This window comes from Streptomyces sp. NPDC020958, assembly GCF_055562175.1.
Genome location: NZ_JBVHFU010000022.1, coordinates 57,341 through 113,148, shown reverse-complemented (window position 1 = coordinate 113,148; position 55,808 = coordinate 57,341). Strand labels below are relative to the sequence as shown.

Sequence of the window (55,808 nt, the reverse complement as noted above, 5' to 3'; positions counted from 1 at the left end):
CGGGAGGAGCCGGGCGAGAGTGCGCACGGCCCGGTACTGGAGGGTCTTGATGGCGCCCTCGTTCTTGCCCATCACCCGGGCGGTCTCGGCCACCGAGAGGCCCTGGAGGAAGCGGAGCGTCACGCACTCCTGCTGCTGGGGGTTGAGGCGTCGTACGGCGTCGAGCAGCGCGGCGTTGGAGAGGGACTCCAGGACGGAGTCCTCCGGGGAGCGCTCGACCTCGTTGGCGTCGAGCATCTCGCCGGTGGTGACCTCCAGGCGGAAGCGGCTCGACTTGAAGTGGTCGGCGACCAGGTTGCGGGCGATGGTGACCAGCCAGGCGCCGAAGTCACGGCCCTGCCAGGTGAAGGTGCCGATCCGCCGGAGGGCGCGCAGGAACGTCTCGCTGGTGAGGTCCTCGGCGGTCGCCTTGCCGCCCACGCGGTAGTAGATGTAGCGGTAGACGGTGTCGCTGTACTGGTCGTAGAGGCGGCCGAAGGCGTCGGACTCGCCGGCCTGGGCGCGCTCCACGAGGTCCATCATCCGGGCGCTGTCGCTGTCCGCGGCCGGACGGCGGGCGGGGGCGGTGGTGCCGGTCGAACGGCCGCGTCTGCCGACCGCGGCGCCGCCGTCGGCCAGTGCGTAGCAGGGGCCGACGGGGGCGGTGGAGGCGAAGGCGGGGACGGCGTACGCGGGGACGGCGTACGCGGTGGGGACGAGGCCGCGCAGCGTCTCTTTGACCGTCGCGACTGTTGCGCGCAGCGTAGCCAGGCCCGAGGCGTCAACCCCGACGTGTGGGTACACGGGACTCCCAGAGGCAGAGCTTTCATCACGTGCAGTGCGGAACCGTTCACCCGTCGTGGCGACGGAGGGGTACCGGTGTGCGTCTGAGGAGAATAACGCTTCGTGCAGGCACTGCTACACCGAGTTGCTCAAATCGTCGATTGCGTCGCTTCTCTTACCGATTTGAGCCGGTTCAAGTGCCTCAGAGTGACTGATTGTTGATCAGAAAGGTGCGTGTTCAGGCGGAGTCGAGGGCGTGTTGGGGCAGCCGCGCGATAATTCGGGCGCGCGAGGGCCGGCCCCCTGCCGGGGCCGCGGTGAACGGCACGAACGCGCCGCCGCGCACAGGCCGCCCGCCGGGACGCCCCGGCGCCGCACAGGACGATGCCCCGCCTCCCCCCTCGCCGACGGTCCGAGCCACGTGTGGGCCCCGCGCGGCAGGGGGCCTCCGCCGGTCGCGGTGACGTTCCACGCCCCGCAGCGGGGCGCGGCACCACAGGGGCGCCGTCTCGCGTGGGGCGTGCGGGGCCCGGTGCGGCAGGTGGGTTCCGACGCCGGAGACGGGCCCGGCACCCTGCGGTCGTGGTGGCCCGGGTGCCGTCCACGGGTCCCGGCGCAGCAGGTGGGTCCGGCGGCGCAGGTGGCCGGTACGGCACGGTCGTGGTGGTCCGGGTGCTGTCCGCGGGTTCCGGTGGGGGAGGGTCCCGGTGGGTCAGGTTGGGGTGGTCCGGGTGCTGTCCGCGGGTTCCGGTGCGGGAGGGGCCTGGTGGCCGGGGTGGGGGTGGTCCCGGTGGCGTGGGGGGGCGGTGTGGTGGGTGGGGCTCTGCTTGGCGCAGGTGGTGCGGTACAGGGTCGCCTTTGCCGGGGGCTGTCAGCGGCGGCGGCGGCTCAGGGCGATGGCTGCCGCCGTGCCGCCGGCGACCGCGCCCACCCCGGCCGCCGCCGGGATGCCCACCTTGGCCGCCTTGCGGCCCGTCCGGTAGTCGCGCAGGCGCCAGTCCATCTCGCGGGCGTGCTTGCGCAGCTTCGTGTCCGGGTTGATGGCGTACGGGTGACCGACCAGGGACAGCATCGGGATGTCGTTGTGGGAGTCGCTGTAGGCCGCGCACCGGGAGAGGTCGAGGCCCTCGGCCGCGGCCAGCGCGCGCACCGCCTCCGCCTTCGCCGGCCCGTGCAGGGGCTCACCGACCAGCTTGCCGGTGTAGACGCCGCCGACCGACTCGGCCACCGTCCCCAGGGCGCCGGTCAGCCCGAGGCGGCGGGCGATCACGCCGGCGATCTCCACCGGCGCCGCCGTGACGAGCCACACCTTCTGGCCCGCGTCCAGGTGGGCCTGGGCGAGGGCGCGGGTGCCGGGCCAGATGCGCTCGGCCATGTACTCGTCGTAGATCTCCTCGCCGATGGTCTGGAGTTCCGCCACCCGGTGGCCCTTGACGATCGACAGGGCCGAGTCGCGGGCGTCCTGCATGTGCTCGGGGTCCTCGACGCCGGCCAGCCGGAACCACGCCTGCTGCCAGGCGAACCTGGCGAGGTCGCGGGTCTCGAAGAACTTCCGTTTGTACAGGCCGCGGCCGAAGTGGAAGATGGCGGCGCCCTGCATCACCGTGTTGTCCAGGTCGAAGAACGCGGCGGCCTTGTCGTCGCCGAGCACCGGGAACTGGGGTTCCTCGGCCTCTTCGACGGGCGCCGGCGCTTCCTGGTTCTTGCGCGCGGCCTCTGCCGAGGCCTCGCCTGCCAACACGCTCCGCGCCGTGGCGGAGCGCCTACGGGGAGTGAGCCATCCGAGAGCGGCCATGTCGTGAGCATAGCCAGTCCGCCCGGTGGTTCCGGAGTCACGGGAGTTGGTGGGGTGTGAACTCTCCGCGACCGTGCCGTGAAGCAGGGCGAGGAACGTGCCCAGGAGGCGGCGGACACGCCCTGCCAGGGGCGGGACAATGGACGACATGAGTCCCCTCTTCGGCCGGAAGGCGCCCGCGCCCCGTGTGCGGCTGGTCACCCTCATCCGTAAGCCCGGCTGCCATCTGTGTGATGACGCACAGGCCGTGGTCGAGAAGGTGTGCGGCGACCTCGACGTGCCCTGGGAGCACCAGGACATCACTCAGGACCAGCGGCTGTACGACCAGTACTGGGAGCAGATTCCGGTGGTACTCGTCGACGGTGAACAGCACACCTTCTGGCGCGTGAACGAAGAGCGGCTCCGCAAGGCACTGACCGACTAGTCCAAACCGGCTGCGACGTCGCTTAGGATCGACGGCGGCCTGGTCTCGGGGGGCGGGATTCGTAAGGAGTGTGTGCGGTTTTGCCCCCGACAGAGAGGGAGCGTGCGTGTGTGTGCGCCGGTTCCGTACGACCGCGCCGGGGGCGCGTGACCCCGGTCACGTTGGGCGGACAAATCGGACACCATCTTTGTGCACGCGTTCACAAAGACATAGCCTGCTGTCGACGGGGCGGTCTGGGTACGAGTGACCGTCCGCAGCCCCGCTCAACCCGTTGGAGCACCGTGGCAACTGGCCGAACTCACCGACCGGCGACCCGCAGCCGAGGGATCCCCGAGGCCACCGTCGCCAGGCTTCCGCTGTACCTCCGGGCGCTGACCGCACTGTCGGAGCGCTCGGTCCCCACGGTCTCCTCCGAGGAACTGGCCGCCGCCGCGGGGGTCAACTCCGCGAAGCTGCGCAAGGACTTCTCCTACCTGGGCTCGTACGGAACGCGCGGTGTCGGCTACGACGTCGAATATCTCGTCTACCAGATCTCCCGTGAGCTGGGCCTGACCCAGGACTGGCCAGTGGTGATCGTCGGTATCGGTAACCTCGGCGCCGCCCTCGCCAACTACGGCGGGTTCGCCTCCCGCGGCTTCCGGGTCGCCGCCCTGATAGACGCCGACCCCGCGATGGCCGGGAAGCCGGTGGCCGGTATCCCCGTGCAGCACACCGACGACCTGGAGAAGATCATCCAGGACAACGGCGTCAGCATCGGCGTGATCGCCACCCCCGCGGGCGCCGCCCAGCAGGTCTGCGACCGGCTGGTGGCCGCCGGGGTCACCTCCATCCTGAACTTCGCGCCGACCGTGCTGACCGTCCCGGACGGCGTCGACGTGCGCAAGGTCGACCTCTCCATCGAGCTGCAGATCCTCGCCTTCCACGAGCAGCGCAAGGCCGGCGAGGACCACGAGGGAGCGGTGCCGCCCGTGGCCACCCACCAGGAGGCCGGCGAGCAGGGACCCGACGGGGACGTACCCGCCGTGATGCCGGCATGAGTCTCCTCGTCGTCGGGCTGAGCCACCGCAGCGCCCCGGTCAGCGTCCTGGAACGGGCCGCGCTCTCCGCGGACGCCCAGGTCAAGCTGGTCCAGGACACGGTCGCCGCCGAGCCGGCCACCGAGGCCGCGGTGCTCGCCACCTGCAACCGCATCGAGCTGTACGCCGACGTCGACAAGTTCCACGCCGGGGTCGCCGAGCTGTCCACGCTGCTCGCCCAGCACAGCGGGGTCGGGCTGGACGAGCTCACTCCCTATCTCTACGTCCACTACGAGGACCGCGCCGTCCACCACCTGTTCTCGGTGGCCTGCGGGCTCGACTCGATGGTCGTCGGCGAGGGGCAGATCCTCGGCCAGATAAAGGACTCGCTGGCCCGCGCGCAGGAGCTGCACAGCGCCGGCCGGCTGATGAACGACCTGTTCCAGCAGGGCCTCAGGGTGGGCAAGCGCGCCCACTCCGAGACCGGCATCGACCGGGCCGGGCAGTCGCTGGTCACCTTCGGCCTGGAGCAGCTGGCCGCGGGTGCGGACGTGGTGACTTGGGCCACCGGCAAGAAGGCGCTGGTCATCGGCGCGGGCTCGATGTCCTCGCTGGCCGCCGCCACGCTGGCGCGGGCCGGGGTCGCCGAGATCGTGGTGGCCAACCGGACGTTCGACCGCGCCGAGCGGCTCGCGGGGATCCTCTCCGAGGGCGACGACACGGACGTGGCCGCCCGCGCGGTACCGATGGACGCGGTGCCGGACGAGCTGACACGTGCCGACCTCGTGGTGTCGTGCACCGGAGCGACGGGGCTGGTGCTGACGGCGGAGGCGGTCGCGGCCGCGGTCGAGGGGCGGACCGGTGAGCCGGTCGCCGAGATCGACGCACCGCCGGCGCCGAAGCCGCCGCTCGCCGGCCCGAGCCTCGGCACCGACGAGAACTGTCCGCTCGACCTCGCCGCCGAGCAGAGTGGTTTCTCCGTGCTGGGGGAGGCCGCCGTCGCCGGTATGGCCGCCGCCGAGCTGGAGCAGCACGCCGCCTGGGTGGACAACGGGACGGTGGACATCCGGGAGGCCGGGCGCCGTACCCCGGAGGCCGAGGTGGCGGCCGAGGCCGAGCTGATCGGCGCGCTCGCCGCGACCGCGGCCCGGATCGGCCGGATCCCCGAGCGGCGCAGGCCGGAGCCGGTCGCCGGGTTCGTACGGCCCGCGCCCGCGCTGTTCCTCCTCGACCTCGCCATGCCCCGGGACATCGACGCCGCCGTGCACCGGCTGGCCGGGGTGCGGCTGGTGGACATCGAGTCGCTGGCCGAGGCGTCGGCCGACGCCCCGATGGCCGCCGACGTGGACCAGGTCCGCCGTATCGTCTCCGACGAGGTGGCCGCGTTCGGCGCCGCGCAGCGGGCCGCGCACATCACGCCCACCGTGGTGGCGCTGCGGACCATGGCCGCCGACGTCGTCGCGGGCGAGATCGCCCGCCTGGACGGGCGCCTGCCCGACCTGGACGAACGCCAGCGCGGGGAGATCCGCCAGGCGGTGCACCGCGTCGTCGACAAGCTGCTGCACGCGCCGACCGTACGGGTCAAACAGCTCGCGGCCGAGCCCGGCGGCGCCGGGTACGCGGACGCGCTGCGGACCCTGTTCGACCTCGACCCGGAGACGGTGGCCGCCGTCTCCCGGGCCGTGGACAGCACGACCGAGAAGGACCGACCGGCATGAGTGACATTCCACTGAGACTGGGGACCAGGCGATCCCGACTCGCCATGGCCCAGTCCGGGCAAGTGGCCGAGGCCGTGAGCCAGGTGACCGGACGGCCCGTCGAGCTCGTCGAGATCACCACCTACGGCGACACCTCCCGCGAGCACCTCGCACAGATCGGCGGCACGGGTGTCTTCGTGACCGCCCTGCGGGACGCGCTGCTGCGCGGCGAGGTCGACTTCGCGGTTCACTCGCTAAAGGACCTCCCGACCACCCAGCCGGCCGACCTGGTGCTGGCCGCCGTGCCGGTGCGCGAGGACCCCAGGGACGTGATCGTCGCCCGGGACGCGCTGAAGTTCACCGACCTGCCGCGCGGGGCGCGCATCGGCACCGGTTCGCCGCGCCGTACGGCCCAGCTCAACGCGTACGCCCGTGCGCACGCGCTGGACATAGCGACCGTCCCGATCCGGGGGAACGTCGACACCCGGATCGGATACGTGCACGCCGGCGAACTCGACGCCGTGGTGCTGGCCGCGGCCGGACTCAGCCGCATCGGCCGCATCGACGAGGTGACCGACTTCCTGTCGGTCGACACGGTTCTGCCCGCCCCCGGCCAGGGGGCACTGGCGATCGAGTGCGCCGCGGACAACGCGTCGCTGATCGCCGCGCTCGGGGCACTCGACGACCCGTTCACGCGGGTCGCCGTGACCGCCGAGCGATCACTGCTCGCCGCCCTGGAGGCCGGCTGCTCCGCCCCTGTGGGCGCGCTGGCCGACCTTCTGGCCGACGGGCAGACTGCCAACGAAATGCGCCTGCGGGCAGTCGTCGGCACGACCGACGGCACCCGGACGGTGCAGTTGTCCACCACCGGTCCCGTGCCCGAGACATACGACCAGGCGACGGCGCTCGGTCGCGAACTCGCCACCGAGATGCTTGCCCAGGGCGCGGCCGGTCTGATGGGGGAGCGAGCACAGTGAGCCCCACCAACCTTCCCGCCGGCCTCGATCACGGGCACGTCACCTTCCTGGGTGCCGGACCCGGGGATCCGGGACTGCTGACCTTGCGTGCCGTGGAGGCACTGTCCAGCGCGGACGTCCTGGTCGCCGAGCACGACGTGCTCGACGTGATCAGGAGCCACGCCAGGCAGGGTGTCTCCGTCGTGCCCACGAATCCGGATCCGTCGTCGGACCCGTATCCGGGCACGGGCGCGCCTCAACTCACGGTTGTTGACGGAGCGTCAACGACCGCTTCCCTCCCGCCCGCGCGGGATGCGGCTCATCTTGTCATGGAGGCCGCGCGGGGTGGCAGGCGGGTCGTCCGTGCGGTGTCCGGGGACCCGGGACTTGATACGTACGCGACCGAGGAAATGCTCGCCTGCGCCGCCGCCGGTGTGCCCTTCGAGGTCGTGCCCGGTGTCGCGGCGGCGGTGGGTGTGCCGGCGTACGCCGGTGTGCCGCTGCGGGACGCGCAGGGCGCGGACGTCCGCTTCGTGGACGCCCGTACCGCCTCCGACCGGTGCTGGACCGAGGTCGGCGCCTCGGACGGCACGGTCGTGGTCTCCACGACGCTCGACTCGGTGGCCGCGGCCGCCGGTGAGCTGGTGGCCGCCGGACGCAAGCCGGACACCCCGCTGACGGTCACCGTCGCCGGTACGACGACCCGGCAGCGGACCTGGACCGCCACCCTCGGCACCATCGCGCAGACGCTGAAGCAGGCGAAGGTGCTGCCCTCGCCGGACGGCGGGCGGCCGGTGATAGCCGTGGTCGGTGAGCGGTCCGCCGCCGCGCAGCGCGACCAGCTGTCGTGGTTCGAGTCCAAGCCGCTGTTCGGCTGGAAGGTGCTCGTGCCGCGGACGAAGGAACAGGCGGTGTCGCTCTCCGACCAGCTGCGGTCGTACGGGGCGGTGCCGCACGAGGTGCCGACGATCGCCGTCGAGCCGCCGCGCACGCCCCAGCAGATGGAGCGGGCGGTGAAGGGGCTCGTCACCGGACGGTACGAGTGGATCGCGTTCACCTCGGTCAACGCCGTCAAGGCGGTCCGGGAGAAGTTCGAGGAGTACGGGCTCGACGCGCGTGCCTTCGCGGGCATCAAGGTGGCCGCGGTCGGCGAGCAGACCGCCAGGGCGCTGGTCGCCTTCGGCGTGAAGCCGGACCTGATGCCGAGCGGGGAGCAGTCGGCCGCCGGACTCCTCGAGGACTGGCCGCCGTACGACCCGGTGTTCGACCCGATCGACCGGGTCTTCCTGCCGCGCGCCGACATCGCCACGGAGACCCTGGTCGCGGGTCTGATCGAGCTGGGCTGGGAGGTCGACGACGTCACGGCGTACCGCACCGTGCGGGCGTCGCCGCCGCCGGCGGAGACCCGCGAGGCGATCAAGGGCGGCGGGTTCGACGCCGTGCTGTTCACGTCGTCCTCGACCGTGCGGAACCTGGTGGGTATCGCCGGCAAGCCGCACAACGTCACGGTCATCGCCTGTATCGGTCCGGCCACGGCCAAGACCGCCGAGGAGCACGGGCTGCGGGTGGACGTGATGGCTCCGGAGCCGTCCGTCGCCAAGCTGGCGGAGGCGCTGGCGGAGTTCGGGCTGCGTCGCCGGGCGAGCGCCCGCGAGGCCGGGGACCCGGTGACCCGCCCGAGCGAGCGGCGGCCGGGGGCGCGGCGTCGGCGCACGACGACCTGACGCGACGACACGAGAAGACGGACACGGGCGGGGGCGCGCTGACGGGCGCGCCCCCGCCCGTCCGCGATTCCGGTGGTCGTCTTTTCTCAAGTGAATTGCCGTCGCCCTGGCGGCCCACTACTTTAACTCGCAAGGAAACCGCTTGCCCGGCCGGGCGGCACCGTGCCGCGCTGAAACGATTACTCACTGGTAAAACCCCCTGGTAACAGGGGAGTTGGCCCCAGACGTGAGGTGGAACCTTGGGCCGTCCCGAACGACCGGTGGACCCCGACGACGGGCCCGTACCGCGTTTCGCGAACGAACTGAGGGAACTGCGCAGAGCGGCCGGTTCGCCGTCGTACCGGACGATGGCCAAGCACACCGGTCTGTCGGTGACCGCCCTGTCGCGGGCCGCCTCCGGGGAACGGCTGGCGTCGGCTGCGGTGGTGCGCGCCTACGCGCAGGCGTGCGGGGCCGATCCGGACGAGTGGGAGCGCCGCTGGGAGGCCGTGGCCGAGGAGGCGCGCTCTCCGTCGGCGCGGGACGGCGACTCGCCGTACCAGGGGCTTGCCCGGTTCGAATACGGCGACCGGGACCGTTTCTTCGGCCGGGAACGGCTGGTCGAGGACGCCCTGGCGCTGGCGGCGGAGCACCGGTTCGCGGTGCTGGTGGGCGCCTCGGGCAGCGGCAAGTCCTCACTGCTGCGCGCCGGCCTGCTGCCCCGGCTGGCGTCCCGGGGCACGGAGTTCCGGCTGATCACGCCGGGGCCCCGGCCCGCCGCCACCCACGCCAGGCTCCTGGACCCGCCGCCGGACGGCCCGGAGCGGTTCGTGGTGGTGGACCAGTTCGAGGAGATCTTCACCCGGTGCCGGGACCGCGCCGACCGCTGGCGGTTCGTGGACCGGCTGCTCGCCGCCCGGGACCCCGCGGTCCGGCTGCGCGTGGTCGTCGCGGTGGGCGGCAGCTTCCACAGCCTGTGCGCCGAGCACGCCGGCCTCGCGGAGGCGTTACGCACCACGGCGCTGACCGTCCGCCCGATGAACCGGGCCGAACTCCAGGAAGCCGTCGTCCGGCCGGCCACGGCGGCCGGACTGCGGGTGGAGCGCGAACTCACCGCCCGGGTCATCGAGGAGGCCGCCGACCAGCCCGGCGCGCTGCCGATGCTGTCGCACGCCCTGCGGGAGACCTGGCGAAGACGGCGCAGCGGCGTCCTGACCCTGGCCGCGTACGAGGCCGCGGGCGGCATCCACGGAGCGATCGCCGCGGCGGCCGAGGAGGTCTACGGCGGCCTGACCCCCGCCCAGGCCGCCACCGCCCGCCGACTGCTGCTGGCGCTCATCGAGCCGGGCGCCGGCACCGCCGACACCCGCCGCCCCGTCAGCCGCGCGGACCTGCGCGAGTGGCCCGACCCCGAGGTGCCCGAAGTCCTCCAGCGGCTCGCCCGCGCCCGGCTCGTCACCCTCGGCCAGGAGAGCGTCGAACTCGCCCACGAGGCCCTGATCACCCGCTGGCCGCGCCTGCAGGCCTGGATCGACGCCCACCGCGAACGGCTCGCCGAGCACCGCCGCCTCAGCGAGGCCGCCCGGCTCTGGCAGGAACGCCGCCACGACTCCGGCAACCTCTACCGCGGCGCCCAACTCGCCGTCGCCGACGTGCTGTTCGGCCGCGGCGTCAACGACCACGACCTCACCGGGCGGGAACGCGCCTTCCTCAGCGCCTCCCGGGTCGCCCGCCGCATGGACGGCTGGACGGCGGGCCGGATCCGCAGCCGGACGCGCGGGCTGGCCGTGGCCCTCGGCGTGGTCCTGGCGGCCCTGCTCGTCGCCGGGCAGCTGGCCTGGCAGCGCGGCAACGCGGCCGACCTGGAGCACCTCCGCGCCGGGGCCCTGCAGGCCGCCGCCCTCGCCGGCCGGACCCAGTCCACCGACCCCCGCACCGCCGCGCTGCTCAGCGTCGCGGCCTGGCGGCTGGCCCCCTCCTCGGTCAGCCGCGCCGCCCTGCTCAGCGCGCTCGCCGAACCCGAGGACGACGTCTTCACCGGGCCGGTGCCCGGCGAGAACGGCGGGGCCTTCCTCGCCGACTCCGGCCGCACCCTGCTGGTGGCGGGCGCGGGCTCCTGGTCCACGTGGGACGTGACCGGGCACCGGCGCACCGGGTCCGGAACCCTGCCGGACGCGCGGGTGACCGCGGCCGACCCCACGGGCCGCACCGTGCTGCTGGCCGGGCCCGGCGGCCGGCGCCTGTGGCGGCTGCCCGAGGCCACCGGCCGGCACGCGCCGGCCGGTGGCCGGATCCTCGGCCTCGGGGCCGACGGGCACAGTTACGTCGTCAGGGAAGCCGGGGCCGACCCCGGGGTGCGGCTGCGCGCGGTGGACGACGACAGCACGCTCTTCCGGACGGCCGCGGCCGACGCGTATCCGGTGCCCTCGCCGGACCACCGTCTGGTGGCCGTCTGCCGCCCCGGCCGGCCGCTGGAACTGCGGGACACCGCCCGGGGGGCCGTCCGGCACGGCGGCTGGGAGGGCCTGCGGACACCGGACTGCTCGCCCGGGACCGTCGCCGTCGGGGCCGGCGGCACCCGGCTCGCCGCGGCCTCCGACACCGGGGCGGGCGTCTGGGACACCACCACCGGGCGCCGGCTCGCCGACCTCACCGGGTCCGGCCTGCGGCACCTCGCCCTCACCGCGGACGGGGCGTCGCTGGCGGCGGCCGGGCCGGACGGGGTGACGGTGTGGCGGATCTCGGCGCCGGGAATCCCGGTGCTGCGCCAGCCGGTGCCCGGCGGCCCGATCACCGACCTCGCCTGGGACGTGAACGGCTCGGTCCTGCGCTACCTGGCTGGCAGCACCGTGCACACCCTCGACCTGTCCACCGCCCTGACCACCCCGTGGCGGGCCCGGCCCCTCGACGCCGTACTGCTCAGCCCGGACGGCCGGTTGCTGGCGGCCGTGGAGCGGACCGCGACGGGGTATCGGCTGCGCCTGGCGAGCACCCGCACCGGCCGCACGGTCGCCGTACTCCCCTTCTCCACCCGCTCCCTCGGTACCTCCCACGTCCTGCTGGCCTTCAGCCCGGACAGCCGGGCCATCGCCTACGGGGCGGCCGTGGCGGCGAGAGTCGCGCCGAGCACGGGCGGGGCGAGCGAGGGTGGGGCGAGTGGTGGGGTGAGCACGGCCGCGCCTGCCGCCGGGGCAGGCGGGGCCGCTCCTGGCGCCGGGCGCAGCGGAGCCGTTCCCTCCGCTCGGTTCACGGTGCGGGACACCTTGCCCGGTGGCCACGCGGGAACCTCCTTCGACGTCACCGGGCCCGCCGCCGCCACGGCCCGCGCCATCGCCCTCACCCCGAAGGGCCGGCACCTGCTGGTCGGCTGGGTCGAGCCCGCCGGCACGATCGTCCCGCAGATGTGGGACACCGCCCGCCGGACCCGGGCGGCCGGTCGGGACGTGGGCGAGGCGGCGGTGCGGGCGGCCATGTCCTCCGGGTTCTCCGGCCGGACCGCCGTACCGCCGGACGGGCCGAACCCCCGGGCGCCGCTCACCGAGGGCCGCGGCAGCTACGACCTCGCGCTCAGCCACGACGGCAGGCTGCTCGCGACGGGCGGGGCCTTCGGCACGGTCACCGTGTCGGACACCGCCGGGGCCGACGGACCCGTGGCGGTGATCCCCGGGCCCCCCGACACCACAGGCTGCGCCCCCTGCACGAGGATCACCGCCCTCGCCTTCAGCCGCGATGCGACCACCCTCGCCGTGGCCTACGGATCCGGCGCCCTGCGCCTGTGGGACCTCGCCCTGGACCGGCCCCTGGGCGGCAGCCCCACCACCCCGGGCGACGTGATCGACTCCCTGGCGTTCGGCCCCGACGGCTACCTGTACGCCGCCGGTCCGCACGTCCCCGTCCAGGCCTACGCCATCGGCCCCGCCCAGGTGGCCGCCCGGCTCTGCGCACGCGCCGGCGGGACCCTGACCGCCGCGCAGTGGCGCCGCTACCTCCCCGACGTGCCCTACCGGCGGGTCTGCGGGGGACCCGACCCGGACGAGGCGGCCGCCCGCACACTTGCCACCCTCGCCCAGCCGACCCGGACGCCCCCCGCGGCGACCGCGTCCCCGGCAACGGCCGCCGCCCGGACGCCCTCCCCGCGCCCCGACCCCCGCCCCCGATCGCCACACGGTCCCGGCCGACAGCACCCGACCTCCCACACGACAGAAACCAGCCGGAAACGCGAGCACGGACCCCATGGGCACCGGAACGACGACCGCCCCGCCGCCCACGGTCCGCGCGGCGGCCCCACAGACGCCGACCGCCTCGCCGCACACCGACCGAACGACGACTGACCCCCGGAGCCTTGGGAGCGGCGCGGGGCGGGTCTGGTTTGCCGGTTGCGGGTGAGTGGGGGTGGTCTGTCTCGGCGTACCCGGCGGTAGGGTCCTCGGTCGCGTTGTTTACCCCTCTGACCTGGGTTGATCAACAATTCCGACGCTCCCAGAGTGGTTGCCGAACGGTCCGCTCCGCCGCCGGTGGCCTCCCCCCGGTACGGCGGCGGAGCGGTCGCCGGGCCGGCCCTCCCACCCCGAGGGCCGGCCAGAGAAAGACACGCACGTGCAGTTCCCCGACCGTGTCAGCCGCGGTTCTCCCCGCAGGGGGAAGCCGGCACCCACTGGAGTACTCGATGCGATTCCCGCTCCGCACCACCTCCCCCTCCCGCCGCCTCTCCCGCAGCGGCGGCGCCGTCGCCGCCCTCGCCCTCGGCGCCTCCCTCATGGCGGTCCCGCAGTCGTACGCCGCCAGCTCACCCACCACGAAGGAACTCCTCGACGCCTGCAGCTGGGCCGACCTGTGCGAGTTCCACCCGCAGAGCTACTCGACGTACACCGGCCCCAACCACCAGGTCGGCTCCACGGCGTACAACTGCGCCAGCCAGACCAACCAGCACCGCATCGACTGGTCCGACACGACCGCCTCCACCAACTCGGTCGGGGTGTCGATCACGGCGAGCGCGAAGTTCTGGGAGGTCTACGAGGTCTCCGTCGAGACCAGTTACCGGCACGACTGGACCACCTCGCACACCGACACCGAGAGCGACACCGTCAACATCCCGGCCGGTTACAAGGGCTGGATCGAGCGCGGCACCGCCAAGCAGAAGGCCACCGGCTGGTACGAGATCCATTTCGGCAGCCGCTACTACGGCCACTACATCTGGTACGTCAACGACTACGTGTCGACCGGGTTCAACAACGACAACCCCAAGGCCGGCTACGTCAACTTCAAGGACGCCAAGATGACCGCCGGCGAGCGAGCCGCGCACTGCTGAACCCCACCGGACAGCGGGCGGCCCCGCATGGGCCGTGAGCCGTGCCGGGTCGCCCGCGCCAAGCGAGAGGTCATTGCGTGAAGCCAGACGAGCCGGTCCGGCGCCGTCGTCCGCGGACCGCCGCCGCGGCCGCCCTGTGCTCGCTGCTGCTGTTCCTGGCGGGCTGCGGCGGCGCGGCGGACGCGAACGGCCGGACCGCCTACGCCGACGGCGAGGGCCCGACGGTGATCGGCACCGACGGCTCGGCCGAGAGCCGGGTGGTGGCGGCCCTGTACGGAGAGCTCCTCGTCGACGCGGGGGTACGGGTGCGCAGGGCGAGCACCCGTTACGCCTCGCCCGCCGACACCGCGCGGGCGGTGGTGGCGGGTCGGCTCGGCCTCGCCCCCGCGTACGAGAGCACGACGCTGCGCGCCCTGCCCGGGGGCCGGACGGTCCCCGGCACCATGGCGGCGGCCCTGAGCACGGCCCTGCCGCCGGGCGTGGTCGCCCTCCCGCCCGCCGAGGCGGACCACGGCGTCGTCCTCGCCGTCACCCGGGCCACCGCCCACCGGTACGGCCTGCGCAGCCTCGCCGACCTGGGCAGGGCCGGCGCCCGCCGCACCCTCGGCGGCCCCGCTGCCCACGACCCCGACGCCCCCTCGGCCGCCGCACTGGAGAAGGCCTACGGCGTCCGGCTCACCGAGACCGGTACCTCGGCCACCGCCGACGTCCTGGTCCTGCGCGCCACCGACCCCGCGATCACCGGGGACGGCCTGGTCGTGCTGACCGATCCGGCGAGGGCCCTGCCCCCTGAGCACGTCTTCCCGCTCATCGGCGCTCCGTACGCGGGCCTGTCCGCACGCAAGGCCCTGGCCCGTCTCAACTCCCGCCTGACCACGGCCCGGCTGTCGGCGCTGGCCGGGTCCGTCGAAGCGGGCGCCCCGCCGCAGCGGACGGCAAGAGCGTGGCTGCGGTCCAACGGCCTGGCCGACTGACACCCTTTCCCTCCCCGACCACCCGACTTCCCTCCTGCCCGGAAAGGCACGAACGACATGGGTACCCTCCGCCGAAAGCTCACCGTCGCCGCGCTCGCCGTGGCCTCCGCCGTCGGGGTCCTCGCGACGCCCGTGACGGCCGCCGCCGCCAACGCCTACGTCCAGCTCAGGGTCTGCAACGACAACGGCGCGGCCCTGCGGTTCTACCTCGTCGGCTACAACGACCACGGCGACTGGGTCGGCTCCCGGTTCTGGGACGTCCCGGCCAACGGCTGCAGCACGGCCGCGGACTACTGGTGGCAGACGGACCGGTCCGTCGAGTTCCACTACGTCCGCCCGCCGGCCGGCTGGTCCTGGCACCAGGTGTACGTGCCGAAGGGCCACGACGGCAGCACCTGGACGTTCCACCAGTCGTAGGCGCGACCGACCACCGACGGCTCAGGGCCCGGCGCACCCGCCGGCCTCTGAGCCGACACGTGTCAGGCCGGGTCGTTGTCGAGGACCTTCTTCAGGTCCGCGACCGTCGTGGGGATCTCGCGGTCGAAGGCGAGGCCGTCCAGGCCCTCGTCCGTGACCACCGCGAGCAGGGCCCGGTTGCCGACGGCGGTGACGACGACGTGGCCCGCGCCGCACTGGGCCGTGACCTGGCGCAGCGCGCCGGTGTGGCCCTGGTCGGCCAGGCGGTGCCCGAGGGAGAGGGCGGCCGCGGCCACCGCGGCCATGGACTCGGGATGCGTCTTGTCGGCGTCGCTGGCCACCACCAGGCCGTCGACGGTGGCCAGAACGGTCTCGGACACGCCCATCACCCGGTCGCGCAACGAGACGAGGATGTCCTGCACGGGGTCGTTCATGATGGCTTCTTCCTGTGGTGCGTGGGCCGTTGCCCCGGACTAGCGCTTGCGGCGGGGGAGCGGGGTCGCCGACGGTCGCGGTTCCGCCGCCGAGGTGTGGGGTGGGGTGCGCGGAGCCGTGCTGGGCCGGCCGGCGGCGGTGGCCGCCGGGGGCTGGAGGAGGCCGAGGGCCAGGAGGTCGCGGAGGTCCAGCATGACCGCGAACAGGCCGCGGCCGAGGGTGAAGGCGATGTCCCGGGGGGTGCGCCGGCCGTCGGCCGCGGTCAGGACGGCTCGGTGGCGGGGGGAGAGGCGGGCGGTGCGCGCCGGGTCGCCGGCCGCGGGGGCCGGTGCCAGGCGGTCGCGGGCGAAGCGGGCGGTGGCGCCGCGTTCGTTCGCGAGCAGCCGGATGCGGCGGGACGTCTCGCCGACCATGCGCGCGGGCGGTACCGCCGTGCCCGTGTCGAGGTGGGGGCGGGGCTCGGCCGCCTCCCAGCCCTCGGGTCGGGTCAGGGCCAGCGCGAAGGCCGCGTCGAAGAGGGCGGCCTGCCCGGTGATCTCCAGTTCCGCGGCGCCGAGGAGTCCCTGGGCGACCAGTTCGCGGGCCAGGTGGGCGGGGTCGGTGCCGGTGGCCCGGAGGGCCGCCCAGTCCTCCTCGGCGATCCGGCGGGACTTGAGGAGGAGGACCTCGACGCCCGGGGCGGCCGGCGTCTCCATGGCCACGACCAGGCCGTCGCGGACGTGGATGACCCCGCCGGGGCTGCCCGCGACCAGCACGGTGGCGGAATCCCTCCGCGTGTGCAGGGCGGTCAGGAGCGCGGGGACGTTGCGGGCCGGTGCCGTCTCCTGGGTCATACGAGCAGCCGGCCCGTGCGCTCGGCCAGGTCGCGCAGCACCCAGGTGATGTTCGTACGGTCCCGTTCCACCAGGGCGAACAGCAGGAGCGGATCGCCGCCCTGGCGTTCGACCACGGTGGTCACATGGTGCTGGGTGGCGGTGGTGACGACGATGCTCTCCAACTCGCCGACCGCTCCCGCCGCATTGAGGTGGGTGGTCGCCAAGTGGGCGGTGACCTGGGCGTCCTGGGCGGCCGGCGTGGCGCCTTCCGCGCCGTGCTCGGCGTAGGCGAGGCCGGTGACGCCGTCCAGGAGGGCGACCGCGGTCACACCGGGCGTCCCCGCGACGTCGTGCAGGACGGAGTCGAGCGAAGCCATGAGTTCCCCCTCCTGACGCTCGCTTCGCACAGTACTTTATTGCCAACTCTTGCAACACCGGCCAAAGATGGCGCTTATTCAGACTGGAAAAGGTCGGGAAGCAACCTGGTCCGGACCTGTTGCGTCCGGGCGACCCACGTACGGAAGATCGAGGGCACCAGCGTGAACATCGAGACAACGCTCAAGGAAGCCATGAGCATCGACGGCGCCCTCGGGGTCGCCCTCGTCGACTACGAAAGCGGCATGTCCCTCGGGGCGCTGGGCGGCGGTCCGCACCTGGACCTGGAGCTGGCGGCGGCCGGGAACACCGAGGTCGTCCGGTCCAAGAAGCGCACCCTGAAGTCCATCGGCCTGGACGACGAGATCGAGGACATCCTGATCACGCTCAGCAGCCAGTACCACCTGATCCGCCCGCTGCCCAAGGCCGGCGGCTCGCTCTTCCTCTACCTCGCCCTGGACCGCGGCCGCAGCAACCTCGCCCTGGCCCGGCACAGCCTCAAGAAGCTCGAGTCCGAGCTGGAGATCTGAGCCGCCCGGCCGCCGGGACGCCGACGGGGCGTCGGCAAAGGTGCGTGTGGTGCGGGCGTAGCGTAGAGGGCATGACGAAGTACGGCTCCTTTCCCGGTTCGCGTCCCCGGCGGCTGCGGACCAGCCCCGTCATGCGGCGCATGGTCGCCGAGACCCGGCTGCACCCGGCGGACTTCATCCTCCCGGCGTTCGTCCGGGAGGGTGTGAGCGAGCCCGTGCCGATCGCCGCCATGCCCGGGGTCGTCCAGCACACCCGGGACACCCTGAAGAAGGCGGCCGCGGAGGCGGTCGAGGCGGGGATCTCCGGGATCATGCTGTTCGGCGTGCCGGAGGAGGGCAAGAAGGACGCCCTCGGCACGCCCGGCACCGATCCGGACGGGATCCTCCAGGTCGCGCTGCGGGACGTGCGGGCCGAGGTCGGGGACGACCTGCTCGTGATGTCCGACCTGTGCCTCGACGAGACCGTCGACCACGGGCACTGCGGTGTCCTCGACGCCGAGGGCCGCGTCGACAACGACGCCACCCTGGAGCGGTACGCCGAGATGGCCCAGGTGCAGGCCGACGCGGGCGCCCATGTCGTCGGGCCCAGCGGGATGATGGACGGGCAGATCGGCGTCGTCCGCGACGCGCTCGACCAGATCGGCCGCGAGGACGTCGCGATCCTCGCCTACACCGCGAAGTACGCCTCCGCCTTCTACGGCCCGTTCCGCGAGGCCGTCGGCTCCTCGCTGAAGGGCGACCGCAAGACCTATCAGCAGGACCCCGCGAACGCGCGCGAGTCGCTGCGGGAGCTGGCCCTGGACCTGGAGGAGGGCGCCGACATGGTGATGGTCAAGCCGGCCGGCCCCTACCTGGACATTCTCGCGCGGGTCGCCGACTCCGTGGACGTGCCGGTGGCCGCCTACCAGATCTCCGGCGAGTACTCGATGGTCGAGGCCGCCGCCGAGAAGGGCTGGATCGACCGCGAGCGGGCCATCCTGGAGACCCTGACGGGCATCAGGCGCGCGGGCGCGCAGAACATCCTCACCTACTGGGCGGTGGAGGCCGCGCGGCTGCTGCGCTGAGCCGTACCGCCCCCGCTGCTCCTGGCTTCTCCTGGGCGGGCACGATCAAGTCGCTTTCGGAGTTAGGTTGTTGACGAGCGATTGTTGATCGTTCGAGGAAGACCTCTGCCGTTCCTCCGCGCCGACCGCCCAGGAGACAGCCATGTCCGGTGACGCCCTCGACCAGGACCCCGCCGAGCTGCGGAGGAGGATCGACAACACCAAGGCGCACCCGGCCCGGGTGTACGACGTCTTCCTCGGCGGCAAGGACAACTACCCCGTCGACCGGGCCGCCGCGGCCGCCGCGCTGGCCGCCAACCCGCGCGGCTACCTCGACGTCCGGCACAACCGCGACTTCCTGCGCCGCGCGGTGAGCAGGCTCGTCGCCCAGGACGGCATCCGCCAGTTCCTCGACGTCGGCACCGGCCTGCCCACCGCCGAGAACGTCCACCAGATCGCCCAGCGGATCATCCCCGACTCCAGGGTCGTCTACGTCGACAACGACCCGGTCGTCCTCGCCCACGCCCGCGCCCTGCTCACCAGCGGGCCCGAGGGCCGCACCGACTACATCGACGCCGATTTCAAGAACCCGGCGGAGATCCTCGAACAGGCCGCGAAGACGCTGGACTTCGACCAGCCGATCGCCCTGTGCCTGGTCGCGATCCTGCACTTCGTGGCGGACGAGGAGGCCTACCCGATCGTGTCCCAGCTCCTGGACGCGCTGCCGTCCGGCAGCCGGCTGGTGCTCAGCCACCTCACCGAGGACCTCAACCCGGAGAACATCCGCGCGGTCCAGCGGACCTACACGGAACGCGGCTTCACCTTCGTGCTGCGCTCCCGGGCCGAGGTCGAGCGCTTCTTCACGGAGAACGGCCTGGAGCTCGCCGCCCCCGGCGTGGTCCCCGTCCACCACTGGCACGCCGACGACGCGGCCCCCGTCCCCGACCAGCCGGAGCCCGCCTACCTGGCCACCCTCGACGACATCGAGAAGGTCCGCTACGCCGACATCAACGACGTCACCGACGCCGACATCAACGTCTACGCGGGCGTCGGCACCAAGCGCTGAGAACAAGAACGGCAAGGCTACGCACGTTCCGACCTGAGCTACGAAGTCGCGCTCTCGGACCCCGTGCCATATATCATCGGCGTTATGGACAGCGGGCGGTACTCGATCGAGATCGAGCCGGAGGTGCGGCTGTGGCTGGAGAGCATTCCTGCCCATCACTACAAGCAGGCCGAACGCGTCGCCGACCTGCTCGCCGAGCAGCCCACCACGCTCGACGAACCGCACTTCCGCCACCTGGGCGGCAAGCTCCGCGAGCTGCGCTTCCGCCTGGGCGATGCCCATCAGCGGATCACCTACTGGCTGGCGCCCGGCCGACGTGTCGTGCTGCTCACCGTGTTCCGCAAGACCAAGGTGCGTGAGCAGGCCGAAGTGGATCGCGCCCACGCCGCACAGCGATTGTGCGAGGCAGAGCATGAAGCCGCCGCTGAGCATGACCTCTACGGCCGCAACCTCAAGGAGGACCGGTGAACCACAGCGAATGGAGAACCCGTCGTCACCGCCAGCTGCTGGGCGAACACCTGGACGCCGACACCGAGTGCGACCGCGTCTACGAAGAGGCCGGCCTCGCCATGACGTTGGGCAAGGCTGTCTACGACCGGCGCAAGCAGCTGGGTCTGAGCGAGGCCGATCTCGCCGAGCGCATGCACGTCGACGTCGATGACATCGAAGGCATCGAGACGGCTACCGAGCTGCCGCCCATCGCGGTCATCATGCGCCTGGCCCGCGCACTGGACCTCACGGTGGATGTGCACCTCGCCGGCGGAGACGAGCCCACCGTCACCATCGTCGCCCCAGCGGCCTGAGGCGGGGAGGAACCATGCAGGACCCCCCTTCCGCGCTCGCCCGTGAGCTCGGGCAACTCGTCCACGACCGGCGCATCGAGCTCGGGCTGTCCCAGGCCGAGCTGGCCGAGCGGTGCGGGATGAAGCAGCCGCAGATCTCCCGCTTCGAAGGCGGCGGGACCGTGCCCACGCTTCCCCTCCTGCGCCGCCTGGCTCAGGCACTCGGCGCCGACCTGACCATCAGCCTCACCCCGCACGACAAAGCCGCTTGACACGCATTCGGAATTCCTGGAATTCCCCAGGCGGTGTAGACCACTGACGGCAGCAGTGACGCAGCGGCAACGTCAACGGACGACGGCTGCGGCGGGCGGGTTGTCAGCCGCGTAGTCCTGGCGGCCAGGTGCGTGGCCCCGGGTGTCGATGGCGTCTCGCTGGAGGCGGACGTGGGGTGGACGGTGGCGGTGACGCCGATGTGGGCGTGGCCGAGGAGGTGCGGAGGTTGTGGAAGCGGATACGTCGGAGTTTGGCTCGGTCGAGGAAGGTGCGCACGTCGCGTGCGGTCAGTCGGGCGACCTTCTTGGCGCCGAGGTCGGGGGCAAGGTGGGTGCGGATGCAGGTGCCGTAGCGGGTGTGGGTGTTCTCGCGGAGCCGGTGGACGGCGACGTTCTCCAGCCAGTACGTGGGGTATGTGGCCACGCTGCCCTGCGCGGAGGGGATGGCTGCCTGTGGGCTCACGGAGGCGGATCAAGTGCGCAGGACCTCCCCGGCCGTGGTGTCGGTGGTGGTGTGGCCGGTCAGGCGGAAGCGCGCGGTGCAGCTGCCGAGGCGTCCCATCTGCTGCTGTGCAGGGCCCGCACGGCGGGGTTTGCTGCGGACGACGTCTAAGAATGCGGCCGGGTTCCGGTGTCGGTGGGGGCGGCGCCGGGGCGGGTGAGGGAGGCTGCGGACGGGCCTTCGTCGCGTACTCCCTGTCCGTCGCGGCACCCGGTGAGGGCGCTCGCGGTGACCAGCGCCAGGACGGCCGCCGCGAGGAGACGGCGGCGGCCGCGGGCCGGGGCGGAGTGCGTGGCGGACATGCGAGGGCTCCCTTGACGTTCTCGGCGTGGTCGACGGTCCCGAAGCATCCTCAGCCTGTGGCGCGGCCCGCCCGCAGCACCAGACTTAGCGGGCGATTCGGGACGCCCGTACCCGGCCCACCTCGCTGACCTGCCACGTTCCCGGCGCCTGGGACGCCGGTACGGGACGTCCGCATCGCGGAATCACAGGTGTAGACGGCACGTACCTCTCTACGCTCCCGCCAGGACGAGGATCAAGACGAGGACCAGCCAAGGAGCCGCCCATGACCGTCACGCCCGCCCCCGCCCCCGCCGCGCTGCCCCCGCTCGCGGCCCGCAGCCGCAGTGTCGGCGGTTCGCCCGTGCGGGACATCCTGGCGGTGACCGCACGCCCCGAGATCATCAACTTCGCGGGTGGCCTGCCCGCTCCGGAACTGTTCGACCGGGAGGGCATAGCGGCCGTCTTCCGAGCGGTCCTGGAGGAGACCCCGGAGCGGGCGTTGCAGTACTCCACCACGGAGGGCGAGCCCACGCTGCGCGCCGGACTGGCCGCCCGTCTCGGCACCCGGGGCCTGCCCACCGACGCCGACGACCTGCTGATCACCACCGGCTCCCAGCAGGCCCTCTCCCTGCTGGCGACCGCGCTCGTCGACCCCGGGGACACGGTCCTGGTCGAAAGCCCCTGTTACCTGGCGGCACTCCAGGTGTTCGGACTGGCCGGGGCACGCGTCCTGCCCGTCCCCTGCGACGCCGACGGCGTCGACCCCACCGCCCTGGCCGAACTGATCCGTACCGAGCGGCCCAAACTCCTCTACCTCGTCCCGACCTTCCAGAACCCCACCGGCCGCACCATGCCCGCCGGCCGCCGCGCCGACCTCGCCGAGACCGCCGCCCGGCACGGCCTGTGGATCGTCGAGGACGACCCCTACGGCGATCTGCGCTACGACGGCGCGCGCGTCCCCTGGATCGCGTCCCTGCCCGCCGCCGCGGACCGCACGGTCCTGCTCGGCTCCTTCTCCAAGGTCATGGCCCCCGGCCTGCGCCTCGGCTGGCTGCGCGCCCCCGACGCCCTGCGCCGCGCCTGCGCGGTCGCCAAACAGGCGGCCGACCTGCACACCCCGACGGTCAACCAGCTGGCCGCCGCCCGCTACCTCGACGTCCTGGACGGTCACGTCGCCAAGGTCCGCGCGGTGTACGGCGAACGCCGGGACGCCATGCTCGCCGGTCTCGCCGACGCCCTCCCGGCGGGCTCCGTCTGGAACCGGCCCGAGGGCGGCATGTTCCTCTGGGCCCGGCTCCCGGAGCCGTACGACACCACCGCGCTGCTCCGCCGGGCGGTGGACCACCACGTGGCCTACGTCCCCGGCGAACCCTTCTACGCCGCCGACCCCGACCGCGCCACCCTGCGCCTGTGCTTCGTCACGCAGACACCGGAGGAGATCGGCGAGGGCCTGCGCAGACTGGCGCAGGCCCTTGAGAAAGCCCGGTGAGATCACCGTTCACAGCACTACTGTGCCGACGTGACCGAATCCCAGGAACCCCGCGCCGTCGTCGCTCTGGCGGATGTCGCCGTCCACCGCCGTACCACCGGGCAGGAGATCGTCCTCGACGGGATCGACTGGACGGTCCGGCCCGGCGAGCACTGGGCGCTGCTGGGGGCCAACGGAGCCGGCAAGACCACCTTGCTGCGGCTCGTCGGGGCGGTCATGTTCCCCACCACCGGCACCGTCGAGGTCCTCGGTGACCGACTCGGCCGGGTCGACGTGCGCGAGCTGCGAGCGCGCGTCGGCCTGGTGTCCGCCTCCCAGCAGGTCCCGCTGGACGCCACCGCCCACACCGTCGTCCTCACCGGGGCGACCGGCACGGTGCAGCCGCTGTGGCGGGAGTACGACACCGCGACCCGCGAGCGCGCCCACGTCCTGCTCGCCGAGCTGGGCTGCAAGGAGCTGGCCGACCGCCGGTTCGGCGACTGCTCGGGCGGCCAGCGCGCCCGGATCCTCATCTGCCGTGCCCTGATGGCCGATCCGTCGCTGCTCCTGCTCGACGAGCCGTTCAACGCCCTCGACCTCCCGTCCCGCGAGGACCTCGTGGACGCACTGCACCGGCTGGCGGCCGACCGCACCGACCTCGCCACCGTCACGGTCACCCACCACCTGGAGGAACTCCCGCCCAGCACCACGCATGCCTTCCTGCTGAAGGAAGGCCGCGAGCTGGCGTCGGGACCGGTCGACGGCGTGCTCACCCCGGACAACATGACGACCTGTTTCGGACGTCCCGTCCATGTGGCCCGCCACGACGGCCGGTGGTACGCCCGCTCGGGCCGCTAGCTCAGTCCCACCAGAAGTGCCAGAGCCGCTCGCCGACCAGCTGCTCGGCGTACGACGAGAGGGTGTCGTCGTTGCCGGGCAGCACGGTGTAGGGGCAGAACGCGAAGTGCTCGGCGGCGATCGCCTCCGCCGTGTCCAGGTCGGTGGGCGGGGCGGCGACCGAGACGGCGAGGTGGTCCAGGCCGAGGGCCACCACCCGTATCCCGAACCGGTCCTCCCAGGAGCGCAGCACCGAGCACAACCGGGCCACGTCCTCCTCGTAATTCACCGGCCCGCTCCAGCCGATCGCCGCCGGTATGTCCGCGCTGCGCCGCGCCGGGACCAGCGCCAGGTGCGGCTCCTTCAGCCAGGGCCGTCCCTGGCTGAGCGCGTCGGCGACCTCGGCGGCCCGTGCGTCCGGGGCGGCGACCAGCGCGGTGGCGGGGGCCAGCCCCGGCCACTCCTCACCCTCCGGCGGGTCCTCCTCCCAGGAGTCCTCCAGCACGTCCTCGGCGTCGTGATCCCCGGGGTACGACGTCTCGCCGGGCGCGAAGTCCCAGTCGTCCAGCTCGGACACGTCGACGAGGACCGGCAGCAGGCCCGCCCGTCCGGCCTGCGCACCCAGCGCCGTCCACGTCCCGGGGCCCGCGGGCTGCCCGGCGTACCACAACAGGGGTTCGTGCCAGGGCCCGCAGAGCGTCGCGTCGATCAGTCTCCCGGGCGGGAGCCGCAACCCCAGGGACCGACCACTCGGGTCGGTCGCCAGCGTGGGCAGCGGGTTGGGAAGAGTCGCCATGGCAGTGAACTGTAGAGCCCGCCACTGACAACGCCCCCGGACACGGTCACTTGAGGGCGGCGGTGAAGGCGGCCCAGGGGACGGGGCCGACCGCGAGGGCCGGGGCGTCGGGGGAGGGCACGTTCTTGGAGTCACGGACGTGGACGACGTCGGGGCAGGCGGCGACCTCGACGCACGCGCCGCCCTCACTGCCGCTGTAGCTCGACTTCCGCCAGGCGAGGGCGACTTCGATGCATGCGCCGCCTTCGTCGCCGCTGTAGCTCGACTTGAACCACTGAAGTGCCTCAGTGCTCATTGCTCTCCTAGCAAGCGGTCAAGCAGGCCCATCGAGTCCTGGGTTGTCAGGGCCTGGGTCCGCAGCATCGCATACTTGCGCGCCAGCCTGGAGACCTCGTCCGCGTCGGAGACCCACTGACTGCCGCGCTGGGACTCGGCGTACGCGAGGTGCTGGTGGTCCGGGGTTTCGAGGAGGATGAAGGGTCCATCGAGGCCGGCGTGGAGGGGGCTGCTCAGAAGCAGGAACTGCAAGGAGACGCAGGGAAGTTCGGCGACCTCGCGCAGGTGGCGGAGCTGTGCCGTGCGCACCTCGGGGCCACCGAGTGCCATCAGGAGCACCGGTTCCCAGACGACGAAGCTCAGCGTCGGCGCGTTCCTGCGGTGCAGGATCTCCTGGCGCTCCAGTCGCGCCGCCGTCCGCGTCTCGACCTCGTCCCCGTCATAGGCGGGCACGCGATTGCGCAGGACGGCCCGCACATAGGCCTCGGTCTGCAACAGTCCGGGGAGGACCGCGTTGTCGTACCAGGACAGGGCGATCGCCTCACGCTCGTGCTCCATGTAGACCTCGGCCCACATCGGGAACTGGTCGACGTCGGGCAAGTTGGCCACCCCCGCCGTCAACACCCCCTTGGTGTCCAGCACTTCGTCGAGCCGTGCCGCCGTGTCCGGTTTCAGTGCCCGTCGGCCCTGTTCGATGGACGCGATCGTCTGGTCGTCGAGGCCCACTCGCAGGCCCAGGTCGGCCTGGGTCAGACCGGCCGCCCGGCGGGCCGTGCCCAGCTGCTTGCCGAGCATCTTCAACGACGTCTGGTTCTTCGGCCGCGGCGGCTTCTTCGCGCTCATGTCGGTCTCAATCCCCTGGGGCACGCGTACGTCACCGGCTCGGAGCCGTACAAAAATTTCGTACGGGTCCACTCCCTGCAGCAAGCTAGTGACTCTGCGCGACATTCGTCCCGTGAACGACGGAAACGAACTCCTCCACCCCCGGGAACAGTTCTACGCCCGGGAGCGCCGATCCGTGCCCGCGGCCAGGCGGTTCGCCGCGCAGTCGCTCAGGTACTGGGGCCTGGCGGACTGGGCCCGCGCCGCCGACATGTCGCTGTGCGTGAGCGAGTTGGCCACGAACGCCCTCCTGCACGGGGTACCGCCCGGCCGCGGCTTCCTGCTGCGGCTGCGGTACGACGGTGAGGTCCTCCGCGTGGAGGTGCACGACAGCGGACCGGGCGCGCCGACGCCCGCCGGCCGGCCGGACGACACGGACGAGGGTGGCCGCGGCCTGCTCCTGATCGAGGCGCTCGCCGACAAGTGGGGGGTGTGCGAGCGGGAACTCGGCAAGGTGGTGTGGGCCGAGTTCGAGACCGCCGCCCTCGCGGGCGTCAACGCGGCACCGAGGTGACGCACTCGCGGTCGCCGGTCCCCGCAGGGTGGAAGCAGGTGTGGATCGTGGTTCCGGGGGTGGTCGCCGTCATCGGGGTGTACACGAACGCGTCCGCGTCGGCGGCCGTTCTGATCTCGGCGTCGTGCACCCGGCCGGCCGCCGTCACCTCCAGCCGGTCACCGACCCGCGTCCCCCACATCCGCGCCCAACTCGTCCCGCACTCCTTGCTGTAGCGCACCTCCAGCCAGGCGCCGGCGGCCGTGTGACGGGTGGCCAGCGTGACGGGGGAGGCCGCGCACCGCATGGCCATCGGGTTCCGGCCCTCGCACGCCGTGCCCCGGCAGCGCGGGGCGGACGACGCGGGGTCCTGGTGCGGGCGCGCCTCGCCGGAGGCGCGCGACGTGCCGTCGGCGCCCGGCCGCAGCAGCGCGGCCGCCACCGCCACCGCGCCGACCGCCACGGCACACACGGACGCCAGCACCGCCACGGTGACGACACTCCGATGCCCGGCGAGGCGGGCGGCGGGGGCAGGCGCCGCGGTGGGTGACGCGGTGGGCGACGCGCCCGTGGCCGGGGGCCGTGGTGTCGCCGTGGGCGCAGGGGCAGCCGCCTCCTTCGCCCGGCCGCTCCACTCCGACTCCGCGATCTCCCACAGCGCCAGGCAGCGTCCGTCCGGTTCGCCGGCCAGGCGGCACAGTTCCCGGACCGCCTGGCGCGGCGGCAGGGACTTGCCGTTGAGATAGCGCTCCCAGGACGACTTGCTGAACGCCGTCTTCGTCGCCAGGGCCGCCAGGCTCAGGCCGGTGCGGGCTCTCAGCTCCCTCAGCGAGGCGGCCAGCCGGGTCCGCTCCGGGGTCATCCCCGCAGCGCCTTCCAGGTACGCGGGCCCACGATGCCGTCGCCGATCAGCCCCGCCCGCTTCTGGAACCGCACCACCGCGCCCCGTGTCAGCGGGCCGAACATGCCGTCGATGCCGCCCGGCGAGACACCCGCCCGGCGCAGCAGACACTGCACCTCCACGACGTCCGGCCCCGACTGGCCGTACCCCACGGTGGCGTCCAGGGTCCGGCTGTTGCCCGCGTACCAGGCGCCGTCGACCCGCTGTAGGCGGCAGCTGTACGAGGGTGGCGAGGTCGGTGCCGACGCGGCGAGCGGAGCCGTCCGCCCCGCCCGGTCGGCGTCGGCGCCGGAGTGGCCGGTGAGCCACCACGTCACCAGGACGGCCGTCGACACCGCGAGCACCAGGGCCACCACCCCGGCCGCGAGCGCGATCCGCAACGACCGCACGGAGAGCCGTATCTCAGCGGCGGGACGCGGCTCTGCCTCGGGCCCGGCTTCGGATGCGGGCTGGGGCTCGGGCTCGGGTGCCGGTGTTCCGGCGGCCGGTACGGCGGGGTGCCCGCGGTCCTTCCCGTGCTCCCAGACCTCCGCCGCCACCTCGCGCAGGGTCAGCAGGCGGGTCGGATCGTCCCCGCCGATCCGGGCCAGCGCCGCCACGGCCTCCGCGGGCGGCAGGGACCGGCCGCCCAGATACCGTTCCCACGACTTGGCGCTGTACCCCGTCCGCGCGGCGAGCTGCCGTACGCTCAGCCCGCTGTGGTCCTTCAGCCGGCGCAGACGCACCACCAACTGCCGCACGCGCGGGTCCAGTTCGGCGGGCAGTTCTTTCCAGCGCGACATGTCCCCCCCCGGATGCGGTCCGGAACCGTGGTCAGCGGCCCCCGCTCCGACGCATTCTGCATGAGCATGGCCACCCCTGTACGGCCGTCCCGCCACTCCGTCCCGTGGGAGGGTGTCGGCGCAGCTCAGAGGGGGTGACGTCCCAGCGGGCCGCCACTTCGGCGGCGGCCGTGGCGGGGCCGGCCGGGCCGACCGCACCGTGGTGGCGGCACCGACCCGCCGAACGGATCGGATGCCGACCACGACCTGAGAGAGGAACGCATGCGACCGAACGTTCTGACCCGGACCCTCGTCGGAGTCACCGCCGTCGCCGGCCTCGCCGCCGGATCCCTGGCGACCGCCGGCACCAGCTTCGCCGCGCCGGTCTCGCAGCCCGCGGTGAGCGCGCGGGCCGCCACCCTGGCCTCCTACGAGAACTTCGGCCTGACCACCGCCGAGGCCAAGAACGTGCAGAACTTCCTGGCGGACTACTGGGGCTACACCGACACCATCGACGGCCAGCTCGGCCCCAACAGCTGGAAGGCGTTCCAGCGCTGCCTCAAGCAGTACTGGGGCTACACCGGCGCCATCGACGGCGACCCCGGCACCAACACGATCAAGGCGCTCCAGCGCCTGCTGAAGGCCGACTACGGCTACACCGGCGACATCGACGGCATCGCCGGCTCGGGCACCCGCGCCGCCTTCAAGCGCTTCGCCGCCTGACAGCCGTCACCCCCGCACCATCCGTCGTGCGGACGGTGCGGGGGTGGGGCGTGGTGGGGCGTGGTGGGGCGCGCGCTCAGAGGCGCTCGGGCGTCCGGATGCCCAGCAGGGACATGCCCTGGTGGAGCGTGCGGGCCGTCATGTCGCACAGGAAGAGGCGGTTCTCCACCTGGGCCGGGGTGTCGGCCTTGAGGACCGGGCACTTGTCGTAGAACGACGTGTACAGCGAGGCCAGTTGGTACAGGTACGCGGCCAGCTTGTGCGGGGCGTACTCCGCCGCCGCCTCGAAGACCGTGTCACCGAACGCGTCCACGTGCAGGCCCAGCGCCCGCTCCGCCGCGTGCAGCGCCAGCTCCGGGTGGGCGGCTGGGCGGACCTCCCCCGCCTTGCGGAGGATCGACTGGATCCGGGCGTACGCGTACTGGAGGTAGACGGACGTGTCGCCGTTCAGCGAGACCATCTGGTCCAGGTCGAACTTGTAGTCCCGGTTGGCGGAGGTCGACAGGTCGGCGTACTTCACCGCGCCGATGCCGACCTGCTGCGCCCGCTCCTGGATCTCGTCCTCGGTGAGGTCCTGCGCCTTCTCCCGGACGACCTGGGCGGCCCGCTGCACCGCCTCGTCCAGCAGGTCCTCCAGCCGTACGGTCTCACCCGCACGGGTCTTGAACGGCTTGCCGTCCGCGCCCAGCACCGTGCCGTAGCCCATGTTGTGCGCGGTGACGTCGTCGGTGAGCCAGCCCGCCCGCCGGGCCGTCTCGAAGACCATCTTGAAGTGCAGGGACTGCCGCACGTCCACGACGTAGATGAGGGACGTGGCGTGCAGCTCCTGGACCCGGTTGCGGATCGCCGTCAGGTCGGAGGCCGCGTAGCCGAAGCCGCCGTCCGCCTTCTGCACGATCAGCGGGACCGGCTGGTCGTCCTTGCCCCGGATGTCGTCGAAGAAGACGACCAGCGCGCCCTCGGAACGGACCGCGACACCCGTCTCCTCCAGGATCCGCGCGGTCTCCGGCATGCCGTCGTTGTACGCCGACTCGCCGACGATCTCGTCGTCCCGGACCTCCATGTCCAGCTTTTCGAAGACCGAGTAGAAGTAGACCTTCGACTCGTCCACGAACCGCTGCCACAGGTCGAGGGTCTCCTTGTCGCCGGACTGGAGGGCGACCACCCGCTTGCGGGCCCGCTCCTTGAACTCCTCGTCCGTGTCGAAGACCGCCCGGGACGCCTTGTAGACCCGGTTCAGGTTCGACATGGCCTGCTCGCCGTCCGTGTCGGTCTCCGCGGACAGCTGGTCCGGGTTCTCGATCAGGTACTGGATGAGCATGCCGAACTGGGTGCCCCAGTCGCCGATGTGGTGCCGGCCGATCGTCTTCTCGCCGGTGAAGTCGAGCATGCCGCGCAGGGCGTCGCCGATCACCGCGGACCGCAGGTGGCCGACGTGCATCTCCTTGGCGACGTTCGGCTGCGCGTAGTCGATGACCGTGACGCCGGGGGTCGCCTTCGGCGGGACGCCGAGGCGGTCGCCGTCCGCGTACCGGGCGGCCAGGTTCTCGGTGATCGCCCGGTCGGAGAGGGTGATGTTGAGGAAGCCGGGGCCGGAGACCTCGACGTCCTGGATCAGGGCCGCGCCGGTGGTGATGCGGGAGACGACCTGGGTGGCCAGGTCGCGGGGGTTGGCCTTGGCCTTCTTGGCGAGGGCGAGGATGCCGTTCGCCTGGTAGTCGGCCCGGTCGCTGCGTCGCAGCAGGGGGTCGACCGCGTCGGCTTCCGGCAGGGCGGAGGCGAGCGCGTCGGTGAGCTGCTGGTTGACGGAGTCGCTGAGGGACGTGACCGAGGCCATGGGGTAGGAGCCGTTCTCCTCGTGGGTGCGGGTAGACGGGTCCAGTATTTCACGGGGGGTAAAGGGGTTTTTGCGGCTACGGGGAGGGCGGGGGCGGTGCGTGGCCGGGTGCGGCGCAGCGGGGGCTGATCGCGCCCGCGCGGCGGAGCCGCATGTCGGCACGGTCCCGCGCCCCCAAGCGGCGGCTGCGCCGCCGATGGGGCCGGGGGTGAGGCAACCCCGTGGTCCTTACGGGGCTCTTGGATTATGGCGTTTTCATGGAAGGCGTGGTCCCTGGGACAATGGGGCCGTCAGCCGTGCGACCGTACCGGCTGTGCCGTGTCTGAAAGAAGGACGTGCCGATCGTGGCTCAGAGCACCGAGACCACCGACTGGGTCTCCCGTTTCGCGGATGAGGTCATCGAGGAGTCGGAGCGTCGGGCCCCGGGCAAACCGGTCGTCGTCGCGTCCGGGCTGTCCCCGTCGGGACCGATCCACCTCGGGAACCTCCGCGAGGTCATGACCCCGCACCTCGTCGCCGACGAGGTCAGGCGGCGCGGGTACCAGGTCCGGCACCTGATCTCGTGGGACGACTACGACCGGTACCGCAAGGTGCCGGCCGGCATCGCCGGGGTCGACGAGAGCTGGGCCGAGCACATCGGCAAGCCGCTCACCTCCGTGCCCGCCCCGCAGGGGTCCGCGTACCCGAACTGGGCCGAGCACTTCAAGGCCGCGATGATCGAGTCGCTGGCCGAGCTGGGCGTGGAGTTCGACGGGATCAGCCAGACGGCGCAGTACACCTCGGGCGTCTACCGCGAGCAGATCCTGCACGCCATGAAGCACCGCGGTGACATCGACGCGATCCTCGCGCAGTACCGGACCAAGCCGAAGACCGGCAAGAAGCCCCAGCAGAAGGCCGTCGACGAGGCCGAGCTGGAGGCCGAGGAGGGCTCGGGCGCGGCCGCCGAGGACGACGGCTCCTCCGGCTCCGCCGGGTACTTCCCGTACAAGCCGTACTGCGGCGGCTGCGGCAAGGACCTGACCACCGTCACCGCCTACGACGACGACACCACCGAGCTGACCTACACCTGCACCGCGTGCGGCTTCTCGGAGACCGTCCGGCTCAGCGAGTTCAACCGCGGCAAGCTGGTCTGGAAGGTCGACTGGCCGATGCGCTGGGCCTACGAGGGCGTCGTCTTCGAGCCGAGCGGCGTCGACCACTCGTCGCCCGGGTCCAGCTTCCAGGTGGGCGGCCAGATCGTCGGGATCTTCGGCGGGCAGCAGCCCATCGGGCCCATGTACGCCTTCGTCGGCATCAGCGGCATGGCGAAGATGTCCTCGTCCCGGGGCGGGGTGCCCACCCCGGCCGACGCCCTGAAGATCATGGAGCCGCAGATCCTGCGCTGGCTCTACGCCCGCCGCCGGCCCAACCAGTCCTTCAAGATCGCCTTCGACCAGGAGATCCAGCGGCTCTACGACGAGTGGGACAAGCTGGACGCGAAGGTCGCCGACGGGTCCGCGCTGCCCGGTGACATCGCCGCGCACTCGCGCGCCGTGCGGACGGCCGGGGGCGAGCTGCCGCGGACGCCCAGGCCGCTGCCGTACCGGACGCTCGCCTCCGTCGCCGACATCACCGCCGGGCACGAGGACCAGGCGTTGCGCATCCTCGGCGAGCTGGACCCCGAGCAGCCGCTGGACTCGCTGGCGGAGGTGCGGCCCCGGCTCGACAAGGCCGAGGCCTGGATCAACACCCAGGTACCGGCCGACCAGCGGACCATCGTCCGCGAGGAGCCGGACACCGAACTCCTGAAGTCCCTCGACGAGGCCTCCCAGCAGTCCGTACGACTGCTGCTCGACGGGCTCGCCGAGCACTGGTCGCTCGACGGGCTCACCCACCTCGTGTACGGGGTGCCCAAGGTGCAGGCCGGGTTCTCCGCCGACGCGACGCCGAAGGAACTGCCGCCGGAGATCAAGACCGCCCAGCGTTCGTTCTTCGCGCTGCTGTACCACCTGCTGGTGGGGCGTGACACCGGGCCGCGGCTGCCCACGCTGCTGCTCGCGGTCGGGCAGGACCGGGTACGGCACCTGCTCGGAGCGTAGGCCGGCATGAGGAAGGGGCCCTCCCGCTCGGGAGGGCCCCTTCCTCATGCCGTGGTACGGCCTACGCGATGTGGTCGTCCTGGAGTTCCGCCGTGTGGCGGTTCGTGAAGCGGTTGACCATGCGGTCTGCCTCGCGCTGCGGGAGCGTGGTGCCGAAGGTGGCCTCCACGTCGCCCCTGAACTGGCTGGAGCTGGGGTAACCGCCGTCGATCGACTTCTTGAAGACCAGGTAGTAGTCCTCCTCGGTCGGCTCGGTGCCGCCGCCCTCGCCCAGCTCACGGGTGCGCCCCGGGCCGGAGGGGATGGGGAAGCTGCCGGTCGTCTCCGAGGGCGACTCCTCGGGGCCGGGCCGCTGCTCCTGGAGAGGCTGTTCCCGGCGGAACCGTTGCTGGGCGAGCTGCTCCTGCTGGTACTGCTGCTGCTCGTACTGCTGCTGGTCGTACTGCCAGGCGGCGTACTCCTCCTCGGTGTACTGCGGCTCGTAGGGCGGCTCGTACGTCGGGTCGTAGCCGCCGTGGTACTCGATCTGCTGGGGGTCCCTGGCGTGCAGCCAGGGGTTCACCTCGGGCTCCGGCTCTGGCGCCTGTTCCGGTGCGGGTGCCGGTGCCGGGACCAGCGCGGGGCGCTGCCGGCCCTGAGGTGCCTCCGGGGCCGGGGCCTGGGCCTGGGTGGGGGCGGGGGCTGCCGCCGGGGCCGGGAGGAGCACCGGGATCTCGATGCCCGCCGCCGCCAGGCCCTCCGGGGCGGTGTCCGCCAGGGGAACGCCGTAGCGGGCCAGGCGCAGCGGCATCAGGGACTCCACCGGGGCCTTGCGACGCCAGGCGCGGCCGAAGCGGGAGCGGAGCCTCGCCTGGTAGACGAGACGTTCCTGCTCCAGCTTGATGACCTGGTCGTAGGAGCGCAGCTCCCACAGCTTCATGCGGCGCCACAGCAGGAACGTGGGGACCGGGGAGAGCAGCCAGCGGGTGAGGCGGACCCCCTCCATGTGCTTGTCCGCGGTGATGTCGGCGATCCGGCCGATCGCGTGCCGGGCCGCCTCGACGGCCACCACGAACAGGATCGGGATGACCGCGTGCATGCCCACGCCCAGCGGGTCCGGCCAGGCCGCCGCGCCGTTGAAGGCGATCGTCGCGATGGTCAGCAGCCAGGCCGTCTGCCGCAGCAGCGGGAAGGGGATGCGGATCCAGGTCAGCAACAGGTCCAGGGCGAGCAGGACGCAGATGCCCGCGTCGATGCCGATCGGGAAGACATACGCGAAGTTCCCGAAACCCTTCTTGATGGCCAGCTCACGGACGGCGGCGTACGAACCGGCGAAGCCGATGCCGGCGATGATCATCGCGCCGGTCACGACCACGCCGATGAGAACGCGGTGCATCCGGGTCAGCTGCATTGGCGCGGCCACCGGTACTCCCCTCCCCTTGCGTGTTGGTGCGCGCAACAGGGTGGCACATGTGTGCGGCGAACGTGGTGCCGGTCAGCTCTTCTTGGCTGACGACTTGGAGGGCGAAGCGGAGGCGGAGGGGGACTTCGAGGGTGCCGCGGAGGCCTTCCCGGAGGGGGTCGCGGAGGGCGAACTCGCGGGCGCGGAACCGCCGTTGGCGGTGGAAACCGACGCCACCGCGTCCTTCGCGGCCTGCACCGCGGCCTTCGTGAGCGTGTCGGCGTCCGGTGTCTTCTCACCGGCGAGACCCGCGCCGTTGTAGTCGACGGTGACGACCACGTTCGCGACGCGTGCCACGACCGTCTGCTGCTTGAAGGCGCCTTCCTTCTTCTTCAGGTCGTAGCGGACCGCGGTGGCCTGGTCGCCGGTCCCGCTCACCGGCTCCGACTTGGTGTTCTTGGCGCCCGCCACGGACTGGGCCTCCCGTACCTGGCTGGTGTAGTAGGCCTCCGCCTGCTGGTCGCCGCTGCCACGGCCGGCGTCCGAGTCGAAGCGGAGGAACGAGACGTTCAGCCAGCGGAACTGGGAGCCCTTCACGCCGTTGTTGTCCAGGCTGCTCCAGGAGCAACTGCCGCGCGTGGCAACATCGTCCGAGGTGCCCTCCTTGCCCGACTTCACGCCCTGCGGCACGAGCGAGGTGAGCGTCTGCTTCGACAGCACCGCGCACGGCTCGGGCAGCTTCTGGTACTTGGCCGCCTGGACGGTCGGCGAGGCGGCCGTGGCACCGGCGGGCGCGGTGGCGGTGTTCGTCGAGCCGCCGCCGGTGCCCTGTGCCGCGTCGCCCGAGCCGGAGGAGGAGCAGGCCGACGCGAACAGCGCGACGGCGGGGACGGCGGCCGCGCAGACGAGGGAGCGGCGGAGGCGCCCGGCCCGTCGCTCTGCGTTCCGTTCGTTCCGGGCGCGCTGGTCGTCTCGCTGGACTGCTACTCGCTGCATGGTTCCTTCACTCATACGTTCGGGGTTCCTGCGGTCGGATCGGGTCCGAGGGGCCACGGTACGCGGTGAGGAAGCTGTGCGGTTTTGGTTCACGCGCTTTGCGGGCGCGGTGCGCGGGGCGTGCGCGGGGCGTCAGCCGTTGAGGTCCTCGGCCAGTTGCGCGGCCAGTTTCTGCGCCCTGTCCTGCATTTCCTTGCTGTCCGGGACCGTTCCGGTGGCCATCGGCTGCTCCTCGTACTCGATGGTCACGACGACGTTGGACGTGCGGAACACCACAGTCACGGTCCGCTGTTCGGCCGTCGAGCCGGAGCCGCTGAGCTGGTCGTCGAGGTATGCCTGGTCGCCGAGGTCGGTGAGGACACGGGGCTGGAGGTCGGCCGAGGCGGTGGACGCGGAGGCGGACGCCGAGGTGGCGCCCGCGGCGTCGACGGAGGCGGCGGAGGACGACGGGGTCGACGACGCCGGGGCGGACGGGGCGGACGAGGAGGGGGCGGGGGACGCGGACGTCGAGTCGGACGGGGACGGCGACTCCGTCGCGGTCGGGGGCGCCGACTCGGGGATGTCGGCCGCCGTCTCCAGCTGCGTGTAGATGGTCTGCGCCTCGTTGTCGTCGCTGACCGCGTTGTCGTACGACACCACGCGCTCGAAGTCGACGGACAGCCGGTCCGTGGCGTCGGCGGACTCGACCTTCCAGCGGCAGCCGACCTTGCGGTCCGTGTCGTAGGTGAGGGTGGCGTCGCCCTGGTACGCCTTGTCGCGCTGGTCCGCGTCGGCGATCTGGGTGATGCCGGGGAGCAGGGAGTCCAGGGTGTCGTGGCTGACCGCGCCGCAGGGCTCGGGCAGGGTGCGGTACTTGCCCGGCTGGGCGGCGACGGTGGAGGTGCCCGTGTCCGCGTTCTTGTCGGTGGTGTCGTCCCCGCCGCTGGTACCGCTCGTGCAGCCGGCCAGCAGCGCCGCGAGAAGGGCGGCGGTGCCGGTTACGTACGCCTTCCGCTGCACGGTCAGGCTCCTTTCCGTTCACTGGGTCGCTCGGTCCTGCACCCGTGTCCCCCACTGGTTAATCGCTTGCCGCAGTGGGGCGGCCCCTGAAGACAATGTGTATCGCACGCACTGCCGTGAACGCCGGTCTCTTGTCCGATTTCAGCGACCTAGGCGATGCATTTGCGTTTCAAGTCATTTATTCTTTCTGTCATTTTTGTTGTGCTGTTCGCGGGGGAATGAGGAAGTCATGTCGTACGTGGAGATGCCGGGCGCGAAGGTGCCGATCCGGATGTGGACCGACCCGGCGACCGTCGAGGAGGTCGCGCTCCAGCAACTGCGCAACGTCGCGACCCTGCCGTGGATCGAGGGCCTCGCGGTGATGCCGGACGTCCACTACGGGAAGGGTGCGACGGTCGGGTCGGTCATCGCGATGCGCGGGGCGGTGTGCCCGGCGGCGGTCGGCGTCGACATCGGCTGCGGCATGTCGGCGGTGCGGACGTCCCTCACGGCGAACGACCTGCCGGGCGACCTGTCCCGGCTGCGCTCGAGGATCGAGCAGGCGATTCCGGTGGGCCGGGGGATGCATGCGGATCCGGTGGAGCCGGGGGAGTTCCACGGCCTGGCGACGACCGGGTGGGGGGAGTTCTGGGGGCGGTTCGGTGGGGTGGCGGACGCGGTCAAGTTCCGTGCGGAGCGGGCGCGTCAGCAGATGGGGACGCTTGGCGGCGGAAATCATTTCATAGAGGTTTGTACTGATTCAACCGGTTCTGTGTGGCTCATGCTGCACTCCGGTTCCCGCAACATCGGCAAGGAACTCGCCGAGCACCACATCGGTGTGGCCCGGGAACTTCCGCACAACCAGGGCCTGGTCGACCGCGACCTCGCCGTCTTCGTCGCGGACACCCCGCAGATGACCGCGTACGAGCACGATCTCTACTGGGCCCAGGAATACGCGAAGTACAACCGGTCGATCATGATGGCCCTCCTCAAGGACGTGATCCGCAAGGAGTTCAAGAAGGCCAGGGTCTCCTTCGAACCCGAGGTGAGCTGCCATCACAACTACGTGAGCCGCGAGCGCTACGGGGGCGTGGACCTGCTCGTGACCCGTAAGGGAGCGATCCGGGCCGGATCCGGGGAGTACGGGATCATCCCGGGCTCGATGGGCACGGGTTCGTACATCGTGAAGGGACTCGGGAACGAACTGTCCTTCAACTCCGCCTCGCACGGGGCCGGTCGGCGCATGAGCCGGAACGCGGCCAAGCGGCGCTTCTCGACGAGGGACCTGGAGGAGCAGACCCGGGGCGTGGAGTGCCGTAAGGATTCCGGCGTCGTGGACGAGATCCCGGGCGCCTACAAGTCGATCGACCAGGTCATCGACCAGCAGCGGGACCTGGTGGAGGTCGTGGCCAAGCTCAAGCAGGTCGTCTGCGTGAAGGGCTGACCGTGCGGTCCGTCACTTCGCGTGGCGGACCGCGTAGATCATGACGAACGCGAGGAAGTGGATGCCGAAGAGGAAGTAGGCCAGGAAGTACCAGACCTGGCGTTCGTTCTTGGTCTCCTGGGCCAGGCGGGCCTGTTCCAGGGACTTCTCCAGGTTCTCCAGGGCCTGCGTGGGGTCGTCCTCCGGGGGCGTGGCTTCCGGGGGCGTGGCTTCCGGGGTCACAGCTCTCGGTGGACCTTGGTGTTCGAGGCCTGGGCGCGGGGGCGCAGGACCAGGAGGTCCACGTTGACGTGGCTCGGGCGGGTCACCGTCCAGGCGATGGTGTCGGCCACGTCGTCCGCGGTCAGGGGTTCGGCGACGCCCTGGTAGACCTTCGCCGCCTTCTCCTCGTCGCCGCCGAAGCGGGTCAGCGCGAACTCGTCCGTCTTGACCATGCCCGGTGCGATCTCGATGACCCGGACCGGCTTGCCGACGATCTCCAGGCGGAGCGTCTCCGCGAGGACGTGGGCGCCGTGCTTGGCGGCGACGTAACCGCCGCCGCCCTCGTAGGTGCCGTGGCCCGCGGTGGAGGAGACGATCACCACCGTGCCGTCGCCGCTCGCCTCCAGCTTGGGCAGCAGGGCCTGGGTGACGTTGAGGGTGCCGATGACGTTCGTCTCGTACATCGTGCGCCAGTCGGCCGGGTCGCCGGTGGCCACCGGGTCGGCGCCGAGGGCGCCGCCGGCGTTGTTCACGAGGACGGCGATCGACGTGAACGCGGTGGCGAACTCGTCCACGGCCGCGCGGTCCGTCACGTCCAGGGGGTAGGCCGTGGCCTCGTGCCCCGCCTCCGTGAGCTCCTTGGCCAGGGCCTCGATGCGGTCCTCGCGGCGGGCGGTGAGGACGACGCGGTAGCCGGCGGCGGCGAGGCTGCGGGCGGTCGCGGCGCCGATTCCGCTGCTCGCGCCGGTGACTACCGCGATGCGGGAGGGGGCCATGGGGTGCTCCTCGGCGAGGGTGCGTGTGCGGGTTGTCGGGGGTGAGTCTAGGCGCCGTGGGGATCGAGGTAGCGGGCGGCCGCGGGTCCGTCGTGGCCGTTCGCGCAGTTCCTCCCCCAGCCTTCGGCCGGGGGCACCCCCAGCGCCCCTGAAGGGGCCGCTCAGCTCGCGTCAGTGGCCTCGTGGGGCCCACATGATGACCGCCATTCCGGCCAGGCAGATCGCCGCTCCCGTGATGTCCCAGCGGTCCGGGCGGTAGCCGTCCGCCGCCATGCCCCACAGGATCGAGCCCGCGACGAAGATTCCGCCGTACGCCGCCAGGATGCGGCCGAAGTGGGCGTCCGGCTGGAAGGTGGCGACGAAGCCGTAGGCGCCCAGGGAGACGATGCCGCCGGCGATCCAGAGCCAGCCGCGGTGTTCCCGTACGCCCTGCCAGACCAGCCAGGCGCCGCCGATCTCGAAGACGGCGGCGACGACGAACAGGGCGGCGGAGCGGAGGATCAGCATGGCAGCAGCCTGCCACTTCGCGGCCGTGTCACCTGATGGAGGGCGCCTGCGGCGGGGACCCGGTGGCATACATCCGTACGAACGGCCGGAGACGGACCGGGTGGCACGGATGGAACGGACGGGTGGCATGGACGTACGTCGTCGGGGGCTCGCGGTGGCCGTGGGCGCGCTGATGCTGGGCGGTGGCGGGACCGCCTGGGCCGGGGACGCCGATCTGGAGGTGCACGGGTCCGTCGTGATGCGCGGGGACCTGGCGCAGGTCCGGGTGACCCCGCACGACCACGGGCCGGACGCCGTGACCGGTGCCAGTGTGCGGCTGCGCTGGTCGGCGCCGCTGGCGGACGGCCAGATGCTCCCGGACCGGTGTGCGCGCACCGGCGACCGGGAGGTGGTGTGCGGCACCGGTCCGCTGGCCGTGGACGTGCCGGGCGAGCAGCTGGTGGTTCCGGTACGGCTGCGGGAGCGGCCGGCGGAGGTGGTGCTGGAGGTGGACCTGGTGTGGGGCGGAGGCGCGGTGGACCACGACCGTACGAACGACTCGCAGCGGGTGCTGGTGCTGGCGACCGGTGACGCGTACGCGTTCTGACCCGGCCGCTCAGCCGTACACCTGCTTCTTGAGGTTCGCGATCCGGCGGGCCTCCGCCACCTTCTCCGGCCCCTGGAACCTGCTCAGGTGGGCGGCCATCGCGATCGGGTCCTGGACCGAGAGAAGGAACTCGGCCATCTCCTCGTTCCTGACCACTTCGCGGAACTCGCCCTCGGTGAGCGCGACTATGCCCTCCGCCAGCGAGTCCCTGCGCTCGACCGCGACGATGTCGTAGGGCGCGCCCTGTCTCGAGATCCAGCCGAACTCGCTCTGCGACCCCTTCATCAGGTACTTCCGCTTGATCCGGATGGTGAGCAGGTATCCGAACCGGGCTTCCGTCGCGAACTGGAGGGCCGTCGTGGGATTCGTGGAGAACTCGATCAGCTGTGCGGTGTTGTCGTTGCGATGCTGGCTCGTGTACTCGTAGACGTGCGTCGGGTCGGGGCGGGTGGCGTTCTCGTCGGGCTGCCTGAGAATCGCCGGGAAGCTGACGAACGAGCCGCGGATGATCTCCTTCTGGAGATGCATCCGCTGCGTGGGCGTCACGCCGCGCTTCAGGATGACTTCCTCTTCGCTGTCCTCGGGCAACTGCGCGATGTGATCCTCGATGCTGGCGTCCGCCGCCTTGCTCTCCAGCGCGAGCCGCCGTCCGCCCTGGGGTGCCTCCGAGGACTCCCCTTCCTCCGGCATCCGCTGGACGGGTCCGTGCGAGTCGTTCGCCGCCGCACGCGGGGCGGCGAGGGAGGGGGCGGTCGCCTGGCCCGCGGCGTAGGCGTTGCCGTCCCGCTCGGCCGCCTGTTCGGAGTCCTGCCTCGGGTCGGTGATGGTGACGCCGGCGCCGTTGCTGTTGCCGGTCTCGGGCAGTCCCTTGAGGTTCTTGTCGACGTGGCTGAGTTCGTGGCCGATCAGCTTGTCGTCGCCCGCGGTGCCGGCGGAGAGGAAGATGTGGTTGCCGACGGTCATGGCCTGGGCGCCCATCGCGGCCGTGGCGCGCTGGGCGACCGCGTCGCGGTGGACGCGGGTGGAGGAGAGCCGGTCGTTCTGGTAGAAGGCCCCGGCCTTCGCCACGACCGACGAGGGCAGTGACTCGCTCGACGAGCTCATGGCAGCGGCCAGCAGGGCGCTCTGCCCTTCCGGGCTGGTGTCGTGCACCTCGCCGTGGCCGTGCTCGTCCTCGGTGCGCGCGACGGTGCCGCCCGGTACGGAGCGCTGGACCGGCGGCTGCGACGACCGGTGCCCGCATGCCGGGCCGTGCTGGTGCCGGTCCTGTGCGCCCGGGTGTCCGGACCGCCGCAGCATCTCGACGACCGCCTGGTTACCGGCGCGGCTCTGTTCGGCGAGCATCCGCTGCACCGCCGTTCCGGCGGTCGTCGGGATCGCTCTCGGTCGCTGAGGTGCCCGCCGTTGCCCGGTCGTGGTGTTCTCGTCGCGGGCGAGTCCCATGTGTTCCTTCCTCCGACGGTCAAGGCGAATCAAACCCTCACCCTCACACGAGGAAGGTCCGCGTTCCCAGGGGTGCGGGGGCAGACTTGCCGCCCTATCGGGCAGAAGGCGTGGGGAATAGGTGGCGGTGGGGTCTCGTTCTCCGGGTATAGTTGAATCGTAAACAACCTGGAGGGTGAGCGAGCATGCAGTTCGGGATCTTCACGGTCGGCGACGTCACGCCGGACCCGACCACGGGACGCACGCCGACCGAGCGGGAGCGCATCAAGGCGATGGTCGCGATCGCGCTGAAGGCCGAGGAGGTCGGGCTCGACGTCTTCGCGACCGGTGAGCACCACAACCCGCCGTTCGTGCCGTCGTCGCCGACCACCATGCTCGGTTACGTCGCCGCGCGCACGGAGAAGCTGGTCCTCTCCACCTCCACCACCCTCATCACCACCAACGACCCGGTGAAGATCGCCGAGGACTTCGCGATGCTCCAGCACCTGGCCGACGGCCGGGTGGACCTGATGATGGGCCGCGGCAACACCGGCCCGGTCTATCCCTGGTTCGGGCAGGACATCCGCGAGGGCATCAACCTCGCCATCGAGAACTACGCCCTGCTGCGCCGGCTGTGGCGCGAGGACGTCGTCGACTGGGAGGGCAAGTTCCGCACGCCGTTGCAGGGCTTCACCTCCACCCCGCGGCCGATGGACGACGTGCCGCCGTTCGTCTGGCACGGCTCGATCCGCTCGCCCGAGATAGCCGAGCAGGCCGCGTACTACGGCGACGGCTTCTTCCACAACAACATCTTCTGGCCCGCCGACCACACCAAGCGGATGGTCGAGTTCTACCGGAAGCGGTTCGCGCACTACGGGCACGGCACGCCCGAGCAGGCGATCGTCGGCCTCGGCGGCCAGGTGTTCATGCGGAAGAACTCGCAGGACGCGGTGCGCGAGTTCCGGCCGTACTTCGACAACGCGCCGGTCTACGGCCACGGGCCCTCCCTGGAGGACTTCACCGACCAGACCCCGCTGACCGTGGGCTCGCCGCAGCAGGTGATCGAGAAGACGCTGTCCTTCCGCGAGTACGCCGGCGACTACCAGCGCCAGCTGTTCCTGATGGACCACGCGGGACTGCCGCTCAAGACGGTCCTGGAGCAGCTCGACATGCTCGGCGAGGAGGTCGTGCCGGTCCTGCGCGAGGAGTTCGCGAAGGGCCGCCCGGCGGACGTCCCCGAGGCACCCACCCACGCGTCGCTCGTCGCCGCCGCCACGGCGGTCGCGGAGAAGGAGGAGGTCCAGGCATGAAGCTCGTCGTCGTCTCGGCGGGGCTGAGCGTGCCCTCGTCCACCCGGCTGCTGGCCGACCGGCTGGCCGCCGCGGTGGGCCGGGCCCCGGCCGGCGCCGGAGTGGAGGTCGAGGTCGTGGAGTTGCGCGACCTCGCGGTGGAGATCGCGCACAACTTCACCAACGGGTTCCCGGGGCGGAAGCTGGCGGCCGCCCTGGCGGCGGTGACCGAGGCGGACGGCCTGATCGCCGTGACCCCGGTGTTCACGGCGTCGTACAGCGGACTGTTCAAGTCGTTCTTCGACGTGCTCGACAAGGAGGCGCTGGTCGGCAAGCCGGTGCTGATCGCGGCGACCGGGGGCACGGCCCGGCACTCGCTGGTCCTGGAGCACGCGCTGCGGCCGATGTTCGCCTACCTGCGGGCCGTGGTCGTACCGACGGGCGTCTACGCGGCGTCCGAGGACTGGGGCGCGCAGGGCCTGGAGGGCCGGGTCGAGCGGGCGGCGGGGGAGCTGGCGGCGCTGATGTCCGGGCTGTCGGGCGTCACACCCCGCAAGCCGGACGCCGACCTGCCGGTGGTGCCGTTCGCGGAGCAGCTGGCGAGGCTGGCCGCCGGCTGAGGAGGCCCGGGGCGCGGGGGCCCGCGCGACCGGCCCCGCTCACCCGAAGCGGAATCTCGACGCGGGTTCCGTTGTGACGGTGAGAGGCAGGTAAAAAGGGTGATCGTAGACCCGCTGACCCCGGCCAACCACCGACGGCCTTGGCAGACTGGGGACGTGCCCCAGACTGTGCTGCTCGCCGAAGACGACCGCGCCATCCGCCACGCCCTGGAGCGGGCCCTCACCCTGGAGGGTTACGAGGTGACCGCGGTCGCGGACGGCGTGGAAGCCTTGGCGCACGCCCACCGCACCCACCCCGACGTCCTCCTCCTCGACGTGATGATGCCCGGCATCGACGGCCTGCAGGTCTGCCGGGTCCTGCGCGCCGAGGGCGACCGCACCCCGATCCTCATGCTGACCGCGCTGGTCGAGACCGCCGACCGGATCGCGGGCCTGGACGCCGGCGCCGACGACTACGTGGTCAAGCCCTTCGACGTCGAGGAGGTCTTCGCCCGGCTGCGCGCGCTGCTGCGCCGCACCTCCCCGGTGCCGGCCGGCGGTGGCGGCGGTGCCGGGGTGTCCGTCGGCGCCGACTCCGGGCGCGAGCCGCAGATCTCCGACCGGCAGATCGAGGCGGCCGGCCTGCGCATGGACCTCCAGGCCCGCCGGGCCTGGCGCGGCCGCCGCGAGCTGGAGCTGACCCGCACCGAGTTCGAACTCCTCGAACTGCTCGCCCGCAACGCGGGGATCGTCCTCGACCACTCCACGATCTACGACCGCATCTGGGGCTACGACTTCGGCCCCGGCTCCAAGAACCTCGCCGTCTACGTCGGCTACCTGCGCCGCAAGCTCGACGAGCCCGGTGCCCCGCAGCTGATCCACACCGTGCGGGGCGTGGGTTACGTGCTGCGGGAGGACTGAGTGGGCCGCCTCGGGCGGCCGGAGCGGATCGGACGGATGCTGGCCCGCCGGCGGCCGGGACTCGTCTCCCTGCGCACCACCTTCGTCGTCTCCTTCGCGGCGGTCACCGCGGCCGTCACGATCGTCGTCGGCATCCTGTCGTACAACGCCGCCGCCCGGCTGGTCCGCGTCGACCAGCAGTCGGTGTTCACGCAGGTCGTCTCCGACGTCCAGGGCGAGGTCAAGCAGCACCGGATGATGCCGGACGACTTCTCCTCCTCGCGGCCCGGACACGACCTGGTCCGGCCCGCCCGCACCGACGTCCAGGTGCTCGGCGCGCGGGGTGAGATCGTCGACCACGGCAGCCCGGTGCTGCCGGTCACCGCCCGGGACCGGGCCGCGGCCACGGCCAGGGCCGCCGGGAAGACGGTCGAGCACAAGGACGTCCGGGTCGGTGAGGACCTGTTCCGGATCGCCACGGTCGCGCTCGGCGACGGGCGGGGCGCGGTGCAGGTGGCGCAGGAGTTCAGCGACACCGAGGACCTGCTGCGGGCGCTCCAGCAGCGGACGCTGGCGCTGATGGCGGCGGTCGTGGTCGCCGCCGGGCTGATCGGCTGGTGGCTGGCCCGACGGATCACCCGTCGGCTGGTGATCCTGACCTCGGCCGCGGAGGACGTGGCCCGCACCCGGCAGCTCGGCATCCAGGTGCCGGTGACCGGTCTGGACGAGGTGGGGCGGCTGGGCCGCGCCTTCGACCGGATGCTGGGCCGCCTCGCCCAGTCGGAGGAGGACCAGCGGCGGCTGGTCCAGGACGCCGGGCACGAACTCCGCACGCCCCTCACCTCCCTGCGCACGAACATCTCCCTGCTCCGCCGTATCGACGAACTCCCGCCCGCCACCCGTGACGAACTCGTCGCCGACCTGGGCCAGGAGGCGCGTGAGCTGACCGACCTGGTCAACGAGCTGGTCGACCTGGCGGCCGGGCAGTCGGACACGGAGCCGCCGCAGCACGTGGACCTCGTCGACATCGCGGAGGAGGTGGCCGTGCTGGCCAGGCGCCGTACCGGCCGGGAGATCCTGCTCCGCTTCAGCGGGGACACGACCACCGACGGCCGCCCCGGGATGCTGCAACGGGCCATGTCCAACCTGGTGGAGAACGCGGCCAAGTTCGACCGGGACGGCAAGGCCCCCATCGAGCTCAGGATCACCGGCCCCGCCCGGCCCGGCGCGGTCCGCGTGGAGGTCCTGGACCGGGGCCCCGGCATCGCCGAGGGCGACCTGATCCGCATCTTCGACCGCTTCTACCGCGCCGCCGACGCCCGCTCCCTGCCCGGCTCCGGCCTCGGCCTCTCCATCGTCCGCGAGGTGGCCATGGCCCACGGCGGCGCCCCCTTCGCCTCCCGCCGGGAGGGCGGCGGCGCGGTGATCGGGTTCACGGTGGGCGGGGGCTTCACGAGCGGCGAACCCCGCGTCTGACCCGTGGGGACAGGGCTCCGGTACGGCGGGCGTCGGCGCACGTCCCGGCGGATGCGCGGGAGGGGGCCGACGCCTTCAGCGGCTGGTCCGGGGTCCCGCGGGTCACCCCCAGGGAAGGGTGAGGAACCCCTCCGCGCGGGCGCTCGCCAGGCCGATCCTCGGGATGTCGCTGCTCCTCGCGAAGAGGAGGTAGCGGGGCTCCCACACCGGGCGGTACTTGGCGTTCGCGCGGTACAGGGACTCGATCTGCCACCACCGGGAGAAGAAGGTGAGGGTCGCGTGCCACAGGCGCAGCACCGGGCCCGCGCCGAGGCGGGAGCCGCGTTCGAAGACCGAGCGGAACATCGCGAAGTTCAGCGAGACCCGGTCGACCTTCAGCTCGGACGCGCGCAGGAGCAGCTCGACCACCATGAACTCCATCAGGCCGTTCTCGGAGTCGCGGTCGCGGCGCATCAGGTCGAGGGAGAGGCCGTGCTCGCCCCAGGGCACGAAGCTGAGGAGGGCGCGGGGGGTGTCGTCGGCGTCCCGGCACTCCAGCATCACGCAACGGCCGTCCGCCGGGTCGCCGAGACGCCCGAGGGCCATCGAGAAGCCGCGTTCGGTGGCGCCGTCGCGCCAGTGGTCGGCCCGGTCGATGAGCAGCGCCAGCTCGTCCGCGGGGATGTCCTCGTGGCGGCGGATACGGACCGTGTAGCCGGCCCGGCGGACCCGGTTGTGGGCCTGCCGGACGACCCGCATCGCGCGGCCTTCGAGCGTGAAGTCGGCGATGTCGACGATCGCCTCGTCACCCAGTTCGAGGGCGTCCAGGCCGTGCCGGGCGTAGACGGTGCCCGCCTCCTCGCTCGCGCCCATGACGGCGGGCGTCCACGCGTGCCGGCGGGCCTCCGTCAGCCACGCGTCGATCGCGCCCGGCCAGGCCTCCGGGTCGCCGATCGGGTCGCCGGAGGCGAGGCTGACGCCGCCGACGACGCGGTAGGTCACCGCGGCCTTGCCGGTCGGGGAGAAGATCGCCGCCTTGTCGCGGCGCAGCGCGAAGTAGCCGAGGGAGTCACGGGCACCCTGCTTGTCCAGCAGGGCGCGCAGCCGCTCCTCGTCCTCCGCGCTGAGCAGCCGGCGCCCGCGCGGCGAGCGGAAGCCGGCGTACAGGACCAGGCAGAAGGCGGCCGCGAGCAGGATGTTGATGATGATGTCGGTCCAGCGGGGGGCGTGGACCGCCGTCACGTGGTCGGCGAGCGGGCCGACGCTGACGCCCCGCAGCAGGGTGTAGGCGATCTCGTCGGGCAGCGTGGCGCCGGGGAGGTTGTTCGTCGCGTGCACGAGGAGGGTGCCCAGGCCGCCGGTGACCAGGACGCCGCCCGCGGCCACCGCCGCGGCCGTCTTCGGGTTCGACGGGTCGCCGACCGCGATGAACTCCCGGCGGCCGATCAGCAGCGCGGCCACGAAGAGGCCGGTGACGGCGGCGGAGACCCAGTTGAAGACGTGGGCGCGGTACTCGTGCTGGGTGAGCGCGAGGACGTAGAGCGCGAAGAGGGGGGTGGACAGCACGAGGTTGACCACCCAGGCCGCGCGCTTGCGGCGGCGCATCACCAGGACGAAGAAGATGGCGAGGGCGGCGGAGACCAGGCCCGCGGTCGCCAGGTACGGCGTGAAGAACTGCCCGGAGTGGTGCGCGTGCTGCCGGTGCAGGTGCAGGGTGATGCGGCCGTTGTTGTGCTCGTCGACCTCCTGGCGGAACGGCAGCGACAGCACCGCCGCTATGTTCAGCACGGCGATCACGCGCAGGTACCAGACCGTGAAGTCGGCGGCTCGTCTGCTCAGTGTGCCGCCGGGCTCGGTGGCGGGGGCACGGCGGGCGGCGGACGCGCGCTCGGGGATCAGTGCCGACAACTCTGGGGGCATGGTGACCGATCGCCTTGGGGACGGGGAACGGGATGACGGAGGGCTGACCCTACATTCTGTAGGTTAGCTGTGGGAGACAGGGGAACGATCCGCGTCGGTAGGGAAAACGGTGTGAAACGACGGAGTGCCCCTTACCGGGGCTCGCGTTCCGCCCGCCGCCGGGCCGCCAGCATCCACGCCAGGTTGCCGAGGGCCGCCCCGGCCGCCACCGCAGCCACGATCACCCCGCCCGTCGCCAGCCCGTCGCTGAACAGGTGCGGGCGCCGGTCGAGGCTGTGCAGGCCGAAGCCGGACAGCTCGTACACGCCCACCGCCGCGACCAGCAGGCTCGCCACCAGCACCGCGACCGTGGGGGTGAGCGGGCGCCGCGCCTCCTGCGTGTCCGAGCCGTGCATGAGTACCCCCGATGAGCTGACGGGCCGCCGTGACCGATGGGGAACCTACAATACGTAGGGTCCGCGGCGCCTCCGGACGTGCGTATCCGCGCCGGCCCGGACATCGAGGACGTCGCCCGGCCGTCCGGCCGGTGTCCGCCGGGGCCGGCGTGCCCCGCACGGGTGATACACCGGGGTACGGCGGGGTGACGGTACGGGGGACCGGCCGGCACCGCGGCTCAGCCGAAGCGGCCCGCCACGTAGTCCGCCGTGCGCTGGTCCTGCGGGGAGTTGAAGACGGCCTCCGTGTCGCCGTGCTCGACGATGCCGCCGGGGGTGCCCTGCTCCGCCAGGAAGAACGCGCACTGCTGGGAGACGCGGGCCGCCTGCTGCATGTTGTGGGTCACGATGACGATCGTCACCTGACCGGCCAGGTCCTGGATGGTCTCCTCGACGCGACGGGTGGAGGTGGGGTCCAGGGCCGAGCAGGGTTCGTCCATGAGGAGGACCCGGGGGCGGACCGCCAGGGCCCGTGCGATGCACAGGCGCTGCTGCTGGCCGCCGGACAGCGCGCCGCCGGGCCGGCGGAGCCGGTCGCGGACCTCCTTCCACAGGCCGGCGCGGGTCAGGGACTCCTCGACCAGCACATCCCTCTCCCGGCGGTTCGCCTTGGTGCCGGTCAGCCGCAGGCCCGCCACCACGTTGTCGTAGATCGACATCGCCGGGAACGGGTTCGGCTTCTGGAAGACCATGCCGATCCTGCGGCGGGCGTCGGTCAGCCGCCAGGACGGGTCGTAGATGTCCTCGCCCTCGAAGAGCACCTCGCCGCCGAACTGCGCGGACGGGATCAGCTCGTGCATCCGGTTCAGGGTGCGCAGGAACGTCGACTTGCCGCAGCCGGACGGGCCGATCAGCGCGGTCACCTCGCCGGCGGGCATGGTCAGCGACACCTGGCTGAGCACCTGGTGCGAGCCGAACCAGGCGGAGACGGCCCGGGCTTCGAGGGTGGCGGGGGCGGGGCCGTCGACCACGGGGGCGGGCAGGACGACGGTGTCGGTCACTTCACTCACTTCACTCACCTCGGTCACAACAGGTTCGGCAGCAGTTCGGTGGTCCGCGTCGCGACCTGGAGGCCGAGCACCGCGACGACCGGGGCGAAGACGATCCAGGTCTGGTGGCGGCCCCAGCGGTGCCAGGTCCAGACGGCGGCGACCGCGGCGAGCAGCAGCGCCTGCAGCCACATCACCAGCGGCCACGGCACCCCGGAGGGCCGGGCCAGCGGCTCCTCGGAGCTGGGCAGGGTGCCGGCCCGGATCACGGCCGGCGGGGTCTGGAACGGCGCGGAGACCAGGTCCGCGTCGACGCGCAGGACACCCGAGGGCATGAACCTCGGGCCCGTCGCGGTGATGAGGACGATCCGGCTCTTCCCGGCGGCGAGCGCCGTCGGCGCCGGGTCCCCGGCCCGCCGTACGTCGATGACCTGGAACTTCGCCCTGCCCTGGCCGGTGGTGACGGTGACCGGGTCACCGGGGGCGAGCCGGGAGAGCCCGCCGAACGGGCCGCCGTAGGCCGCCGCCCGTCCCATCAGCACGCTGGTGCCGGCCTGGCCGGGCATCGGGGTGTCCCGGCGGTGACCTGGGCCGTCGGTCGTGACGGACGAGTCGGTGCCCTCCAGGACGACCTGGCTCAGGCCCAGCTTCGGTATCTCGACGAGCGCGACCGGCGTGCCCGGCGCCAGCAGCTTGCCGTCCTGGCCGGTCTGCGCCACCGGCGCGGTACCGAGGGCGAGTTGCTCGCGCAGCCGGTCGAAGGCGGCGTGCTGCGCGGAGTGTTCCTGGGCGCCGCTGAACACCAGCAGCTGGGCGGTGACGCCGAGCAGCAGGGCCGCGAGGCTGAGCAGTCCGCCGCGCGAGAGGTGGCGGACGTGGGTGAGGCCGGCGACGGGCCTGCGGGGCACGGCCGGAGCCAGAGCTTTCGGTGTCGGTACGGCGACCGTCACGGCGGCCCGCCTCCTTCGGGGAATGAGCGAGGGGCCGCCGGGAGCCGTACGAGGCTCCCGGCGGGCCCGTCGACCGGTCAGGTGGACTTGATGGTGAAGTTGGCGCCGGACTTCGAGTTCACGGTCGAGGAACCGGCGTAGAAGGCGTGCAGGGTGTGCTTGCCCTTGGCCAGCTTCGGCAGCGTGACGGTGACCTTGCCGCCGCTCAGGGTGCCGGTCGCGACGACCTTGGAGCCCTCGTAGATCCGGACGGTGCCGGTCGGGGTGGTGCCGGTGGCGGTGACCTTGACGGTGACCTTGGCCTTGGCGGTGTGGCTCACCGAGGTCGGGGCGGAGGCGGCGACCGACGCCGTGGCCTTGGTGATCTTCAGGGAGACGGTCGTGGCCGACGCGTTCAGGCCGGCGCTGCCCGCGTAGGACACCGTCAGCGCGTGCGTGGCGACCTTGAGGTGGTTCGACAGGCCGACGGTGACCTTGCCGGACGCGTCCAGGGTGCCGGTGCCGAGGGTGGTGGAGCCCTCCTTCACCGTGACCTTGCCGGTCGGCTTCACGCCGTGCGAGCCGGCGACGGTGACGGCGACCTTCGGGGTCTTGCCGTACGCGGTGGTGGCGGCGGTGGCGGTCGTGGTGCTGGTGTACTTGACCGCGACGGTCGAGGCGGCCTCCGCGCCCGTGCCGCTGAGGTTGTCGGCGGTGACGGTGGCGGTGTAGGTGCCGTTGGCCAGGCCGGTGAAGGAGTACGACGTGGTGGAGGCCGTGAGGTCCTTGGAGGCGACGACGGCGCCGTCCGCGTCCTTCAGCGCGACGCGGTAGTCGGTGACCGGCAGGGCCGGGACGATGGTGCTGGGGGTCCAGCTCAGCTTCAGGCTCGCGTCACCCGCGGTGGTCTTCAGGGTGGGCGCGGCGGGCACGCTCAGGTCGATGCCCGACCCTTCCAGGCCACCCTGCCTGACGTGCTTGTTGGCAAGGTTGATGAAGCCGTTGTAGGGCTCGTTGACGAAGCCGAAGGAGGCGATGACCTTCTCGGCGTCGTCGGAGGCCAGCGCGGCGGTGTGGCTGCCGCTGGTGACGAAGATGTCGTACAGGTCCTGGTCGAAGAAGATGCTGGTGGTGTCGACCTCTCGGGTCGGGACGACGTTGTAGACGTCGCGGCCGAAGGTGGCGTTCTCGTAGTAGTCGGTGACGGGCTTGAGCTTGCCGTTGACCGTCGTCACCGGGCTGGTGGCACCGGTGTCGCCGTCGAACTGGATCGCGGCCAGGTGACCGCCGTTCGCCACGGAGGTCTTGGTGTAGTCCGGGGAGACGCCGTTGTTCTGGGCGATCCAGCTGCCGACCGAGAACGGGACGAGGGCGCCGTCCTCGGTGAGCGCGGCGTTGCCCTGGTTCTCCTGGACGATCTGGACGCTCGAGGTGAGCTGGTCGTCCTTCAGGCCGATCGCGTTGAGGAAGAAGTTGCGGGTGCCCGAGTTCAGCTGCGGGAGCTTCGGGTGCACGGTCTGGCCGTTCACCGTGGTCAGCCGGCCGTTGTAGATGTCGTGCAGCTGCTTCACCGTCAGCGTGTCCAGCCCCGACCCGCGCACCGCCACGCCGATGGCGTCCCGCGCCATGGGGATGAAGGTGAGCGCGGTGCCCGAGCCGGAGGGGGCGCCGGAGGAGCGGCCGAAGTCGACCTGGTTCTTGATGGCGACGCCGGTGCCGTCCGGCCACTGCTCGCCGGTCAGCGACTTGGTCAGGGCCTTGCGGCCGGCGCCGGAGCCGTTCGGGCGCGCGAAGGAGGGGCCGCCCGTGCGGGTGGTGATCTTCGACGCCGTGGAGCCGGTGCCGGGCTCGATCGCGTCGTAGGAGGCGATGCGGGCACCGGAGGACGCCTTCACGGCGGTGGAGGCGTAGCTGATGCCGTTGACGGTGTCGCCGGCGAGGGCGTTGAGGACGTCCTGGGTGGTGTCCGAGCCGACGCCGACCAGCTGGCGGAAGGCGCCGGCGTCCGGGTCCGCGACCGCCGGGGTGGCGAGGGCGAGGCCGCCGGCCACCACGGCCGCGGCGACGAACGCCGCCGAAGAGCGCAGGTTGCGCATCGAGAGTCTCCTGACGAGAGCTAGCTGGCTGGGTGTTGCCAGAGGATCTGGCAGGGTGGTACCGGCCGTCCGCCCCGACTGCCTTTCGGGGCGGACGGCCGTCTGCGGGAGCACCGGGGGGTGCTCCGGTCTGTGGGGAGCGCCGGGGCGCTCGGGGTCACGGGAGCAGTCGCCGCAGTCGCCGCGACAGCTCCGGCAGTGCGGGTACGACGGTCACGGCCCGTCCGCCGGGCAGCGGGAGGCGCAGGGGCAGCCGCAGCCGGTTCCCGCCGGCGAAGGGCGCCCCGACCCCGGCGACCGCCCCGAGCGCGGCCCCGACCGGGACGGCGTACCGCAGCGGGTTGGCCGGGTCGGCCGGGGTGTTGCCGGCCGCGGTGGTCTCCAGGGCCTTGCCGCCGTCGAACGACGCCGACGCGCTGGGCGAGGCGCTCGCGCCGCCGTTGCCTCCGGCACCCGTACCGGTGCCGCCGGTCGTGCCGCCGTCGGCCCCGGTGGCGGCGGAGGGCGGGGCACCGGCCGAGGCGCCGGTGCCGCCTCCGTCGGCCGGACCGTGGGAGGCGTCGGCGGTGGGCCCGGTGTAGTGCAGCAGCGCCTGGACCGCCTTGAGGGTGCGGGTGCGGAGCTTCTCGGACAGCGGCGCGTAACCGACCGGCAGGCGGCCCGGGTCGGCGCCGCTGACCTGCCCGGTGCCGGCCGCGTACTCCAGCAGGGCCGCGTAGTCCTTGCGGGCGGCGGACTTGATCTTGGCCGGCCGGACGGCCGCGTAGACCAGCTGGGCCAGCGGGTAGGCGTCCTTCGCCGTGGCGCCGGACGGGGTGATCTCGGCGACGTTCCTGCCTGCGGCGCTGTTCGCGGCGGCGGTCAGGGAGGCGGTGGTCGGCGCCACGAAATTCCCCGCGGCGTTGCGGAGACTGGCCGTCTGCAGGCCGTAGCGGGCCGCCGAGGCCGCGTCGGTGATCGTGATGACGAAGCGGGAACCGACCGTCTGCGGGCCGGTGCTCTTGAAGGCCGGCGGGCTGGCGAGCGAGTCCCAGCTCGACTTCCACAGGGTGTCGGCCCGCCGGGCGTGCAGGGCGCCGGCGTGCATGTCCTGGACGTACGGGTGGAAGTCGGTCATGCACTGCTTCTGCGTGGCGCCGCTGCCGGGCGGGATCGTGCACCACGGGTCGCTCTTCGGGTACTCGTCCAGGTTCGACGGGTCGAAGGCGAAGCCCGTCGGGTTCAGGTCGGCGTTGGTGCTGTAGTACGGGTTGACCCGCATCCCGTCGTCGTCGGGGACGCCGGCCAGGAACTGCCGGGCGTCCTTGTCGGCGAAGATCCACTGCCAGACGGCGCGGGCGGTGTCGGAGTGGCCGAGCGCGGTCATCAGGTCGGTGTCGGTGGACGGCGTCTCGGAGACCGAGAAGTACGCGAACTCGGGGTTGAGCGCGACGAACTCGGGGTCGCTCGCCAGCCCCGCCGGGTTGTTCCTCGCCCAGCCGTAGCCCTTGGCGGCGGCGCCGCTGATCACGGCTCCCCAGGGCGAGCTGCGGTACGACTCGGTGAGCAGCTTGGCGACCAGACGGGGGGTCAGCCTGATCGACTCGACCTTGGTGCCCGCGAGTCTGTCGATCGACTCGGGTGCGCCGGCCCTCGGTCTGCGCTCGATGGTGAAGCCGATCACGGCTCCGGAGAGGGCGACCGGCGCGTACGTCGTGGTGTCCGACGGGGCGGCCGAGCTCGCGTCGGCCCCCAGCGCGCGGGTGGTGAAGGCGAGTCCGGAGGAGCCGTCGTTGCCGAGCCGGGACCGGGCGTCGGGCTCGCCGAGCTCGGTGTAGCTGTAGACCTTGCCGGCCGCGCACAGCCGGGCCTGCCAGCTGGTCATCGCGTCGGCCACCAGCTCGCTGCCGGTGGTGGGACGTTCGTCGGCGCCGAGGGCGCAGTTGGTGCCGACGCTGTTGAAGTCCAGTCCGACGGCGATCCGGTTCGCCCAGTTGGTGGAGGAGACCGGGGAGCCCGCGTTCACCTGGCTCTTGTCCGCGTACGGCTTGCCGTCCAGGTCCAGGTGGCCCTGCGGGACGATCACCAGCCAGCACGAGCGGGGCCTGGTGACACCGTCGGTGGTGACGGGTTCGCCGCAGCCGAGGTGGGGCGCCTCGTTGGCGGTCTGCACCTCGAAGTACTCCTGCCCGGTGCCGTTGGCGCTGGTGCGGGCGAAGTCGATCTCGTTGCTGGTGTTGTAGTTGAAGAACTGGTTGTTCTGCGTGTGGGTGGTGACGGTGGTGCCGTCGACCGACTTGAAGGGCACCTCGCCCGGCGCGTTCGGGTTGGCGGCGCCGTACCGGTTGTCCTGGCCGTAGTTGGTGGGGTCGGCGCTGTAGAACACCTGGCGGGTGTCGTCGTAGGCGTTGCCGGGCCAGCTGGTGCGGTCGGTGGTCGGGGAGCCACCGTACTGGCACTGGGTGCGTGCCGGGCCCGGGTTGGACGGGACCGTGCCGTCGTCGTCGCCCCAGCACTGCATGATCTGCACGAAGTCCGTGTTGAACTGGGTGCCCGCGAAGCTGGTCGGGGTGCCGCCGGTCCAGCTGACCGTGACGGCCTGGCTGGTGAGGTTCTTGGTCTGGGAGACCGTGAACTTCATGTCCTTGAACTCGCCGCGCCCGGAGACGGTCACGGCGGAGCCGGTGGCCGCGGCGGCCGTGGGGGCGGTCTGGGCGACCGCGAGTCCGGCGAGGGCGCCGACGGTGGCGCCGGCGAGCAGGCGTATCAACGCGTTGCGTACCCGGGTGCGTCTCATCGCGAACCCCGCTCTTCCGCAGCGGGGTTGTCGCTTCCGCCGGCCCTGCTGCCGACCAGGCGGGAGACCACCGAGGGCAGCAGGAGCAGGCCGAGGACCAGGATCGCGGCCAGCAGCATCAGCGTCTGGGTGCCGGTCCAGCCGTGCGCGGTGGCCACGGCGACGGGCTGGGCGAGGGCGACGGTGCCACCGTCGCCCGTGCCGGTGCCGCCGGCGCTCGTACCGGTGCCCGTACCGCCGCCGGGGCTGAGGGTCTGGCCGGTGTCGGGGTCGACGGAGGGCTGGGCGCTCTCGCCGGTGCCTCCGGTTCCTGCGGCGCCGCCGGTCGAGGCGTCCGTGCCGCCGGCGCCGCCCGAGGTGCCGCCGGTCCCGGTCCCGGAACCGCCGCCGCTGCCCGAGCCCGACTTGGCGCCGCCGCTGCCGCTGGTGCAGGGCGCCGCGCCCTTCTTGTCGCAGGCGGCCGGGTAGGGCGCGGTCTGCGCGAGCCGGTTCTCGCCGTTGGCGGTGAAGGTCGGGTTGTTGCAGTTCTTGATGTTGATGTTCTGGGCGTGCACGCCCGGGATCCGGCGGATCTGGTCGAAACCGGCCTGCACGAGGTTGATCGGCAGCGGGGAGTAGCCCAGCTTCGGCGCCTGCTGCTGGCCCTGGCACATGAAGTAGTAGGAGAACGCGCCGAGCGTCTTGCCCTTGGCCTCGGTGAAGGTGCCCTGCACCTTCAGCGGCAGGATCATGTACGAGTAGCTGGACAGCGGGTAGTTGCGCCGGTCGCTGTCGTTGTAGACGCCGTCGAGCTGCTGGGTGAGGTAGTCCGCGGAGTTCCGGTTGGTGTTGATCCTCGCCTTGAGCAGCGAGACCGCCACGTTCTGCGGGGTGGGCTCGGTGTAGTAGCCCGCGTGGTTCAGGATCTTGGCGACCGGGTAGTGCGCGTTGAGCGCGTACGAGTAGTTGACGTACCCGATCGCGCCCTCGCCGTAGCCCTGGGCGACGTAACCCGCGACACCGAGGTCACCGGACTGCGCGATCATCCCGGAGACGGTGGGGTAGTACGACGTCTGCCCGCACGCTCCCGAGCGGCCGACCTTGGCGCAGTAGGCGTTCCACAGCGCCCGGTGCTGGTTCGCCATCCACATCGTGAACTGGGCGGTGGAGCCGGAGCCGTCGGAGCGGACCACCGGGACGATCGTGCGGTGCGGGAGTTGCAGCCCCGGGTTGTCCGCCTTGATCACCGGGTCGTCCCAGAACGTGACGGCCCCGGTGAAGATCTTCGTGACCACGTCGCCGGAGAGGCGGAGGTTGGTGACCCGCCGGCCGTTGACGGTGAGGTGGTACATGAACACCGTGCCGCCGGCCACGATCGGCATGTAGGCGTAGGAGCCGGCCGCGGGGCGTTCGGCGGCGCTGCCGTCGGTGGGGTTCGTCTGGAACGGGATGTCGGAGACGGCGAAGTCGACGGTGCCGGAGAGGAACTGGCGACGGCCGTCGGAGGAGCCGGTGCCGGCGTAGCTGATGCGCATGCCGTACTGGTTGACGGCGCGCCGCCACTCGTCGACGGCGTTCTCGGCCCAGGTGGAGCCGGCGCCGGCGATGGGGGTGTAGCTGTCGGCCGAGGCGGGGGTGGCTGTGCTGAGGACGGTGATGAGTGCGGCCAGGATGCCCAGCCGTCTCAGGGCGTTGATGACTTGGCTGGACATCAGTGCGCGTCTCCTGTAGCAGGGTCTGTGTTCCCACCCGCACCACCCGTGCGGGTTTCGTTGTCAGGTGCCGGTGGCCCCTGTGGGGCGCGGCCGCCGTCGGCGGCCGCGGGTGCGTTGTCTTCGGGGGACTGCTCGCCGTTGTCGGCCGCCGGTGCGCCGGGGCCGGGCGCTCCCCCACTCCCGGCTCCGCCCCTGGGTTCGCCGTGCTCGCCGGAGTTGTCACTGGCCCC

At 72.3% G+C, this 55,808-nt stretch carries 52 protein-coding genes and 2 pseudogenes (2 of these 54 running past the window's edge); 26 read left to right on the top strand and 28 right to left on the bottom strand.

Annotated elements, in window-relative coordinates; genetic code table 11:
* Positions 1-783 carry the 5' portion of an ECF subfamily RNA polymerase sigma factor, BldN family gene (locus ACZ3KP_RS38040; protein WP_467505370.1) on the bottom strand. Its footprint begins 15 nt before the window's first position, so only the first 783 of its 798 coding nucleotides appear in the window; the start codon lies at positions 781-783; its stop codon lies beyond the left edge, outside the window.
* 850 nt (positions 784-1,633) lie between these two features.
* Positions 1,634-2,557: an HAD family hydrolase gene (locus tag ACZ3KP_RS38035; RefSeq protein WP_467505368.1), complete on the bottom strand. Its 924-nt coding sequence runs from the start codon at positions 2,555-2,557 to the stop codon at positions 1,634-1,636.
* Between the two features lie 139 nt (positions 2,558-2,696).
* Here ACZ3KP_RS38035 and ACZ3KP_RS38030 point away from each other — a divergent pair, with 139 nt between their 5' ends.
* The 9 genes from ACZ3KP_RS38030 to ACZ3KP_RS37990 all read left to right on the top strand — a co-directional run bounded on the left by ACZ3KP_RS38030 (position 2,697) and on the right by ACZ3KP_RS37990 (position 15,052).
* Positions 2,697-2,981: a glutaredoxin family protein gene (locus ACZ3KP_RS38030; RefSeq protein ID WP_467505366.1), complete on the top strand. Its 285-nt coding sequence runs from the start codon at positions 2,697-2,699 to the stop codon at positions 2,979-2,981.
* 281 nt (positions 2,982-3,262) lie between these two features.
* Positions 3,263-4,018, top strand: a complete 756-nt coding sequence (locus ACZ3KP_RS38025) for a redox-sensing transcriptional repressor Rex (protein WP_467505364.1) — start codon at positions 3,263-3,265, stop codon at positions 4,016-4,018.
* Positions 4,015-5,715 carry a glutamyl-tRNA reductase gene (locus ACZ3KP_RS38020; protein ID WP_467505362.1) on the top strand — a complete coding sequence of 567 codons (1,701 nt, stop codon included), beginning with the start codon at positions 4,015-4,017 and terminating at the stop codon, positions 5,713-5,715. Before ACZ3KP_RS38025 ends, ACZ3KP_RS38020 begins: the two co-directional genes overlap by 4 nt.
* Positions 5,712-6,671 (top strand): hydroxymethylbilane synthase, encoded by a 960-nt coding sequence (hemC, locus tag ACZ3KP_RS38015; RefSeq protein ID WP_467505360.1) that lies wholly within the window; start codon positions 5,712-5,714, stop codon positions 6,669-6,671. Before ACZ3KP_RS38020 ends, hemC begins: the two co-directional genes overlap by 4 nt.
* A complete protein-coding gene (locus tag ACZ3KP_RS38010) occupies positions 6,668-8,374 on the top strand; it encodes a bifunctional uroporphyrinogen-III C-methyltransferase/uroporphyrinogen-III synthase (RefSeq protein WP_467505358.1) in 1,707 nt (568 codons plus the stop codon). The genes hemC and ACZ3KP_RS38010 overlap by 4 nt, the downstream gene beginning before the upstream one ends.
* Positions 8,375-8,613: 239 nt before the next feature.
* On the top strand, positions 8,614-12,684 hold the full coding sequence (locus ACZ3KP_RS38005; protein WP_467505357.1) for an nSTAND1 domain-containing NTPase: 4,071 nt from the start codon (positions 8,614-8,616) through the stop codon (positions 12,682-12,684).
* Positions 12,685-13,019: 335 nt separating this feature from the next.
* Positions 13,020-13,661, top strand: coding sequence for a hypothetical protein (locus tag ACZ3KP_RS38000; RefSeq protein WP_467505355.1), 642 nt, complete (start codon positions 13,020-13,022; stop codon positions 13,659-13,661).
* Between the two features lie 77 nt (positions 13,662-13,738).
* Positions 13,739-14,635 (top strand): glycine betaine ABC transporter substrate-binding protein, encoded by an 897-nt coding sequence (locus ACZ3KP_RS37995; protein ID WP_467505353.1) that lies wholly within the window; start codon positions 13,739-13,741, stop codon positions 14,633-14,635.
* Positions 14,636-14,692: 57 nt separating this feature from the next.
* On the top strand, positions 14,693-15,052 hold the full coding sequence (locus tag ACZ3KP_RS37990) for a hypothetical protein (protein ID WP_467505351.1): 360 nt from the start codon (positions 14,693-14,695) through the stop codon (positions 15,050-15,052).
* A 62-nt stretch (positions 15,053-15,114) separates the two neighbouring features.
* On the opposite strand, the gene ACZ3KP_RS37985 is transcribed toward ACZ3KP_RS37990, so the two are convergent.
* The 3 genes from ACZ3KP_RS37985 to ACZ3KP_RS37975 are packed head-to-tail and all read right to left on the bottom strand — an operon-like array spanning position 15,115 to position 16,679.
* Positions 15,115-15,486 (bottom strand): roadblock/LC7 domain-containing protein, encoded by a 372-nt coding sequence (locus ACZ3KP_RS37985; protein ID WP_467505349.1) that lies wholly within the window; start codon positions 15,484-15,486, stop codon positions 15,115-15,117.
* Between the two features lie 39 nt (positions 15,487-15,525).
* Positions 15,526-16,320 (bottom strand): hypothetical protein, encoded by a 795-nt coding sequence (locus ACZ3KP_RS37980; RefSeq protein ID WP_467505347.1) that lies wholly within the window; start codon positions 16,318-16,320, stop codon positions 15,526-15,528.
* Complete coding sequence (locus ACZ3KP_RS37975; protein ID WP_467505346.1) at positions 16,317-16,679, bottom strand: hypothetical protein; 363 nt, start codon at positions 16,677-16,679, stop codon at positions 16,317-16,319. The genes ACZ3KP_RS37980 and ACZ3KP_RS37975 overlap by 4 nt, the downstream gene beginning before the upstream one ends.
* A 162-nt stretch (positions 16,680-16,841) precedes the next feature.
* Between ACZ3KP_RS37975 and ACZ3KP_RS37970 the strand changes: the two genes are divergently transcribed.
* The 6 genes and pseudogenes from ACZ3KP_RS37970 to ACZ3KP_RS37945 form a co-directional block, all read left to right on the top strand.
* Entirely contained in the window at positions 16,842-17,207 is a 366-nt protein-coding gene (locus ACZ3KP_RS37970) for a hypothetical protein (RefSeq protein ID WP_132890420.1), read from the top strand.
* Between the two features lie 71 nt (positions 17,208-17,278).
* Positions 17,279-18,271 carry a porphobilinogen synthase gene (gene hemB, locus ACZ3KP_RS37965; protein WP_358986282.1) on the top strand — a complete coding sequence of 331 codons (993 nt, stop codon included), beginning with the start codon at positions 17,279-17,281 and terminating at the stop codon, positions 18,269-18,271.
* A gap of 142 nt (positions 18,272-18,413) precedes the next feature.
* Positions 18,414-19,316, top strand: a complete 903-nt coding sequence (locus ACZ3KP_RS37960; RefSeq protein ID WP_467505344.1) for an SAM-dependent methyltransferase — start codon at positions 18,414-18,416, stop codon at positions 19,314-19,316.
* A gap of 84 nt (positions 19,317-19,400) precedes the next feature.
* Positions 19,401-19,784, top strand: coding sequence for a type II toxin-antitoxin system RelE/ParE family toxin (locus tag ACZ3KP_RS37955; RefSeq protein WP_467505342.1), 384 nt, complete (start codon positions 19,401-19,403; stop codon positions 19,782-19,784).
* On the top strand, positions 19,781-20,119 hold the full coding sequence (locus ACZ3KP_RS37950) for a helix-turn-helix domain-containing protein (protein WP_467505340.1): 339 nt from the start codon (positions 19,781-19,783) through the stop codon (positions 20,117-20,119). Before ACZ3KP_RS37955 ends, ACZ3KP_RS37950 begins: the two co-directional genes overlap by 4 nt.
* A 35-nt stretch (positions 20,120-20,154) precedes the next feature.
* Positions 20,155-20,370, top strand: a pseudogene (locus ACZ3KP_RS37945) (helix-turn-helix domain-containing protein); the annotation flags it as partial.
* Positions 20,371-20,620: 250 nt separating this feature from the next.
* Here ACZ3KP_RS37945 and ACZ3KP_RS37940 read toward each other — a convergent pair.
* Positions 20,621-20,788: pseudogene (locus ACZ3KP_RS37940) on the bottom strand (tyrosine-type recombinase/integrase); the annotation flags it as partial.
* Between the two features lie 191 nt (positions 20,789-20,979).
* Positions 20,980-21,174: a hypothetical protein gene (locus ACZ3KP_RS37935; RefSeq protein ID WP_467505338.1), complete on the bottom strand. Its 195-nt coding sequence runs from the start codon at positions 21,172-21,174 to the stop codon at positions 20,980-20,982.
* Positions 21,175-21,437: 263 nt separating this feature from the next.
* Here ACZ3KP_RS37935 and ACZ3KP_RS37930 point away from each other — a divergent pair, with 263 nt between their 5' ends.
* Positions 21,438-22,643 (top strand): aminotransferase-like domain-containing protein, encoded by a 1,206-nt coding sequence (locus ACZ3KP_RS37930; RefSeq protein ID WP_467505337.1) that lies wholly within the window; start codon positions 21,438-21,440, stop codon positions 22,641-22,643.
* A 30-nt stretch (positions 22,644-22,673) separates the two neighbouring features.
* Complete coding sequence (locus tag ACZ3KP_RS37925; RefSeq protein ID WP_467505335.1) at positions 22,674-23,480, top strand: ABC transporter ATP-binding protein; 807 nt, start codon at positions 22,674-22,676, stop codon at positions 23,478-23,480.
* Between the two features lies 1 nt (position 23,481).
* On the opposite strand, the gene ACZ3KP_RS37920 is transcribed toward ACZ3KP_RS37925, so the two are convergent.
* The 3 genes from ACZ3KP_RS37920 to ACZ3KP_RS37910 are packed head-to-tail and all read right to left on the bottom strand — an operon-like array spanning position 23,482 to position 25,374.
* Positions 23,482-24,255 (bottom strand): DUF4253 domain-containing protein, encoded by a 774-nt coding sequence (locus tag ACZ3KP_RS37920; protein WP_467505334.1) that lies wholly within the window; start codon positions 24,253-24,255, stop codon positions 23,482-23,484.
* Between the two features lie 46 nt (positions 24,256-24,301).
* Positions 24,302-24,550 carry a DUF397 domain-containing protein gene (locus ACZ3KP_RS37915; protein WP_467505332.1) on the bottom strand — a complete coding sequence of 83 codons (249 nt, stop codon included), beginning with the start codon at positions 24,548-24,550 and terminating at the stop codon, positions 24,302-24,304.
* Positions 24,547-25,374 carry a helix-turn-helix domain-containing protein gene (locus ACZ3KP_RS37910; RefSeq protein WP_467505330.1) on the bottom strand — a complete coding sequence of 276 codons (828 nt, stop codon included), beginning with the start codon at positions 25,372-25,374 and terminating at the stop codon, positions 24,547-24,549. The genes ACZ3KP_RS37915 and ACZ3KP_RS37910 overlap by 4 nt, the downstream gene beginning before the upstream one ends.
* Positions 25,375-25,486: 112 nt before the next feature.
* Between ACZ3KP_RS37910 and ACZ3KP_RS37905 the strand changes: the two genes are divergently transcribed.
* Positions 25,487-25,927 carry an ATP-binding protein gene (locus tag ACZ3KP_RS37905; RefSeq protein WP_467505328.1) on the top strand — a complete coding sequence of 147 codons (441 nt, stop codon included), beginning with the start codon at positions 25,487-25,489 and terminating at the stop codon, positions 25,925-25,927.
* Here the strand turns inward: ACZ3KP_RS37905 and ACZ3KP_RS37900 are convergent.
* Together ACZ3KP_RS37900 and ACZ3KP_RS37895 are read right to left on the bottom strand one after the other, a co-directional pair.
* Positions 25,908-26,768, bottom strand: a complete 861-nt coding sequence (locus tag ACZ3KP_RS37900; RefSeq protein ID WP_467505326.1) for a helix-turn-helix domain-containing protein — start codon at positions 26,766-26,768, stop codon at positions 25,908-25,910. The genes ACZ3KP_RS37905 and ACZ3KP_RS37900 overlap by 20 nt on opposite strands.
* Positions 26,765-27,589, bottom strand: coding sequence for a peptidoglycan-binding protein (locus ACZ3KP_RS37895; RefSeq protein WP_467505324.1), 825 nt, complete (start codon positions 27,587-27,589; stop codon positions 26,765-26,767). The genes ACZ3KP_RS37900 and ACZ3KP_RS37895 overlap by 4 nt, the downstream gene beginning before the upstream one ends.
* Positions 27,590-27,850: 261 nt before the next feature.
* Between ACZ3KP_RS37895 and ACZ3KP_RS37890 the strand changes: the two genes are divergently transcribed.
* Positions 27,851-28,291 carry a peptidoglycan-binding domain-containing protein gene (locus ACZ3KP_RS37890; protein ID WP_467505322.1) on the top strand — a complete coding sequence of 147 codons (441 nt, stop codon included), beginning with the start codon at positions 27,851-27,853 and terminating at the stop codon, positions 28,289-28,291.
* 76 nt (positions 28,292-28,367) lie between these two features.
* Here the strand turns inward: ACZ3KP_RS37890 and argS are convergent, their stop codons facing one another.
* Positions 28,368-30,128 carry an arginine--tRNA ligase gene (gene argS, locus ACZ3KP_RS37885; RefSeq protein WP_467505320.1) on the bottom strand — a complete coding sequence of 587 codons (1,761 nt, stop codon included), beginning with the start codon at positions 30,126-30,128 and terminating at the stop codon, positions 28,368-28,370.
* Positions 30,129-30,463: 335 nt separating this feature from the next.
* Here argS and lysS point away from each other — a divergent pair, with 335 nt between their 5' ends.
* Positions 30,464-32,206 (top strand): lysine--tRNA ligase, encoded by a 1,743-nt coding sequence (gene lysS / locus ACZ3KP_RS37880; RefSeq protein ID WP_467505318.1) that lies wholly within the window; start codon positions 30,464-30,466, stop codon positions 32,204-32,206.
* Between the two features lie 61 nt (positions 32,207-32,267).
* Here the strand turns inward: lysS and ACZ3KP_RS37875 are convergent, their stop codons facing one another.
* From ACZ3KP_RS37875 to ACZ3KP_RS37865, 3 genes are all read right to left on the bottom strand, one after another.
* The gene (locus ACZ3KP_RS37875; RefSeq protein ID WP_467505395.1) at positions 32,268-33,581 is read right to left on the bottom strand and encodes a DUF2637 domain-containing protein; all 1,314 of its coding nucleotides are present in this window, start codon (positions 33,579-33,581) and stop codon (positions 32,268-32,270) included.
* 99 nt (positions 33,582-33,680) lie between these two features.
* A complete protein-coding gene (locus ACZ3KP_RS37870; RefSeq protein WP_467505317.1) occupies positions 33,681-34,583 on the bottom strand; it encodes a DUF3558 domain-containing protein in 903 nt (300 codons plus the stop codon).
* A gap of 132 nt (positions 34,584-34,715) precedes the next feature.
* On the bottom strand, positions 34,716-35,582 hold the full coding sequence (locus tag ACZ3KP_RS37865) for a DUF3558 domain-containing protein (protein WP_467505315.1): 867 nt from the start codon (positions 35,580-35,582) through the stop codon (positions 34,716-34,718).
* A gap of 229 nt (positions 35,583-35,811) precedes the next feature.
* Here ACZ3KP_RS37865 and ACZ3KP_RS37860 point away from each other — a divergent pair, with 229 nt between their 5' ends.
* Positions 35,812-37,005, top strand: coding sequence for an RtcB family protein (locus ACZ3KP_RS37860; protein WP_467505314.1), 1,194 nt, complete (start codon positions 35,812-35,814; stop codon positions 37,003-37,005).
* 12 nt (positions 37,006-37,017) lie between these two features.
* Here ACZ3KP_RS37860 and ACZ3KP_RS37855 read toward each other — a convergent pair whose 3' ends face one another.
* The 3 genes from ACZ3KP_RS37855 to ACZ3KP_RS37845 all read right to left on the bottom strand — a co-directional run bounded on the left by ACZ3KP_RS37855 (position 37,018) and on the right by ACZ3KP_RS37845 (position 38,489).
* Positions 37,018-37,227, bottom strand: a complete 210-nt coding sequence (locus ACZ3KP_RS37855; RefSeq protein ID WP_467505397.1) for a hypothetical protein — start codon at positions 37,225-37,227, stop codon at positions 37,018-37,020.
* Positions 37,224-37,982, bottom strand: coding sequence for an SDR family oxidoreductase (locus tag ACZ3KP_RS37850; protein ID WP_358984822.1), 759 nt, complete (start codon positions 37,980-37,982; stop codon positions 37,224-37,226). Before ACZ3KP_RS37850 ends, ACZ3KP_RS37855 begins: the two co-directional genes overlap by 4 nt.
* A 171-nt stretch (positions 37,983-38,153) precedes the next feature.
* Positions 38,154-38,489 carry a YnfA family protein gene (locus ACZ3KP_RS37845; protein WP_467505312.1) on the bottom strand — a complete coding sequence of 112 codons (336 nt, stop codon included), beginning with the start codon at positions 38,487-38,489 and terminating at the stop codon, positions 38,154-38,156.
* Between the two features lie 127 nt (positions 38,490-38,616).
* Here ACZ3KP_RS37845 and ACZ3KP_RS37840 point away from each other — a divergent pair, with 127 nt between their 5' ends.
* Positions 38,617-39,075, top strand: coding sequence for a hypothetical protein (locus ACZ3KP_RS37840; RefSeq protein WP_467505311.1), 459 nt, complete (start codon positions 38,617-38,619; stop codon positions 39,073-39,075).
* Positions 39,076-39,084: 9 nt separating this feature from the next.
* Here ACZ3KP_RS37840 and ACZ3KP_RS37835 read toward each other — a convergent pair whose 3' ends face one another.
* A complete protein-coding gene (locus ACZ3KP_RS37835) occupies positions 39,085-40,518 on the bottom strand; it encodes an eCIS core domain-containing protein (RefSeq protein WP_467505309.1) in 1,434 nt (477 codons plus the stop codon).
* Between the two features lie 185 nt (positions 40,519-40,703).
* Between ACZ3KP_RS37835 and ACZ3KP_RS37830 the strand changes: the two genes are divergently transcribed.
* From ACZ3KP_RS37830 to ACZ3KP_RS37815, 4 genes are all read left to right on the top strand, one after another.
* Positions 40,704-41,807 carry an LLM class flavin-dependent oxidoreductase gene (locus tag ACZ3KP_RS37830; protein ID WP_467505307.1) on the top strand — a complete coding sequence of 368 codons (1,104 nt, stop codon included), beginning with the start codon at positions 40,704-40,706 and terminating at the stop codon, positions 41,805-41,807.
* Entirely contained in the window at positions 41,804-42,406 is a 603-nt protein-coding gene (locus tag ACZ3KP_RS37825; protein ID WP_467505305.1) for an FMN reductase, read from the top strand. The genes ACZ3KP_RS37830 and ACZ3KP_RS37825 overlap by 4 nt, the downstream gene beginning before the upstream one ends.
* A gap of 156 nt (positions 42,407-42,562) precedes the next feature.
* The gene (locus tag ACZ3KP_RS37820; protein ID WP_467505304.1) at positions 42,563-43,306 is read left to right on the top strand and encodes a response regulator transcription factor; all 744 of its coding nucleotides are present in this window, start codon (positions 42,563-42,565) and stop codon (positions 43,304-43,306) included.
* Between the two features lie 36 nt (positions 43,307-43,342).
* Positions 43,343-44,761, top strand: coding sequence for a sensor histidine kinase (locus tag ACZ3KP_RS37815; protein ID WP_467505393.1), 1,419 nt, complete (start codon positions 43,343-43,345; stop codon positions 44,759-44,761).
* A gap of 102 nt (positions 44,762-44,863) precedes the next feature.
* On the opposite strand, the gene ACZ3KP_RS37810 is transcribed toward ACZ3KP_RS37815, so the two are convergent.
* The 8 genes from ACZ3KP_RS37810 to pstA form a co-directional block, all read right to left on the bottom strand.
* Positions 44,864-46,660, bottom strand: a complete 1,797-nt coding sequence (locus tag ACZ3KP_RS37810; RefSeq protein WP_467505302.1) for a phosphatidylglycerol lysyltransferase domain-containing protein — start codon at positions 46,658-46,660, stop codon at positions 44,864-44,866.
* A gap of 131 nt (positions 46,661-46,791) precedes the next feature.
* Positions 46,792-47,055: a hypothetical protein gene (locus ACZ3KP_RS37805; protein ID WP_467505300.1), complete on the bottom strand. Its 264-nt coding sequence runs from the start codon at positions 47,053-47,055 to the stop codon at positions 46,792-46,794.
* Between the two features lie 218 nt (positions 47,056-47,273).
* A complete protein-coding gene (gene pstB, locus ACZ3KP_RS37800; protein WP_467505391.1) occupies positions 47,274-48,065 on the bottom strand; it encodes a phosphate ABC transporter ATP-binding protein PstB in 792 nt (263 codons plus the stop codon).
* Between the two features lie 53 nt (positions 48,066-48,118).
* The gene (locus tag ACZ3KP_RS37795) at positions 48,119-49,033 is read right to left on the bottom strand and encodes a sortase (RefSeq protein ID WP_467505298.1); all 915 of its coding nucleotides are present in this window, start codon (positions 49,031-49,033) and stop codon (positions 48,119-48,121) included.
* A gap of 77 nt (positions 49,034-49,110) precedes the next feature.
* Positions 49,111-51,108, bottom strand: coding sequence for an Ig-like domain repeat protein (locus tag ACZ3KP_RS37790; RefSeq protein ID WP_467505297.1), 1,998 nt, complete (start codon positions 51,106-51,108; stop codon positions 49,111-49,113).
* Between the two features lie 157 nt (positions 51,109-51,265).
* The gene (locus ACZ3KP_RS37785) at positions 51,266-53,884 is read right to left on the bottom strand and encodes a hypothetical protein (RefSeq protein ID WP_467505295.1); all 2,619 of its coding nucleotides are present in this window, start codon (positions 53,882-53,884) and stop codon (positions 51,266-51,268) included.
* Positions 53,881-55,575: a substrate-binding domain-containing protein gene (locus tag ACZ3KP_RS37780; protein ID WP_467505293.1), complete on the bottom strand. Its 1,695-nt coding sequence runs from the start codon at positions 55,573-55,575 to the stop codon at positions 53,881-53,883. Before ACZ3KP_RS37780 ends, ACZ3KP_RS37785 begins: the two co-directional genes overlap by 4 nt.
* On the bottom strand, positions 55,575-55,808 hold the 3' portion of the coding sequence (gene pstA, locus ACZ3KP_RS37775) for a phosphate ABC transporter permease PstA (protein ID WP_467505291.1). 1,272 nt of this gene lie beyond the right edge of the window; only the last 234 of its 1,506 coding nucleotides appear in the window; the start codon falls outside the window, past its right edge; its stop codon occupies positions 55,575-55,577. The genes ACZ3KP_RS37780 and pstA overlap by 1 nt, the downstream gene beginning before the upstream one ends.

Coding starts and splice junctions, on each gene's coding strand:
- ACZ3KP_RS38030 (WP_467505366.1), top strand. CDS start 2,697: ATGGACGACATGAGTCCCCTCTTCGGCCGGAAGGCGCCCGCGCCCCGT.
- ACZ3KP_RS37785 (WP_467505295.1), bottom strand. CDS start 53,884: ATGAGACGCACCCGGGTACGCAACGCGTTGATACGCCTGCTCGCCGGC.
- ACZ3KP_RS37990 (WP_467505351.1), top strand. CDS start 14,693: ATGGGTACCCTCCGCCGAAAGCTCACCGTCGCCGCGCTCGCCGTGGCC.
- ACZ3KP_RS37920 (WP_467505334.1), bottom strand. CDS start 24,255: ATGGCGACTCTTCCCAACCCGCTGCCCACGCTGGCGACCGACCCGAGT.
- ACZ3KP_RS37835 (WP_467505309.1), bottom strand. CDS start 40,518: ATGGGACTCGCCCGCGACGAGAACACCACGACCGGGCAACGGCGGGCA.
- ACZ3KP_RS37870 (WP_467505317.1), bottom strand. CDS start 34,583: ATGCAGCGAGTAGCAGTCCAGCGAGACGACCAGCGCGCCCGGAACGAA.
- ACZ3KP_RS37890 (WP_467505322.1), top strand. CDS start 27,851: ATGCGACCGAACGTTCTGACCCGGACCCTCGTCGGAGTCACCGCCGTC.
- argS (WP_467505320.1), bottom strand. CDS start 30,128: ATGGCCTCGGTCACGTCCCTCAGCGACTCCGTCAACCAGCAGCTCACC.
- ACZ3KP_RS37930 (WP_467505337.1), top strand. CDS start 21,438: ATGACCGTCACGCCCGCCCCCGCCCCCGCCGCGCTGCCCCCGCTCGCG.
- ACZ3KP_RS37910 (WP_467505330.1), bottom strand. CDS start 25,374: ATGAGCGCGAAGAAGCCGCCGCGGCCGAAGAACCAGACGTCGTTGAAG.
- ACZ3KP_RS37815 (WP_467505393.1), top strand. CDS start 43,343: ATGCTGGCCCGCCGGCGGCCGGGACTCGTCTCCCTGCGCACCACCTTC.
- ACZ3KP_RS37960 (WP_467505344.1), top strand. CDS start 18,414: ATGTCCGGTGACGCCCTCGACCAGGACCCCGCCGAGCTGCGGAGGAGG.
- ACZ3KP_RS37875 (WP_467505395.1), bottom strand. CDS start 33,581: ATGCACCGCGTTCTCATCGGCGTGGTCGTGACCGGCGCGATGATCATC.
- ACZ3KP_RS37955 (WP_467505342.1), top strand. CDS start 19,401: ATGGACAGCGGGCGGTACTCGATCGAGATCGAGCCGGAGGTGCGGCTG.
- ACZ3KP_RS37895 (WP_467505324.1), bottom strand. CDS start 27,589: ATGTCGCGCTGGAAAGAACTGCCCGCCGAACTGGACCCGCGCGTGCGG.
- ACZ3KP_RS37975 (WP_467505346.1), bottom strand. CDS start 16,679: ATGGCTTCGCTCGACTCCGTCCTGCACGACGTCGCGGGGACGCCCGGT.
- ACZ3KP_RS37790 (WP_467505297.1), bottom strand. CDS start 51,108: ATGCGCAACCTGCGCTCTTCGGCGGCGTTCGTCGCCGCGGCCGTGGTG.
- ACZ3KP_RS37915 (WP_467505332.1), bottom strand. CDS start 24,550: ATGAGCACTGAGGCACTTCAGTGGTTCAAGTCGAGCTACAGCGGCGAC.
- ACZ3KP_RS38000 (WP_467505355.1), top strand. CDS start 13,020: ATGCGATTCCCGCTCCGCACCACCTCCCCCTCCCGCCGCCTCTCCCGC.
- ACZ3KP_RS38020 (WP_467505362.1), top strand. CDS start 4,015: ATGAGTCTCCTCGTCGTCGGGCTGAGCCACCGCAGCGCCCCGGTCAGC.
- ACZ3KP_RS37830 (WP_467505307.1), top strand. CDS start 40,704: ATGCAGTTCGGGATCTTCACGGTCGGCGACGTCACGCCGGACCCGACC.
- ACZ3KP_RS37985 (WP_467505349.1), bottom strand. CDS start 15,486: ATGAACGACCCCGTGCAGGACATCCTCGTCTCGTTGCGCGACCGGGTG.
- ACZ3KP_RS37900 (WP_467505326.1), bottom strand. CDS start 26,768: ATGACCCCGGAGCGGACCCGGCTGGCCGCCTCGCTGAGGGAGCTGAGA.
- ACZ3KP_RS37840 (WP_467505311.1), top strand. CDS start 38,617: ATGGACGTACGTCGTCGGGGGCTCGCGGTGGCCGTGGGCGCGCTGATG.
- ACZ3KP_RS37850 (WP_358984822.1), bottom strand. CDS start 37,982: ATGGCCCCCTCCCGCATCGCGGTAGTCACCGGCGCGAGCAGCGGAATC.
- ACZ3KP_RS37780 (WP_467505293.1), bottom strand. CDS start 55,575: ATGTCCAGCCAAGTCATCAACGCCCTGAGACGGCTGGGCATCCTGGCC.
- ACZ3KP_RS37860 (WP_467505314.1), top strand. CDS start 35,812: ATGTCGTACGTGGAGATGCCGGGCGCGAAGGTGCCGATCCGGATGTGG.
- ACZ3KP_RS37845 (WP_467505312.1), bottom strand. CDS start 38,489: ATGCTGATCCTCCGCTCCGCCGCCCTGTTCGTCGTCGCCGCCGTCTTC.
- ACZ3KP_RS37935 (WP_467505338.1), bottom strand. CDS start 21,174: ATGTCCGCCACGCACTCCGCCCCGGCCCGCGGCCGCCGCCGTCTCCTC.
- ACZ3KP_RS37810 (WP_467505302.1), bottom strand. CDS start 46,660: ATGCCCCCAGAGTTGTCGGCACTGATCCCCGAGCGCGCGTCCGCCGCC.
- ACZ3KP_RS38035 (WP_467505368.1), bottom strand. CDS start 2,557: ATGGCCGCTCTCGGATGGCTCACTCCCCGTAGGCGCTCCGCCACGGCG.
- ACZ3KP_RS37805 (WP_467505300.1), bottom strand. CDS start 47,055: ATGCACGGCTCGGACACGCAGGAGGCGCGGCGCCCGCTCACCCCCACG.
- ACZ3KP_RS37980 (WP_467505347.1), bottom strand. CDS start 16,320: ATGACCCAGGAGACGGCACCGGCCCGCAACGTCCCCGCGCTCCTGACC.
- hemC (WP_467505360.1), top strand. CDS start 5,712: ATGAGTGACATTCCACTGAGACTGGGGACCAGGCGATCCCGACTCGCC.
- hemB (WP_358986282.1), top strand. CDS start 17,279: ATGACGAAGTACGGCTCCTTTCCCGGTTCGCGTCCCCGGCGGCTGCGG.
- ACZ3KP_RS37825 (WP_467505305.1), top strand. CDS start 41,804: ATGAAGCTCGTCGTCGTCTCGGCGGGGCTGAGCGTGCCCTCGTCCACC.